Source organism: Actinoplanes aureus (genome assembly GCF_015704865.1).
GTDB lineage: Bacteria > Actinomycetota > Actinomycetes > Mycobacteriales > Micromonosporaceae > Actinoplanes > Actinoplanes aureus.
This window is the reverse complement of the sequence record NZ_JADQTO010000002.1, coordinates 547018-604688: the sequence shown is the minus strand read 5'-3', so window position 1 is coordinate 604688 and position 57671 is coordinate 547018. Positions and strand designations below refer to the sequence as shown.

The following is a 57671-nucleotide window of genomic DNA, read 5'->3' as shown; positions in this document are numbered from 1 at the left end:
GGCCAGGCCGATGCCGATGCCGGTCCACTCCAGGCCGGTGCCCGGGACGATCGGCTCGCCGGTCTGGGCGGCCTGAGCGGCGATCAGCGTGCCGGCGCCGACCGCGAAGAGTGACGAGAGCACCAGAGCGACTACGACCGGTACCGCGGCCATCGGCCCCCGCCGGCGAGCCGGGTCCGCGGACGGGCGCTGCCGGCCGAAGAACCGCCGCACCGGGCCGACCGCACCGAGCGCACCGCCCAGTACGGCCAGCAGCGCGAAACCGCCGAACAGCAGGAACGCCTTGTCGGTCGGGTCCCAGTCGCCCTGCACCAGGACCGGCGCGGCCCGCAGCTGGACGTAGACGATCGTGCCGAATCCGGCGGCCAGGCTGGCCGCCCAGCCGGGCACGTGCAGGCCGGCGACCAGGACGGACACCACCAGGCCACCGGCCGCGGCGATGATCAGAGCGGGCACCACGGCCTGCGGCAGCCCGCGGTCGCTGTTCTCCGCGTACTGGAGCGCGGCGGCCAGGGCGATCGGGCCGATGGCCAGGTTCGGTACGCCGGCCCGCAGGCTCAGCCCGGCGCCGAGAGTGATCAGTCCGATCGCGGCACCCGTGACGAGCAGCGTGTCGAGGGCGGGACGCTGAAGCGCTCCGGAGTCCTCCCGGAACAGAAGGAAGCCGATGACGCCCGCGGCGACCAGCAGCACCACCTCCCAGCCGAGGTGGATCCCGAGCCGGTCCCGCTCCTCCTCCACGGCGGGGAGGGCACCCGTGGTCACCGGCGCGCGTAACGACTGGTCGAGAGTCGTACCGGCGGTGTCGTCGTACTGCACGCGGCGACGGTACGCCGCCGGGTCTGTCGGGGTGTCGTCCCCACCGGGCCGGCGGAAGGTGGTCTCGTCGTAGGCCATGCTCCGCGCCTCCTTACGCCTCCACGAGCGGTTCGAGGCGCACGCTACTCCGGCTGACGGCCGCCCGCCGCAAAGCATACGGATACGGCATGGCCTCAGTTCAGAGGCTAGATACCTTCGACAAACGTCAACGTCGTCCGGTCGGACGATCCGAGTCGTCGTCCTCACGGTCGGGCTGCTCGGGCACCCGGCACGCGCGCTCCAGCCACAGCGCGGCGGCGATCAGCGCCGCCGCGGCGACCAGCGCGCCGACCGTGGCCGGCACGTCCTCCCGGGCGGCCCGGGTCGGCTCCAGCAGCAGCCAGCCGAGCAGGCCGGCGGAGAAACCCGCGAAGATCGCGCCGACCAGCGAGGAGGCCTTGGCCAGCGCGACGTAGCGGGCGACCGCGAGCGGCTCGACCGGCGGCGCACCGGGCTTGCGCTGGATCCGGGCGCTGGTGTTCTGCGCCAGCATGGCCTCGGCGACCGCCAGCACGGCGAGCACGAGGACCGGTGACCAGGGCAGCTCGGGCAGGCTCGAATAGGTGAAGCTGAGCAGCAGCCAGCCCACCGCGGCGGCGGCCAGCGCGGCCACCACCAGCACCGAGATGCTCGTCGGCCGTAGCGACGGGTCGGTCCGGCGGCCTCCGCCTTCGGGGTTGGCGCTCACGCCATCGACTCTAGCGACAGTTCCGGACGCGGGCTCACCCCGGCGAGGTCGGCGGCGACCTCCGGCGAGTCCAGCAGCTCGGTGAGCGGGCCGTGCCCGGGCAACCGGCCCCGTGGTTCCAGGTCCAGCCACGGCCGAAGCACGAAGGCCCGCATGTGGGCACGGGGGTGCGGCAGGGTCAGCTCGGCGTCGTCGCTGACCACCGGGGTCCCGTCGGCCGCCCAGACCGCGATCACGTCGACGTCCAGCGTGCGCGGGCCGAAACGGCGGCCCGGGTCCCGCATCCGGCCTTCGGCCGTCTCGCACGCCTGGGCGCGCTCCAGCCAGTGCCGCGGCGTCGCGCCGGCTTCGTGCACGAGCACAACCGCGTTGAGGTACGACGGCTGCGCGGCATCGCCCCACGGGGGTGTCTCGTACACCCCGGAGACAGCGGTGACGCTCTCGCCCAGGAGATCGACGGCGGCGCGCAGGTGCGCGAGACGGTCACCGAGGTTGCTGCCGAGGGAGAGGACGGCGCGGGTCACGAGCGGCTCCGGCGCAGCGTGACGGCGACGTCGGCGAACTCGTGCGGGATCGGGGCCTGCGGCTTGTGCACGGTGACCTCGGCGGACGTCACCCGCGGGTCGGCGAGGCAGACGTCGAGGAGCCGGTCGGCGAGCCGTTCCAGCAGGTTGACCGGCTCGCCGGTGAGCACCTCGACGAGCTTGCCGGCCAGTTCGCCGTAGTGAACGGTGTCGGTCACGTCGTCGGTCTCGGCGGCCCGGCTCAGGTCCAGGTCCAGGCGGACGTCGACGACGAAGTCCTGGCCCTGCTCGCGCTCGAAGTCGTAGACGCCGTGCCGGCCGTGGGCACGCAGGCCGGTCAGCGTGATCTGTCCGGTCATCTGTTCTCCCCGTGATGTCGAGTCGTCCGGCAGAAGATCACGGTCGGGCGTGACGCCCTGCGCGGGGCGGGACGGTCCGGCTTCGGCGGTGCGGTTCACCGCGTACCCCCGAATCGTGGTGAGCCGGTGGCGTGCCAGACCGCGAGCGCGTCCACGGTCGCGCCCACCTCGTGCACCCGGACCCCCCACGCGCCGGCGGCGACCGCAAGGATCGTGGTGGCCAAGGTGGCCGCCTCGCGGCCGCCGACCGGCCGCGGCGTGCCGTCCGGGCCCGCCAGCAGACGGCCCAGGTAGGTCTTGCGGCTCGCCGCGAAGAGCACCGGGAAGCCCAGATCGATCAGTACGTCGAGGTGGGCGCTGAGTGCCCAGTTGTGCTCGGCCGTCTTGGCGAACCCGAGCCCGGGGTCGAGGATGATCCGGCTCGGATCGACGCCGGCGGCGATCGCCTCGTCGGCGCGGGACCGCAACTCGTCGCGGACCTCGGTGACCACGTCGTCGTAGACGGCGAGTTTCTGCATGTCACGGGAGTGCCCGCGCCAGTGCATGAGGATCCAGGGGCAGCGCGCGGCGGCGGCGACCGCCGCCATGCCCGGATCGGCGAGCCCGCCGGAGACGTCGTTGATCACCACGGCGCCGGCCGTCAGCGCGGCCTCGGCGACCACCGCGCGGGTGGTGTCGATGCTGACCGGTACGCCGCCGGCGGTCAGGCGCTCGATCACCGGAACCACTCGGGCGATCTCCGTCGCGGCGTCCACCCGCTCCGCTCCGGGCCGGGTCGACTCGCCGCCGACGTCGATGACATGCGCGCCCTGGCGGAAAAGTGCGATGCCGTGTTGAACCGCGGCTTCGAGGTCGGTGTATCTCCCACCGTCAGAGAAAGAATCCGGCGTGACGTTGAGGACGCCCATCACGACCGGGTGATCCCGGCGGAGCAGTTCAGCACCTTTGAGCTGCGTGTCTGTCGGCGTGGTCGGCACAAGAAGAGGGTACGGGGCGGTTGTCTTTCGAACACGTGTACGATCCCACGTGACTCATATTCAACCACTCAATCACCTTGGGTAACGAAAAGGGCGCTTGTTGCTCGCAAGTACGGGCCGTACTCTTCGGAACTGGGCATCATGAAGTGACCGAAGAGAGCAGATGAGCATGGCAGTGCCCGAAGGGCTCACTCGACGTGGTGAGCCAGAGGTAGCACGATATGGGCATTGCCGTACGGCTTCACAACTGCAGCGTGTCCGTACCCCCCATACCGGACACGGGGAGGTTTACCGATGATCGCCACCGAGCTCGCCATTCTGGCGGCTGAGCCAGCCGGCAGCATCAACACGGAAGGCATTGTCACCTTCTTCGCGAGCAACATCGCTCCGATCCTGCTCGCGGTCCTCGGCGTGATCTTCATCGGCCGGGCCAGCCGCGGCGAGATCTCGAAGGTGTTGACCAGCTCGGCGATCGCGATCGTGGGCCTGGCGTTCATCGCCGGCGCCGCCACGCTCTTCTTCGTCGGCGAATCGATCATCGAGCTGATCTTCAACTGAGATGCGGCTCCGGACCGATGACGACATCTACCGGGCACGCCTTGTCTATCTGGGCCCGCCCGGCTACACGCTGCCCATCCACCTGCCGTACGCGCAGTACGGGATGTTCGTCGTGCTGGTGCCGCTCTTCATGGTCATTCACTACCTGATCACGCTCGACTTCGACCCCTTCCCGGCGTGGGAGATCGCCCTCGCCATGGTCACCACGTCGTACGTGTTCCGGCACGTCGACCCGGACCGGCCGGCCCGGGTCGTCATCCGCACCGCGCTCACCGACTGGCGCCGCACCCGCGAGCCCGCCGTGGAGCAACGCGATCCGAGACTTGTCGCCACTCGCATCCGGGTTCGGGAGGAGTTGGTATGACCAGTTGGGCCGTCGTGCGTCTCGGTGGGGTCTCCGCATGAGCGGAACCCCTCCTCCGCACGGGCATCCCCGCGCGGATGCCTCGTCCACAGGCAGGCAGAGTAACGGTGTGCGTTCGGACAACTACTCCTCGCCTGACGACCCCGAGGAACTCGTTCCCGCGCCCGGACATGGCGGTGTGGGGGTGTTCCAGGCACCGCAGCCGGTTCGTCCACGAGGATCGGCGGTCGACACCACGATGGACATCGACTCGCCCTTCCTCGACCTGTTCGGCGGTACGGCCACTCCGGCGCGTACCCCCGCTACCCGTCCGAGTGATCTTTACGCGAAACCGGCCGAGCCGGATCCGGATCGTGGGTTCGGGTTCAACGACCGTCCGGTGACCCCGGCTCCGCCGCCGGCACCGAACGGCGCCGCCGCGGAGCCGGCCGTGGAGAACTCGCCTGGATGGAACGGCGCGCCGTTCACCCGGGCGCCGGTCGGACCCAAGGCTGACTTCTTCCCGGAGCCGGGCACCGCGGAGCCGGCCGCCCCCGCGGCCGACCCGGAGGACGACTGGTCCGAGTTCGACGACTGGCCCCCGCAGCCGTCGCACTCCGCACCAGCGTCCGCGCTTCCCGCACCGCCCCCGCCGCCCGCGCCCGCCGCACCGGCTGAGCCGGTCGCGCTGTGGCAGCAGGCCCCCTCGGCTCCGCTGCCGGTCCCGATGCCGGAGCGGGCCCCGGCCGAGCGCCGGGAGAAGGCGCCGGCCCGGCGGGAGAAGAGCAAGGCGGTCAAGCGCAAGGAGCCCAAGCCCGCCAAGCCGGTGGCGCTGCGGCCGCAGAAGCTCAAGTTCAGCGACCGCGACCCGGCCATGGAGCTGGCGATCAGCGAGATCGCCGGGCACCTCACCTTCACGCAGAGCACGGTGACGGCCTGGTACCACCTGCCCGAGGTGCGCTGGGCCTTCCGGCCGGACGCCGAGCGCGAGGCACTGCTCAGCGCCATCTCCGAGCAGTACGCCGGACTCGCCGGGTTCCGCCTGCACCTGCGCCGGACCACCCGGCCCTTCCCGGCCGACGAGTGGGCCCGCACGGTCGACTCGTTCACCGCGAAACCCCTGGCCGACGTGCACGGCGCCACCTCGTGGTCGGACCACCTGGTCGCGGCGCAGCGCCACCTGCTCTCGGTGAACCATGCCGAGGGCCAGACGTACCTCGGCGTGACGTTCGCCCGGCGGTCCCTCGGCGACACCTTCTCCGAGCGGATCCTGCGGGTCTTCGGCCGCGGCACGTCCGACGGCGAGCGGCGCAAACTGGGCCGTACGGTCGAGCAGTTCGACGAGGTGCTGAACGCGTTCGGCATGCGCGGCCGGCGGGTCACCCCGCAGGAGCTGGAGTGGCTGCTCTACCGCTCGGTGGCGCTCTGCATGGCACCGCCCGGGCTGCTCTCCCCGGTCACCAACGGCCACTGGGAGACCGGTGACCTGCTCGCACTCACCGAGCAGGTGGAGCGCTACCGCACTCCGTACGGCTCCACGGTGAAGCTGGTCAACCGGATGTCCGGCGAGGAACGGCACGTCGCCGTGCTCTCGGTCGGCCGGATGGAGCCGCTGGAGATCCCGGAGAAGCACGAGCCGTGGATGCACTTCCACGAGCGGCTGCCGTGGCCGATGGAGCTCTCCTCCCGGATCGACATCCTCGGCTCGAACAGCTCGTTCAAGAACCTCGAGCACCGGCTCCGGATGATCCGCTCGCAGCAGCTGGACTACGCCGAGCACGGCATCGACGCCCCGCCCGAGCTGGAGCGCCTCGCCAAGCGGGCGCTGGTGATCGGCGACGAGATGACCACCGGCCTGCCGGTCGAGTCGGCCCGGGCGCACGGCTGGCACCGGATCGCGGTCGGCGGCGCCACCCGCGAGGAGTGCCTGGAACGCGCCCGCCGGCTGATCCAGCTCTACTCGCGCGAGCTGCGCATCTCGCTGCAGCACCCGAAGGGCCAGGACCAGCTCGCCCGCGAGTTCATCCCGGGCGAGCCGATCGCCAACACCGGATACGTACGCCGGATGCCGGTCAAACTGCTCGCGGCGGCACTCCCGCAGGCCGCCTCCACGGTCGGTGACCGGCGCGGGGACCTGATCGGGCGTACCGCGGGCACGTGCCGGCGGCCGGTCTTCCTCGACCTGCACTTCCCGATGGAGGTCCGGGAGCGCTCCGGGCTCGGGGTGTTCGTGGCCGAGCCCGGCGGTGGCAAGTCCACGCTGATGGGCGCGCTCGGCTACCTGAACGCCCGGCGCGGTGTCCAGGTGACCCTGCTCGACCCGTCCGGGCCGCTCGCCCGGCTGTGCCAGATGCCGGAGTTGCGGCCGTACTCGCGGGTGCTGAACCTGACCGGTTCGGAGCAGGGCACGCTCGCGCCGTACGCGTTGATCCCGACCCCGGTCCGATCCGAGTTCCCGACCGGTCCGTCCGGCGACCGCGAGTTCGAGATCGCCGTCTCCAACGCCCGCGCCGAGCGCCGCATGCTGGTCCAGGACATCTGCTCGATGCTGGTGCCGCCGCAGGTCGCCAAGGAGGCGTCGACCGCGACGCTGCTGCGGCACGCGGTACGGCAGGTGCCGGCCGAGGAGACGTCGACCCTGGACGACGTCGTTCGTACCCTGCAAGGTCTGGACGACGACGAGGGCAAGGAGCTGGCGAACCTGCTGCTCGACACCGCCGAGATGCCGCTCGCGCTGCTCTTCTTCGGCCACCCGCCGGCACACCTGCTCGGCGCGGACGCCGCACTCACCGTCATCACCATGGCCGGCCTGCGACTCCCCGACCTCAAGATCGAGCGGGAGTACTGGTCAGCCGAGGAGTCGCTGGCCCTGCCGATGCTGCACACCGCGCACCGGCTGGCGGTCCGCCGCTGCTACGGCGGCTCGATGTCGTCCCGCAAGATGGTCGGCCTGGACGAGGCCCACTTCATGGAAGGCTGGCGGTCCGGCCGCTCGTTCCTGGTCCGGCTCGCCCGTGACTCCCGGAAGTGGAACCTAGCCGCGCTGGTCGCCTCTCAGAACCCGCGGGACATCCTCGGCCTCGACGTGCAGAACCTGGTCTCCACGGTCTTCGTCGGCCGCATCGCCGAGGATCAGGAGATCGCCTCCGAAGCGCTCCGGCTGCTGCGGGTGCCCGTACACGACGGGTACGAGGCGACGCTGGCGTCCCTCTCCCAGGTCGACACGTCGTCCCACCACCGGCTGGGCTTCCGCGAATTCGTGATGCGCGACGTGGACGGGCGGGTCCAGAAGGTCCGAGTCGACGTGTCGTACGTCGAGGGTCTACTCGAGCACCTGGACACCACACCGGGCACGCCACCCCCGGCGGTCCTTCCGCTTCCGTCCGACCTGGAGGCTTGAGATGGTGCAGCGCGGGTTGGCGCTGATCACGACGATGGCTCTGGTCGTGGTGGCGTCGATCGCCTGGGCGGTGGCGGCTCCCAGCTCCGGCGCGTACGCCGCGCCGGCAAAGGCACCGAACGGCGCGTGCAGCGTCGAGGAGTGGCAGCAGGACATCCAAGGGTGCGTGAAGCGGCTGGCGGAGGTGGGCAGCACGCGGGCGCAGTGTTTGACGCCGCCTACGCCCAATACGCCGGATTCGGGGCTGGCGGGCTGGTTCGCCGAGCGCCCGCAATCGTCGACCAGCGGCAGCTTCCCCGGCCTCTACAGCGACTACGGCTACGCCGGTTACAGCTATTCGACCTACGATCTCGACGGAGGCTGCGCGTCCACCATCGTGGAGGCCGACTCCAAGATCGAGAATACGATCGCCAACGGCGAGTTCATGATCGCGACGGCGGTGATCGGTGCTTCGAACGCGCTGCGCGAGCGGGCGTGGAACCCGGAGACGCTGTGGGGCTGGGCTGATCCGCTTGTGGACCAGACCACGAAGGCTGTCTACCAGAAGGTCTTCACCGTCTTCGGTGTGGTGACGCTGGCGGTTATCGGGCTGTATCTGCTGTGGCGGTCGCGGCAAGCCGAGATGGGCATGGCGACGACTACTGCCGGTTGGGCGATTTTGATCATGGTGGTGGTGACGGCGATCGCGTCGTGGCCGGTGCGGTCGGCCAATATCGCTGATCAGACGCTCATTGGCACGCTCGGAGTCGTTCACGACGCCGTCGGCCCCAGGCCTGCGGAACCGACCACACGATGCGCCCTGGGTCCGGATGCGTGTACCGACAACCGCCCTCCCGCCGTGCGCGCCAGCGATACCGCGACCGAGACCATGCTTTACCGGAACTGGCTTCGTGGGCTTCTCGGGTCGGCCGACAGCGAGACCGCACAGAAATACGGTGAAGCGCTCTACAACGCCCGGTCCCTGAAGTGGGAGGAAGTCGAGAAGATCCGCACCAATCCCGCCACGCGCGACGCCACTCTGGATCGCAAGAAGGCTCAGTGGATGCGGGTCGCGGAACAGATCAAGCAGGAAGACCCCGAGGCATACGAGTACCTCCAAGGCATCAACGGGATGGAGCGGGTCGGCGCCGGCTTCATCGCGATGCTGGCCGCGTTCATGTTCGCGATGTTCGACATCACCGCCTCCCTCCTGGTTCTCCTGGGATTCCTGGTCTTCCGATGGGCTGTGATCGCGGCACCCATCCTCGGGACGATCGGCCTCCTGCGGCCGGCCAGTGCCGGAATCCGACGCCTTGGCAACGCGGTCGTCGCGGCCGTTTTCAACATCGCCATCTTCGGGACCGGCGCAGCGATTTATTTGTTCGCCGTGGACCTGATCATGAACACAGCGAGCCTCGCCGGTTGGTTGCAGGTCGTACTGGTGTGGCTTTGCGGCGTCGTCGGATGGCTCCTCCTTCGTCCCTACCGCCGAATCACGCAGTTGGGCGGCAAGGACGGCGCGGCCGCGATCGCGTCCGCGGGCTCCTGGCACCGCCGGTTCTTCCGGGACATGCGAGAAGCCGCCAAGCTCGAGGTAGCCGAAGGCGGAGGTACCCGCGAGCCGACATTCGGCAAGGATGGTCGCCCCATCTACGTCGAGCAGCGGAACCTACGTCCCGAGGCGCGCCTCGAGGACCCGGCGCACTCCGCAGCGACTCGCACCGAGACTGCCGGCGAGGGTGTCTCCACCGCAGTCGCAGCGCGTCCGGACGGCACCGAAACCGTGCGGCCCGACGATCGGACCGTCAACGCCGAACGTCGAGGCCTGCCCAGCTCTACCCGAACCCGGAACACATCGGATTGGACCGAGCCCGACGTGGCCGAACGGCCTGCTTCATTCGCCATCTACCGGCCGGAGACCGGTTCCACGACACAGGAACCGGCAAGTCCGCGGGTGCGTTCCGAGGCCAGGTGACCGAGGTTGGCGGGATTCATTGAACGCAGCCTCACCGGGATCTTCCGATCCCGGTGGGGTGTCGCTCTCGTCCTTGCCGGCATCGTCCTGGCGGTGGTGGGGATCGGCCGGCTCTTCTCCGACGGCCGCACCACGCCAACGCTGGGCGGAGACAGTCCTGCGGCTGTGATCAGCGTGAACCCCTCCGAGGACGACAGCGTCGTCTCGAGCGAGCCGCCGCCGACGCCGAAGACCAGCCCCGGACGGGCGCAGCCGGAGGCGGTCGCCTACGCGTTCGCCTCCGCATGGGTTGATCACAGCGACATCACCGCGAAGAAGTGGCGTGATCGGCTTCTGCCGAACGCGACCAAGAACCTCGCGGAACAACTTCGCGGAGTTGATCCGGCCCGAGTGCCGGCAGACCGAGTCATCGGCCGTCCCGATCTGGTGGCGGTCAACGAATCCATGGTCAACGCGGTCGTCACCATGGACTCCGGCAAACTCAGCCTCCGGCTGGTAGCACCGGAAGGGCACTGGCTGGTCGACGGCATCGACTGGGAAGCAGCGTGAGAGTCCCCCGGCCGCGCAAGGTCGTCCTCCTGATAGCCCTGGTCGTGACGCTTGTTCTGCTCTGCTGCGGCGGCAGTGTGACGGTGCTCCTCCTCGGCGGCACCGGCGACGACAACCCGAGCACTCTGAACGCGTCGCTGGGCTGCGGCAAGGGAGGTCCGGTAGACCCGGACTCCAAGCTGCCGCGGATCCGTTCGTACGGCGGCGCACAGATCCGCAACGCCGCGGTCATCATCAACGTGGGTGCGGACATGCAGATGCCGCCCCGGGCCTGGGTGATCGCGGTGGCGACCGCGATGCAGGAGTCCCGCCTGGTCAACCTCGGACACCTGGGCGATCGCAACGACCACGACTCGCAGGGTCTCTTCCAGCAGCGGCCGAGCTCGGGCTGGGGCACGCCGGAACAGGTGCGGGATCCGGTCTACGCGAGCACCAAGTTCTACGAGAAGCTCAAGACGATCGACGGATGGCAGACCATGCCGCTGACCCGGGCCGCGCAGGCAGTGCAGATCAGCGCCTACCCCGATGCGTACGCGAAGCATGAACCGATGGCCACGCAGATCGTCAACTCGCTGGCCGACGGTGCGGCCAACGCGGTGGGTGACTCGCTGGCCATGGTTTGCGCGGCGTCCGGGCAGATCGCCGCCTCCGGATGGACGATCCCGTTGCGAGCCGGTGTGGGTTCCGGGTTCCGGACGTCGGAACGCCCCAATCACCATGGCGTCGACCTCAGCATCGGGAAATACACGCCGATCGGCGCAGTGGCCAGTGGTGTGGTCTCAATGGTGAAATGCGACGAGGACTTCAACGGCCGCAAGAGCTGCAATGTGGACGGGTATCCGGGCAAGGGCGGATGCGGCTGGATGGTGGAGATCCTGCACCCCGGCAACGTGATGACACGGTACTGTCACCTGGTGCAACGGCCCTTCGTGCGAGAGAACCAGCAGGTGGCCGCCGGCGAGATCATCGGCCGGGTCGGCTCAAGCGGGAACTCGTCCGGCCCGCATCTGCATTTCGAGGTTCACCTGAACAACGACCGGTCGAGCGCCGGAGCGGTGGATCCGGTGCAATTCATGCGTAACCAGGGCGCTTCCTTGGGCGGCGAGGGATGACCAGCGGCCCTTCGTCCAGTTCGTCATCGCATCCGAACTGGACCTCCGAAGCGCCTCGTCCCGTCGTTCCGACGCCGGCCACCATGGGCGGCAATCTTCGTGGCCGGCGAGTGATCATCGGCTTGCCAGGGCATGGATGGCGCACCGATCTCCGGGCGGATGAGAAGGTCATTCAAGGAAGCCGCACCTATGTGCCGGTGATACCGGAATCGGAGTGGTACCGCGCCGAAGCCGAGCAGGTCGAGGTATTCGCTCCTTTAGTGCCCGTCGAACGGGTGTGGGTTGAGGAATACGGGATGGCAGGGCCCGCCCTGCCGGATGCGAGCGCTTCGCGCCTGGTGTCGTTGGACGAGCCGCCTCGCAGGTCGCCGGTTGCCGCCTTGGACGCCGGCCAGCTGACCGGCCGGCGAGTCGTCGAAATCGCGGTGGACGACGGCACGGAACGCCGTGACCTGCGCGCGGTCACCGAGATCCACACCAGCGAGGACGGCCATGTCTGTGCACGTGTGTGCACCGAACTGGATTGGTACCGATGGCAGTGGACCGGTCGCTCGCCTCGCACCGCCGAGGTTCCCGTCAATCGACTCTGGGCCGAGTGATCAAACCTTCGTGGCACCACACACGCGCCACCCATCCTGATCGACCAGCGCGATTTGCCAAGAACTGCTGTCACGTCCCCCTTGACCGGCAATGGTCCGTATCAGGTCGACGCCCACGTTTCCATTAGCACCCGTGGTCTCCACCGCAAGACTGGACCAGGTAATCGAGATGCCTACGGAGAATTCCTTCTCGCGGCTCACCGTGTCGTCACGGTATTGGACGAGCTGGGTGAAGTCACCGCCCGAATCGCATTGGTAGAGTTTCGCCTCGTTGTCGTCTCGGGTAACGAGGAAGGCGCCGAGAAAACTATCAACCACCGCGTCGGGCTCGGTGCGTTTGATCTCGGTGGCCTCGTCGTAGAGGGCTATGAAGACGCCTACACCACCCAGGCAGAGCAGGGCCATCATGCCCGCACCCAAAGCCAGCGCCAGCCTCGCCCGCCGGCTCTGCAACCGGCCGCGCTTTCGCGGCGGCTTCGGCGTCACCATGGCTTCGACCTCCTTCTCCGCCACTGTCGACGAATCGGGTCCGACCTCGGTGTCAGGCTTCCGCGGCTGCATACCTAAACCCTAGTCACTCCGGTCGCACCTCCCGGAATTCCGAGCCGGAGCCCCAGAACGCGTTGATCTCCTCGATCACCGGGCGCAGCAGGGCCGCGGTCGGATCTTCGACCGGAGAGCCGTCGTCCCATCTCAGCACCACCGGCAGGTAGAACACGTCGCCGCCGACGCCGCGTTCGACGCCGAGGGTCATCACCTTGCCGTCCAGTTCGAACTGCACCGCCTCCTTCCCGTGGCTGCGCAGGATCGCTCCGGAGTCGTGCTGGGCTTCCTGGCTTCGCAGTTCACGCACTGACACCGTGGGCTCCACGTTCTACACCGGATCTATGACGTTGATGCTGGTGACGTTCGGGTTGTTCTGCAAGGCGGGCAGTTCCCGGTTGAGCCAGATGCTGCGGTGGCTGGGTGCGTGACTCCAGGCGGTCACCTCGCCGTTGGCGTTCTCGGCGTACCGCTCGGAGAGGCGGCCCCAGATCTTGTCGGCGTGGTCCTTGGTGACCGGCGAGCCGGCCTCGTACAGGGCCCGGCCGTCGAAGACGCTGCCGCCGGGGGTCTGTTCCAGGGTCACCGTGGTGAGGCCGTCGGTGTTGGCCTCGGCGTACGCCCGCATGCGCGTACCGTCGTAGGCCGCTCCGGAGTAGAAGGTGGCGCCGTCCGTGGGGCTGCGTACGTCGACCTTCTCGACCTCGCGCATCAGCCGGTGGAAGTCGGAGTTCTGGCCGAAGTGTTTCGCCAGCTGTCCGGCGCTCTGCGCCGCGGCTCGGCTGCCGGCGGTCTGGAGCAGGTCGGCCGCCCGGGTGAACATCTGCGCGATCTCGCCCTCCACCACCTGTAGCGAGCGATGGATGATCTCCCGGCAGGCTAGGCGGCTCGCGGCAATGAAGACCGGGACCTCGGCCAGGGTCGCGCCGGCCGTCACGAACGCCGTGGCCACCGCCTGGCCGACCTGGAAGGTCAGGATGGTGAGCTGGGCGATGAAGGCGGTCTTGAGCGCGACGGTCACGCCGGCCATGGCGATCAGCCCGGCGCCGATCAGCTCGACCGCGGTGGCCGCGTCCTCCAGGTGGCGGCCGGGGCCGTCCGGGCCGTTCCACCATTGCTCGAAGGCTTCGACGGAGGCGCCTTCGTTCTCCATCCACACGCGGCGAGCCGCGGCGTCGGCCTCCGAGGCGTGTACGCGCAGCCGCGCGCCGTGCTCGATCCAGGCCCGCCCGTCGGCGTACAGCCGGTCCTCGTCGGCCTGCGGCCAGGTGAGGCCGACCCAGCCGAGCGGCTCGGTGAGTTCGGCGGGCAGCTCGATCGTCATGTCCCCGGCCCACCCGAACAGCCGGAGGCACCGGGCCCGACGAGATCAGCGGGCGGCGCGAGGGGAACAGGCTCGACACGATCGGCGGGCCGCGCCAGACAAACAGGCTCGACACGATCGGCGGGCGGCGCGAGGGAGACCAAGGACGCGGCCGCGGCCGCGTCCGTCCCGGCCATCGCGCGAGCCTGCACGGCCAAGGAGAGCGCGGCATCGCCCACCTGCTGCACATACGAACCGAGCGCGGCAAGCGCGTGCCCGAGGATGGACGAGTAGGCGACGGTGAAGGTGCTACCGCTCTCGTCGTCGCCCCACGGATGGGCGGCCCCGTGCACCGTGTTCTCCAGAACGGCGACGTCGTCGGCCATCCGCTGTGCGATGCCCGCCAGGGTGCCACCGGCCGCGGCGACCGATTCCGGGTCCAGGCGCAGCCGTACGCTCGTCATCGTCGTGCCGCCCGTCGGGAGATGTCGTACAGGGCCAGGGATATCTCCGCGAAGCGGCGGTCCGCGATCTCCACGGCGTCCTGCGGAGGCATCTCGGCGGCGTATGCCGCCGCGGCGGCGGAAACCTGCTCGCGCAGGTGGTCCTGCGCCAGCGTGAACGCGCTGATCAGCGCGGCACGAAACTCCTCGGCGGGCAGCGTCATCGCCCGTGGGTCGATGACCAGGTCCCAGAGCCGGCCGTCACTGTCGAGTTCGACCTGGATCCGGCCGCCGGCCGCCTCGGCCACGACCGCTACCTCGTTACCCGCAGCGTCCATCTCGACCTCCCGTCGATGGCGAATACCACCGATGCACGCTCCGGGTTCAACCGACCACGGTGCGGCGCGAAAGTGGCATCGGGGACGCAACGCGGCTCTCGGGCGGGTCTGGGATAAGTTTTATCCGCGGACAGGAGGTGGTGGGCAGTGGCGGATTCGACTCTGCGGGTCCGGCAGGCCGCTGCCTTGCACCGGCAGGCAGCGGCGACGGTGGACGCGGCCGCGGCCGCGCTTGAGGCGTACGCCCCGACCGTTCCCGATCCCCGGGAGCAGCACCGGCTGGCCGACCGGTTGCGGGCGGCGGCCGGCGAGCTCGCGCCCGGTTGGCTGGGTGCCACGCTGGACGCGCTGTCCTCGACCGCGCCGCTGGGCGGTGGTGAGAGCACGCCGCAGTTCGTCCGGCTGGGTATCGCCCAGCCGTTGGACGACGTACGTTTTCCAGCCGTCGTGCCGCTGCTCGGCACGGGTCACCTGACCGTCGACGCGACCGCTACCGATCCTCGCGTGTTTGGTCTGCTGCGTTCGCTCCTGCTGCGCCTGCTAGCCGCCGCTCCGGCCGGATCACTATTGGTCCGGACGGTCGACGGGGTGGGTGGCGGCACCGTGTTCGCGCCCTTCGAGGAGCTGGCCGACGCCGGCCTGATGGCGCCGCCGGCCACCGACCGGCAGGGGTTGCGCGACGTGCTCTCCGAGGCGGAGAAGTGGCTGCGCCCGGTCCGTGGCGGCGCCGTCCGGCGCAACCGGCGGGACCGGCTGATGCTGGTGGTGATCGCCAGCCTGCCCGAGCTCACCGAGGGTGAGGAGTTGCGCCGGATCGCGGCGCTGGCGCAGCAGGGGCCGGATTCCGGGCTGCATCTGATCGTGGCCGGCTGGCCGCCTCCGCCGCTGACCGCCGAGACCACTCAGGCTCCACTGCCACGGACGACCGCGATCTCGGTGCGGAACCCGTTCGCGATCATCGGCGATCCGCCGGGTGGCACGTTCGGTTCGCGGCCGGAGGCGCTGTGGCTGAACGCTCCGGTCTTTCTCGACGAGGACCCGCCGCCGCATCTGATCGACGCGGTCTGCCATGCGCTGGCCGCGGACACCGCGGAGGCGTCCCGGGTCACCCTCTCCGACCTGCTGCCGGAGCCGGCCGATGAGCTGTGGGGCGGTGACGCGGCAACCGGGGTGGAGATCGTGGTCGGTCACCACGGCGACGTGCCGCTGGTGCTGAGGTTCAACGACCTGACCCCGCACTGGATGGTGGGTGGCCGGTCGGGTGCCGGCAAGACCGCCTTCCTGATCAACGTGCTGTACGGCCTGGGCGCCCGGTACGGCCCCGACCAGCTGGCCCTCTACCTGCTCGACTTCAAGGAGGGCGTGTCCTTCGCGGAGTTCGTGCCGACCCGGCGGGACCGCACCTGGCTGCCGCACGCCCGCGCGGTCGGTGTCGAGTCCGACCGGGAGTACGGCCTGGCGGTGCTCCGCGAGCTGGATGCCGAGATGACCCGCCGCTCGATGGCGTACAAGCGAGCTGGTGTGTCCCGCTTCGCGGACCTGCGGACGGTCGTCGCCGAGGAGGGCCGGGGCACACCGCTGCCGCGGATCCTCTGTGTGATCGACGAGTTCCAGGTGCTGCTGGCCGGCAACGATCCGATAGCCGGCGAGGCCGTGGCGCTGCTGGAGTCGCTGGCTCGCAAGGGCCGCTCGTACGGTATTCACCTGGTCCTGGCCAGTCAGACCGTGCTCGGCGTGGAAGCGCTCTACGCCAAGCGGGATTCGATCTTCGGTCAGTTCCCGGTGCGGATCGCTCTGCCCGGCGGCGGGGACGTGCTGGAGCCGACCAACGACGCCGCGGCGGGACTGCCGATGGGCAGCGCGGTGGTGAACACGGCCGGCGGTCTGGGCGGCCCGCGTGGCGCGACCCGCGGTCACGAGCGGGTGGTGCGCTTCCCCGATCCGCACGCCGACCAGCCACTGCTGAGCGACCTGCGGCACCGCCTGTGGGGTGCCCGCGACCAGGAGGCGCAGCCGCCCCGGGTCTTCGCCGGGTACGCGCAGCAGCACCTCGCCGACGACCCCACCTACCGGGCCGCGCTGGCCGGACGGGTGGGCCGCCCGGCAGCTCTGGTCGGCCGGGTGATCGACGTGAACCTGTCGACGGCCACCTTCCCGCTCGACTCCTCGCCGGGACGGCACCTGGCGATCCTGGGCTCGCTGTCGACCGGTGCGGAGGTGCTGGACGCGGCGGCCCGGAGCGTGGCCGCCTGTCACACACCGCGTACCGCCCGGTTCGTGATCGCGTCCCTGGTGGCCGAGGGCGACGCGCCGGCCGCCGCGCTCGCCGCAGAGCTGGCCCACCGGCAGGAGGTGGTCGTGGTCGACGCCGCCGGCCTCGCCGCGGAACTGGACGCCGAGCGCCCGGGCTACCGGGTGGTGTTCGGGATGGACGCCGCGCCGCCGGGGAGCCTGACCGGGCTGCGGCAGCTGCTGCGGGACGGGCCGAGCCGCGGGTCACACCTGCTGTCCTGGTGGCGCGGAGTGCGGCGGTTTGGCGAGGAGACCGGCGGCAGCATGGGCCGCGAGGATGTGGCCGGCCTGCTCTTTCTCAACGTGCCGCAGCACGATGTGACGCTGATGTTGGGCCGGCCGGTGGACTGGCATCCCCGGCCGAACCGGGCGCTGCTGCACGACCGGCACGCCGACCGCACGGTGACCGTGGTGCCGTTTGTGGACCCGGAAAGTGACGCACAGTGAGAGAGCACCCGGAAAGTGGCGCGCGGTGACTGAGCAGGCGGAACAGCGCGGCGTCGTGCCGGCCCAGGCCGGGCCGCCCGCTGACCCGTGGGCGGAGTACCTGGCGGCCGCACGGGAGCTGGACGCGGTGCGCCGGGCGGAGAGCTCAGCGGTGGGCGAGCACACCGCGACGGTCACGGCCGCACAGCAGGAACTTTCCGCGGTACGGGCGCGGCTGGCCCCGCAACGAGCGAGGTTGGTGCGCGATTTCGGCGTACCGGAAAATGAGCTCTTGCCGCAGGCGACCGACCAGGCCGCGGCGATGGAACGGGTGGCCGGCGGCCCGGCTGCCGTGCTGGCGGCGCTGCGCGATGCCCGGACCACCGCGGACGCCGCGGACAACGCCTTCGTCGGCCCGGCGCCGCTCGGGCCGCACCGTCCCTGGCTGCGCAATCTGCTGATCTACGGACCGTTCGCGGCCGTGGTGCTGCTGGTGCAGATCGTGCTGTTCCTGTTGGCCGGCTCGCCGCCGGACTACGCCCTGCTCTGCGGGCTGAGCATGCCGCTGCTGGCGTTCGGGCTGGGTTGGGCCACGATCGGCTTCGTGTACGGCGACGAGGGCCGCAAGGTCGACCGCACCCCGCTCCTCGGCGTGATCGTCTGCTTGGTCCCGGTGCTGCTCACCTGCATGGGTCAGGGTCTCAAGGTGCTCTTCAACTAGAAGATCGGAGGCACAATGGCGAACGTTGAAGAGGTCAAGGTCAACGTGGCGGCGTCGGTGGACGGCGCCGAGCGGGCGGTCGTCGGGATCCAGGCCGTGTCGGACCAGCTGGACCAGGCGCTGGTGCTGCTGCGGATGACCGCGATCGGCTCGTTCCATCCGGCCGCGGCGGCCGCCATCGCGAGCCTGGAGCAGGCCCGCGAGCGACTGGACGAGGCGACTCAGCTGACCCGGGCCGGCATGGAGTCGGCCAACATGTTCCGCAGCCTCATCTGACATGGTCGGGCGGCTAGCGCCGCCCGGGCTTACCTGGCGTTTATGAGGGCCATCGCCTCGGCGCGGACCTTGCCGTCGGTCTGGAAGCCGCCGCGGACCGCGCTCGTGACGGTACGCGCGCCGACCTTGCGGATGCCGCGCATCTCCATGCAGAGGTGCTCGCACTCCAGCACAACGATCGCACCGCGGGCGCCGAGCTGCTTCATCAGCAGGTCGGCGATCTGCGAGGTGAGCCGCTCCTGCACCTGCGGGCGGCGGGCGTAGACCTCGACCAGCCGGGCCAGTTTGGACAGGCCGGTGATGCGCCCGTCGGTGCCCGGGATGTAGCCGATGTGCGCGACGCCCTTGAACGGCAGCAGGTGGTGTTCGCACATGCTCTGCACCTCGATGTCGCGGACCAGGACGAGTTCCTCGTGGTCCGCCTCGAAGGTGGTGGTGAGCACGGTCGACGGGTCCACCCGCAGGCCGGCGAAGAGTTCCGCGTAGGCCCGGGCCACCCGGGCCGGGGTGCGCTGAAGACCGTCGCGATCCGGGTCCTCACCGATCGCGATGAGGATCTCCCGGATCGCCTTCTCGATCCGCCCGAGGTCGACGGCCTGCTCCACCGGAGTTCCGGTGAGCTTGCCGTCGACCAGCCGGGCGGCTAGATAGTCGAGCTCGTCTTGCGCGCTGATCAGTTGCTGCCTTCCGAACCGTTCGCGGTCGGGTTCGGGCCGACGGCGATCTGCCCGTCCGCCTCCGCCTGCGCCTTCAGCTTCTCCCGCTCGGCGGGGGTGAGCACCGGCGGAGCCTCGGAGGGCAGCCGCTTGCCGAAGCCGTTGAACGGCGACATCGGTGGCCGCTTCTGCACCCGTGCGCAGATCCGGTTCATGTCTTCCTGAGTGATGGTTTCCTTCTCCATCAACTCAAGCACCATGTTGTCGAGGACGTCGCGGTATTCGACCAGGATCTCCCAGGCCTCGTCGTGCGCGAGCTCGATGAGCGCGCGCACCTCGCCGTCGATGTCGGCGGCGACCGCGTCCGAGTACGCCTTCTCGTGGCCCATGCTGCGCCCCATGAACGGCTCGTCGCCGCTGGTGCCGTACTTCACGGCGCCCAGCTTGGAGCTCATGCCGTACTGCGTGACCATGGCCTTGGCCAGGCCGGTCGCCTTCTCGATGTCGTTGCCGGCACCGGTGGTGGGCTCGTGGAAGACGAGCTCCTCGGCGGCCCGGCCACCCAGCGCGTACGCCAAGGTGTCGATCATCTCGGCCCGGGTCTGCGTGTACTTGTCCTCGGTCGGCAGGACCAGCGTGTGACCCAGTGAGCGGCCACGCGGCAGGATCGTCACCTTGTGCACCGGGGCGGAGTGCGGCAACGCGTACGCCACCAGCGCGTGCCCACCCTCGTGGTACGCGGTGATCTTCTTTTCCTTGTCGCTCATCGCCCGGGTCCGGCGTTCCGGCCCGGCGATGACCCGGTCGATCGCCTCTTCGAGGAAGTAGTTCGAGATCGCCCGCTTCTCGTTACGGGCGGTCAGCAGCGCGGCCTCGTTGATCACGTTGGCCAGGTCGGCGCCGGAGAAACCGGGCGTGCGGCGGGCCACCGAGTCGAGGTCGACGTCGGGCGTGAACGGCTTGCCCTTGGCGTGCACCCGGAGGATCGCCTTGCGGCCCTCCATGTCCGGGTTGTCCACCGGGATCTGCCGGTCGAAACGGCCCGGGCGCAGCAGCGCCGGGTCGAGGATGTCGGGCCGGTTGGTGGCCGCGATCAGGATGACCCCGCCCTTGGTGTCGAAGCCGTCCATCTCGACGAGGAGCTGGTTGAGCGTCTGCTCGCGCTCGTCGTGGCCGCCACCCATACCGGCACCACGGTGCCGGCCGACGGCGTCGATCTCGTCGACGAAGACGATCGCCGGAGCGTTCGACTTGGCCTGCTCGAAGAGGTCACGGACCCGGCTCGCGCCGACACCGACGAACATCTCGACGAAGTCCGAACCGGAGATCGAGTAGAACGGCACCCCCGCCTCGCCGGCCACGGCACGGGCCAGCAGCGTCTTACCGGTACCCGGGCTACCGAAGAGCAGCACGCCCTTCGGGATCTTCGCGCCGAGTGCCTGGTATTTCGCCGGGTTCTGCAGGAAGTCCTTGATCTCGTGCAGTTCCTGGACCGCCTCGTCGGCGCCCGCCACGTCGGCGAACGTCGTCTTCGGCGTGTCCTTGGTGATCATCTTCGCTTTGGACTTGCCGAAGTTGAGCACCCGCGAGCCGCCACCCTGCATCTGCGACATGAACAGCAGCAGCAGGACCACGAGGATCGCGATCGGCAGCAGGTTGATCAGCAGACTGACGAGGATGTTGTCGCCGGAGACCGTGGCGTTCACGGTCCCGGTGATACGGCCCGCGTTCTTGGCCTCGAGGACGTCGTCCCAGATCTGGTTCGTGACCTCGTACGGGTACTGGGTCTCGATCTTGTCGGTGGTCTTGCCGTTGAACCGTTCCGACGTTGCCAGGTCGATCTGGAGCGTCTGCTCCTTGTCCTTCTGGACGACCTTTTCGATGCCGGGCTGGTTCAGACGCTCAAGGGCGACCGAAGTATCTACCCGCTGGTAGCTGGGACCACTGGTGAAGAAAGAGCTCAGCGCGACTACGCCGATGATCACCAGAATGATCCAGACCACCGGGCGGCGGAAGAAACGCGTACGTTCCATACTGTTGTCGGGCGCCAAGCGCCCGGACCCTCCTGATCGGCGTCCTGGTCACCTCAACGTCGCCGCTTGTCGGCGGCCCCTCCGGCGCTCTTACTGTTTGTGCCTACCACGCCATTGGTCACTCGACCGTACACCGTAGGTGCCGTTTACGAACCCGCGAGGGAGTAGGGCGAACCCCGCGTACCCGGCGGTAGGTTGGGGCGGTTTCGGGACAAAACCGCCCATACCGACCATTACTGAGAACACGCTGAGAAAGCGGTTCAGCTACGGGCGTACACCTCAGGCTTCAGCACACCGACGTACGGCAACTCCCGGTAGCGCTCGGAGAAGTCCAATCCGTAGCCGACCACGAACTCGTTCGGGATGTCGAAGCCCACGTACCGCACCGGGACCTGCACCTTGACCGCATCCGGCTTGCGGAACAGCGCGACCACCTCGACGCTCGCCGGGGAGCGCGACTCCAGGTACTTCATCAGCCAGGAGAGGGTCAGGCCGGAGTCCACGATGTCCTCGACCACCAGCACGTGCCGGCCGGCGATGTCCCGGTCCAGATCCTTGAGGATGCGGACCACGCCCGAGGAGGTGGTGCCCTGCCCGTACGACGAGACGGCCATGAACTCCATCTCGGTGGACGGGCCGTGCCGCCCGAGTGACCGGGCGAAATCGGCCATGAACATGACCGCGCCCTTCAGCACGCAGACCAGCAGAATCCCGTCGACGGCATCGGTGTGGTCCGTGGAGACCTGCTTCGCAAGCTCGTCGATCTTGTCCCGGATCTGTTGCTCCGAGATGATCACGTGGTCGATGTCGGCGTCGTACCAAGAGCCATCAGCCATGGACTAAGCCTGCCCCATCGAGGTTACGGATGGTCGAACGGGGCCGGATTCCGGTCAGCGAGCTCACTTGGTATGTGCCGGAACCACCCGAACGAGGTCGCCCGAGCGACGCGCCACGCCGATCCCACCGGGCAGGTGCACCGGTCCCTGCCCGCGCCAATCGATCACCAGCGCGTTCAGTGACACCACGTGCGGGTATCCCAGCGCACCGCCGGGCGCGCCCAGCTCCCGGGCCCAGCGGTGCAGCACCCGGCTCCGGATCGCGGGCAGCAGAACGGTCAGCGCGGCGATCGAGAGCCCCGCCTCGGAGCGGGCCGACTCCAGAGCCGTCTCCGCGAGCGAGTCCAGTGCCACGGTGTCCTCCGCCAGCAACGACGCCGTCCGGGCCAGGTTGTCCACCACCGCCGGGCCGAGTGCGCCGACCAGAGCGGGCAGGACCGAGGCTCGGACGCGGGACCGCGCGTACGCCGGATCGGTGTTGTGCGGGTCCTCCCAGGGCGCCAGTCCGAGCGCCGCGCACGCCTTACGGGTCTCCGCCCGGGAGACCTCGAGCATCGGCCGGCGGAACACCCCGCGCCGGGCCGGCATCCCGGCCAGCCCGCGTGGTCCGGCGCCCCGGGCCAGTGCCAGCAGCACCGTCTCCGCCTGGTCGTCCCGCGTGTGCCCGAGCAGCACAGCGGCAGCGCCCAGTTCGGCGGCGGCGGCGCTCAACGCCGCGTAACGAGCCGTGCGGGCGGCCGCCTCCGGGCCACCGGGCAGGCCGGCCACCGAGACGGTCGCGATCCGCACCGGGTCGAAGCCGGCGTCCTGCGCCCAGGCGGCCACCGAACGGGCCCGCCGGTCGGAGCCCTCCTGCAAGCCGTGATCGACGGTGACCAGGCCGACCCGGCGCGGGCTGAGGAACCGCGCCGCCGACGCCAGCGCCAGCGAGTCGGCACCGCCCGAGCAGGCGACCAGCACCAGGCCGTCACCGGGTAGCGCACGGCGCACCGCGGCACGGACCGCCGCGACCGGCGGCGGAATCCGGGCCATCAGCCGTGAACCCGGGCGACCCACGCGTCCGGGTCGCCCAGCTCCTCCAACCGGGGCAGAGTCAGCGGTGACGTGAAGATCTTGTTGAAGCCGGTCATGCCGACCCGCTCCACCACGCCGTGCACGAATTTGCGGCCCTCGGCGTACTGCCGCATCTTGACCTCGACGCCGAGCAGACGGCGGATCGCCTTCTCGAGCGGGTTGCCGCTCTCCCGGCGGCGGTTGAACTTGGACCGGATCGACTCGACCGAGGGGATCACCTCGGGCCCGACCCCGTCCATCACGAACTCGGCGTGCCCCTCGAGCAGGGTCATCAGCGCGGTCAGCCGGTCCAGCACCGCTTTCTGCCCCGGGGTCTGCACGATGTCCAGCACGGAGAGGCGGCTGTCCGGATCGCGTACCGCGTCGGAGAGCGTTGCCACGCCCCGGCGCAGCCGCTCCAGCAGGTGCTCGCCGCCCTGCGAGGCGTCGACGAAGGCCTGCACCTCACCGAGGAAGTAGCCGCGCATCCACGGCACCGCGGTGAACTGGCTCCGGTGCGTCACCTCGTGCAGGCACACCCAGAGCCGGAAGTCCCGGGGATCGGCATTGATCTTGCGTTCCACCTCGACGATGTTCGGCGCGTTCAGCAGCAGCTGACCGGGGTCGCCGGAGAACACCTCGTACTGCCCGAGGACGCGGCCGGACAGGTAGGCCAGAATCGTCCCGGCCTGCACCCCGGTCACCCGGGACCCGATCGCCTCGGCGAGCGGACCGGGCGGCTTGTCCCCGGAGAGCCGGCTGACCAGCGGGCCGATCACCTGTTGCAGGCCGGCGATGTTCACCTTCGCCCAGTCCCGCCGGTCCACCACGCGGACCGGCGGCACCTCGACCTGTGGGGTCAACCCGGTGTACGCCGCCACGTGGCCGGCCGCCTCATCGGTGAGAGTCCGCAGCTCGGACACCACCTGGGTGGCCTCGGAGATGGAGACCGCGGGGCCGGATTTGGAGAGGGCGCCCGCGGTGGCGGCGGCCAGATCCCAGTCTACGAACTGCGCCATGCGACCCACCGTACCCGTGCGAATCCACACCGCACTCAGGTGAAACCCCGGGATCAGCAGCCACACTGCACCAGCCGCGCCGCCACCCGGTCCAGCGCCGAGCGTGCGGTCACCGCGTTCGCCCCGCCCTTCGCCATGATCGCGAAGGCGAGCACCCGCCCGTCCTTGGTGATCAAAACCCCGGCCAGGGTGTTCACCCCGCTCAGCGTCCCGGTCTTGGCCCGCACGATGCCCTGCGCGCTCTGGTTCGGGCTGGGCGTGACGAAACGGGTCCGCATCGTGCCGGACCATCCGGCCACCGGCAGGCCGTTGAACATGTTGCTCAGCGCGGCCTGCTCACCACCGGCCGCCAGGGACAGCGTCCGCACCAGGAGATCCGGGCTGATGACGTTGCGATTGGAGAGCCCGCTGGCGTCGTACAGCCGGGCTCCTCCGGCCGGCAACCCCAGCTCGCCCAGCTTGGCCGACATCGCCTCGGCCGCGCCCGCGAAGCTCGCCGGCTTGCCGGCGGCCAGCGCCACCTGCCGCCCGATCGCCTCGGCCAGCACGTTGTCGCTCATCTGCAACATCCACTCGACGACCTGAACCAGCGGCGGCGACTCCACCTTGCCGAGCTCGGTCCCGGCCGCCAGGGTGGCCTCCGCGGGCGCACTAGCCGCAGCCGATGCTGTTGCTGTTGTTGTTGCCGGCGCCTTGCCGCGGCTCACCGACGTCACACCGAGAAACTTCGCGAAGGCCTTCCCGGCCGCCAGCGCCGGGTCGGTGTACCGCGGATCGCCCCCGAAGTCGTTGTGCACCGGCTGAACCCGGCCACCGTTGGTCATCAGCGCCTGAACCCGCGCCACCTGCCCCGCCGCGATGTCCCCGCCACCCCAGCCCGGCGCGGTCTCCGGCCCGGTGAACAGCGACGTGTCCACCAGCACCTTCGTCGGCTTGGTGTCGCCGAGCGCCTCCGTCACCTGCTCGGCCAGCCGGTCCAGCCGGGCCGCACCCGGGAAGAGCGTCTTCGAACCGACCCCCAACGTGACGTCACCACCGCCGACGATCACCACCTCGCCCGGGTTCTTCCCGGCCACCACCCGCGTCTCGAACCGGTAGGCCGGCCCGCGCGCGGCCAGCGCGGTCGCCGCGGTCAGCACCTTCGTCGTCGAAGCCGGCGTGATCATGCTGGCGGCGTTCCGCTGGTAGAGCACCGTGTCCGAAGCCACGTCCAGCACCGAGACATGTACGGCCGAACCGAGCGCCGCCGCACCCACCAGCGGATCCAGCGCCGCCTTCACCGCCGCCGTGTCCGGCGTGACACCTTCGGCCTCGGCCGCAGCGAGCACCGGTGTCGGACTGGGCTCCGGCGTAGTGGGCGCCGGGGTGGGCGCGGTGGTCGGCGAAGCGCCGAGCCATCCATCGATCGGCCCGGGCCGCACCACCAGACCAACTGCCGCCACCACCGCAAGCAGCACCAAGACCGCGAGAACCGACACCATTTTGGTACGAGTTTTCCGAACCGGTCCCGCCTCGGCCGGGCGATCTTCACCGGTGGTCCCGGCCCCAGCGCCCGCGCCGGGCTGAAGCACGGCGCCGGACCCGGCCTGGTGCAGGTGGTCAGCGCCCGCACCGGACTGATACAGGCGATCACCGCTGGCACCGCCCTGACTAGCGCTCGCACCGCCCTGATACAGGCGATCACCGCTCGCACCGCTCTGGCCAGTGCTCGCACCGCCCTGACCAGCGCTCGCACCGCCCTGATACAAGCGGTCATCGCTCGCGCCGCCCGGACGCGGGTGATCAGCGCCCACACCGGGCTGCGGCGCGCGGCCGGCCGCGGTTGCGGCGGTGTTCAGCGGAATCGACGCTTGCCCGTAGGTGCCGCCTCCGGCATCCGCCGGGTCGGTCCCGGGCCGGGCAGTGTCGCCTGCGGACCCACGCACAGAATTCTGATCGCCCATCGGGCGGATTCCCTGAGCCGCAGGTCCCCCCGGCCCCGCCACTGGCCCGGCAGCACTCCGGTCCAGTGCCACCGTCTGCTCCCCCACAGCGCCGGGTCCCTGCGGGCCGGTCGCCCGAGGCTGACTCGCAGCCCCGTGCGAGCCAGTCATCCCAGGCTGATTCGCCGCCGTCCCCGCAGCGCCCGCCCTGTGCGGGCCGGTCACCCCAGGCTGATTCGCCGCCGTCCCCGCAGCGCCCGCCCCGTGCGGGCCGGTCACCCCAGGACGACTCGCCGCCGGACCGCCGGCGCGGCCCGGTTCCAACATCACCGTGCGTTCCCCTGGGCCGCCCGGCGCGGGCGGCTGGGATTTGTCAGCAGGTGGCCGCCCCGCATCGCCCGGAACCTGAGGGCTGCTGGCCGCCGAACCTCGACTCTGCGGGTTGTTGGCCACCGGACCGAGTGCTTGCGTTTCCTCACCCGGGGCGCCGGTGCCGTACCTGTTCAGCTCGCCGGGCCTGTCTGGCGTCTGCGCACGACCCTGTTGGCCGCCCAAGGCCTGCGTCTGGTCGGCCAAATTCGCAGAGTGTGGAGTCCGGCCCTGCCCAGACCCCTCCGCACGTGCCACATCGCCCGGCATGCCCAGCGCTTGCGTCTGGTCCGCCGAATCGGCGGGCGGCTGCGGCCGGCCGGAGGAGTTGTGCTCGGCGTTTCCCCCGGCAGTCCAGGCTGAGCTCGCCGGCGGTGCGCCCCAGGGCCCGGCCGGGCTGGGGCCGCTCGGTGGATAGTCGCTCGACTGCGCCGCTTCCGGAGTCGGGCCGGCCTTCGGCCCGAAGGCACCGCCCTGCGGCCTGGAGGGGTCAACCGGTCCAGAAGAGCCTGCCGGCCTGAACGGGCCAGCCGGTTCGGATCCGGGCGCTCTCGGGCCCGGGATCGCCGGCCGGCTCGGCGGCACGGAGGCGCGCCCGGGCTGGGACGGCGGTTGATCGTCCTGCTGCCAGGGAAAGGGCTGCCGCTGCGCAGCCGGCGCAACCGGACCGGCCGAGTGCCCGCTGAACTGCTGCTCCATAGACCCCGGAACCGCGGCACGCCCAGGAGCCGGCGGTTGCGGCGAAGGCACACCACTGTGATCCGGCGACCGACTAGCGCCATCCGGCCCGTTTTGCGAACCCGACACGCCGGTATTGTCCGGACCGTTATGTGAATCTTGCCTCGTCACACGCCCCTCCTCGCCCGTGGCGTCAGACTTAGGGGAGACTAGCGACATCCGGCACACCGTTGCGCGCGGATCCTGCGGGCCCTGCTCCATGCCCCGCTACCCGCCCGGCGGACCGGTCTATTCGAGCGGGCAAGCAAAAGGGGAGCGACATAATGGATTTCGACGTTCTGGTTGAGATCCCCAAGGGGCAGCGCAACAAGTACGAGGTCGACCACAAGACGGGTCGAATCCGGCTGGACCGGACTCTCTTCACCGCGACACAGTATCCCGCGGACTACGGCTACATCGAGGGCACCCTCGGCCAGGACGGTGACCCGCTGGACGCGCTGGTCCTGATCCAGGAGCCGACCTTCCCCGGCTGCCTGGTCCGGGCCCGCGCCATCGGCATGTACCGGATGACCGACGAGAAGGGCCGCGACGACAAGGTCCTCTGCGTTCCCTTCGAGGACCCGCGGCAGGAGCACCTGCGCGACATCCACCACCTGGGCGAGTTCGACCGGATGGAGATCCAGCACTTCTTCACGGTCTACAAGGACCTGGAGCCGGGCAAGTCCGTCGAGGGCGCCACCTGGGTCGGCCGGATCGAAGCGGAGAACGAGATCCGCGCCTCGTTCAAGCGCGCCGAGGTCGCCGAGGCCGACGGAGAGCACTGACCGCACGCTCCCGCCATACCGCTGACGACCGCACCTGCGGGGCCCGCGCCCCGCAGGTGCGGTCGTTTGGCATCCAATCCGCCGCCCGCCGACGAAACGGCCTAACCACCAGCTACGACGCCGCATCCGTGCGCCGCCGCCGGCCCCGCCGACATCCACAACCGCCGGCCGAGCCCTCTAGAAGGCTTCCGTAGTCAGGGTCCCCAAGCGGTGATCTTGCTTGGCCCACGCTCACTGCTGTCTCAACGGCCGCAAGACAGCACCCACGTTGGGCCGGACAAGACCCTGACCACGAAGGCTCTCTAGGTGCCCGCCGATCTTGAGCTTCTGACCAGTCCATAGGGCGCACAATCACCCAAGATCGCGGCGGGCAACGCCGAGCAACGCCAACCAGACGCAGCCCGACGCCGGCCCAGGCGACACGGGCAAATGCCGAGCAAGCATGGCCGACGCAAGCCGGGCCGGGTGACCCGCGCACACGCCGGGCAGGCATGGCGGACGCGAGCCGGGCCAGGTGACCCGCGCACACGCCGAGCAGGCATGGCCGACGCGAGCCGGGCCAGGTGTGCGGCGTATGCGGCCGTGGTCGAGGGCGCTGTGGGTCAGGTGAGGCCGGAGACGGCGGTGATGAGGCCGGTGACGGCGCAAGCGACCGGGATCACCGCGATCACGGCGAGTGCGTCGAGCAGGTCCGCGGCGCGGCCGATGTAGGGCGAGGGCGGCCGCTCGGCGTACGTCGCGCCGGTGACCACCGTGAGCAGCGCGATCAGGACCGCGGCGGCGATCACGGCGGGTTGCGAGCCGGGCATGTCGGCGGCGCCGGTGCGCAGCAGGTCCGCGCCGAGCGCGGCGGCGCCGGCGAGGCCGCCGGCGAGCAGCGGGATGCGCTGGCGCCGGGTGACGAACAGCCGGGAGCGCAGCAGCAGCGCGATCGCGCTGACCGCGATGAGGATCCGGGCGGAGAGCGTGCCGGCGGCGGCCAGCACGGCGAAGGCGCCGGCCGCCAGGACGGCATGGCCTAGCAGCATGCCGGCCAGCAATTCTTCGGTACGCGCGACCGCAGCGAAAACCTCCGCCCGGTCGAGCCGCTCCCGGCCCGGATCAGCGGCACCGAGCCCAGCCTGGTCCTCGGCCGGGAGGACTACCGGAGGCCGGGGCGTTCGGCCGAGGCGCACGGCCAGCAGGGGCAGCAGCCCGATCCCGCAGACCAGCACCGAGATGAGCACCGCGGCGGCACCGGCAGCCGCGGTGAACAGGCCGGCCAGGGCGGTCAGCGCACCGAGCAGGCCGGCCGTCACACCGGCCGCGAAGATCCGCCCGCCGGCCGCCACTCCCAGGCCACCGAACGCCGCGAACAGCAGCACCGCGAGAGACCCGGCGAGCAGCTCCGGGCTGCCGATCCAGGGCAGCGGCGCCAGGATGCCGGCATCGTCGTACGACGTGACGAGCGCGGCGCCACCGACGAAGGCATAGGGCAACGCGTACCCACCGAGGGCCACACCGGCACGCGCGTCCCCGTACGCCCGAGATGCGGTCGTCGCGGCAAGCGTGAGCAGCGTGGCCACGCCGAGCCCCAGCGGGCCGGCGCCGCTGTTCCCGGATCCGGCGGCGAGCAGGGCCAGCAGGCCGAGAGCGAGCGGCACCCCTGCGGCCGCCAGCGTCGCCACACGGGTGGCGGCGGGCGTCCAGACCCCACCACGGCGCCGCGCTCCCTCGGCGATCGCCTCGACCACGTCGTCGTACTCCAACTCGGGCCACTCGTCGTGGGCCGGGACCAGGTGGAGCACTTCGCCGTCGCGTACCCCCTGCGGGTGCAAGCCCTGCCCCGTGCTGAGTGCGACCCCGTCGGCGCGCCGCAGCAACCAGCCGCCGTGCTTCTCGCCCTCGTCGGCGAGGCCCTCGCCGGCGTGCCGGAGCACCTCGGGCAGCAGCTCAGCGAGCGGAACGTGCTCGGGAAGGGCGACGTCGACGCGGCGCTGAGGTGCGCTGATCGTGACGCGGGCCAGAGCGACGCTCACCGGGATCCTTCCGTTGTCCACAGGCTCGAGCCGGGGGTTATCCACATCGATGAAGATGAGGCTGCGGGACCGACGGAACTTTACCTAGCATGGGCCGATCGTGATGCCCCGTAATCACTCGGGGTACAGAAAGCAACGATCGGAGGCGAGCCGATGGGCACCGTGACGATCAAGCGGTCCGCCCGCCGGCCGGCTCCCGAGATCCCGGTCGGTGAGCTGACCGTCGATCCGCCGCCGGAGATCCCGGAGCAGGTGGCCGGGCGGTGGCAGCAGTGGCTGATGGCGCTGCCGATGCTGGGCGGCACGCTGGCCATGGCGATGATGATGGGCCAGGGTCGCGGCGGGGCGTATTCGTACGTGATCGGTGGCCTGTTCGGCGTCTCGTCGCTGGCCATGCTCACCACCTCGTTCGGCGCGTCCGGCGCGCCGCGGAAAGCCGAGATGATCGCCGCCCGCCGGGAGTACCTGCGACAGCTCTCGGCGTTGCGCCGCCGGGTCCGGGACACCGCGCAGCGGCAGCGAGTCGGCCTGCTCTACCGGCATCCGGACCCGTGGCGGCTCTGGTCCACGGTGGGCAGTCATCGAGTCTGGGAGCGCCGGCCGGCGGATCCCGACTTCGGGGTGGTCCGGATCGGGTTGGGCCCGCAGACACTATCGACGCCGCTGATCCCGCCGGTCACCCGGCCGCTGGACGAGTTGGAGCCGTTGACCGCCGGGGCGCTGCGGCGCTTCCTGGACGCGTACTCGGTGGTGCCCGACCTGCCGGTGGCGATGTCACTGCGCGGTTTCGCCCAGGTCATCGTCCGCGGCACCGACGCCGAGGGCGCCCGGGCGCTGGTCCGGGCCGTGCTGATCCAGCTCGCGGTCTTCCACCCGCCCGGCGACCTGCTCGTCGCGGTCTGCGCCGGGCCGGAGCGGCGGGCCGGCTGGGAGTGGGTGAAGTGGCTGCCGCACGGCCGGCATCCCAGCCGTTCCGACGGGCTGGGTCCGGTGCGGCTGGTCGCCGGCGCCGCCGCGCTGCTGGAGGCGATGCTCGAGGACGTCCTCACCGGGCGCCCGCGGTTCCATCCGGGCGAGGACGGCGGCGCGGTCCCGCATCTGGTGATCGTGCGGGACTGCGCGGAGCCGGCCGGTGCGACGCGCTGGGAGGAGGGCTTGGCCGGGGTGACCGTGCTGGACCTGGAGGCCGCTCCACCCCGGCTGCTGGACCGATCGATGCTGGTCCTGGAGGTGCAGGACGACGGACGCCTCGATACGTCCACAATGGATCGCGAGGCGGAGGCCGGCCGGGCGGACGGCCTGTCGGCGGCCGAGGCGGAGGCGGTCGCCCGCCGCCTGGCGCCGTTGCGGCTGGCCACGGCGCCGGATCCGACCGGTACGGCGACGGCTGCCGACACCGGACTGGCCGAGCTGCTCGGCATCGCGGATCCGGAGGGCTTCTCCGTGCTGAGCGGCTGGCGGTCCCGGCCACTCCGGGACCGGCTCCGGGTTCCGATCGGGATGAGCGCCGACGGGCTGCCGGTGGAGCTGGATCTGAAGGAGTCCGCACACGACGGGATGGGCCCGCACGGCCTGCTGATCGGCGCCACCGGCTCCGGCAAGTCGGAGTTGCTGCGCACGCTCGTGCTGGCGCTCGCCGCCACCCACTCGTCGGAGACGCTCAACTTCGTCCTGATCGACTTCAAGGGTGGCGCGACGTTCGCCTCGATGGACCGGCTGCCGCACACCGCCGCTCTGATCACCAACCTGGAGGACGCGCTGCCGCTGGTCGACCGGATGGCCGACGCGATCGACGGCGAGCTGATCCGCCGCCAGGAGCTGCTGCGCCGGGCCGGGAACTACGCCGGCCTGCGGGACTACGAGAAGGCCCGGGAGGCCGGAGCCGCGCTGCCCCCGTTGCCGTCACTGCTGGTGGTCTGTGACGAGTTCTCCGAGCTGCTCCAGAAGAAACCCGAGTTCATCGAGCTGTTTCTGCAGATCGGCCGGTTGGGGCGGTCGCTCGGCGTGCATCTGCTGCTGGCCAGTCAGCGGCTCGAGGACGGGCGGCTGCGCGGGCTGGACACGCACCTGTCGTACCGGATCGGGTTGCGGACGTTCTCGGCGCTGGAGTCCCGGGCGGTGCTCGGCGTGCCGGACGCGTACGAGCTGCCCAGGTCACCCGGCCACGGGTACGTCAAGTTCGGGACCGAGCCACTGACCCGGTTCCGGGCCGCCTACGCCTCCGGGCCGGTACGCCGCACCACCGGCCCGGGCCGGGCAGCCGACCGGAGCGACGGCCCCCGCGTGCTGTCCTGGACCACACGGCACGTGCCCGCCCCGGAACCGGTCGCACCCGCCCGGCCGGAGGAGACCCCGCTCGGTGAGACCCTGCTCGGCGTACTGGTCGGCCGCCTCGCCGGGCAGGGCCCACCGGCGCATCAGGTGTGGCTGCCGCCGCTGGACCGCTCCACCGCGCTCGACGACCTGCTCGGTCCGGTCGGCGCCGTCCCGGAACGAGGACTGGCCTTCGCCAACCCCGCGTTGCACGGGCGGCTCCAGGTGCCGGTCGCGCTCGTCGACAAGCCCAGGGAGCAGCTGCGCGACGTGATGTGGCTGCAACTGGCCGGTTCGGCCGGGCACGTCGCGGTGGTCGGCGGGACGCTGAGCGGCAAGTCCACAGTGCTCCGGACACTGATCTGCGGGCTGGCCCTCACCCATACCCCGGCCGAGGTGCAGGTGTACTGCCTGGACTTCGGCGGTGGGGCGCTCAGCACGCTGCGGGATCTGCCGCACGTGGGTGGGGTGTTCGGGCGGCTGGAGGCGGAGGGCGTACGGCGGACGGTCGGAGAGATGGTGACACTGCTCGCCGAGCGGGAGCGGCGGTTCGCCGAACTGGGTGTGGACTCGATGGCGGCGTACCGGCGGCGGCGCGGCTCCGATCCGTTCGGGGACGTCTTCCTCGTGGTGGACGGCTGGGCGACGCTGCGGACGGACTACGAGGAACTGGAGCCGGTCCTCACCGACCTCGCCACCCGCGGCCTGTCGTACGGCATTCACCTGGCCGCGGCCACCTCCCGCTGGATGGACTTCCGGCCGGCCGTCCGGGACCTGTTCGGCTCCCGGCTCGAGCTGCGGCTCGGCGATCCGGCCGACTCGATCGTCAACCGGCGGGCCGCGCAGACCGTCCCGGAGCAGCAGCCGGGCCGGGGCGTGATGGAGCACCCGGCGGATCGCAGCCGGGGACTGCACCTGCTCACGGTGCGGCCCGAGGTGAGCGTGTTGGGTGACACCACCGGCCTGGTCAAGGCGGTGGCGACGGCCTGGGACGGTGCACGGGCACCCCGGGTGCGGTTGTTGCCGGCCTCCGTGCCGTACGCCGAGGTGGTCCCGGATCGCGGCGCCGGCCTGGCCATCCCGATCGGCATCGCCGAGGCGGACCTTCAGCCGGTGACGATCGACTTCGCGACCGACCCGCACTTCCTGCTCTTCGGCGACGCGGAGTGCGGCAAGTCGTCGTTCCTGCGGGCGCTCGCCACCTCGGTGACCCGGCGGTTCGCGCCCGAGCAGGCCCGGACCATCCTGGTCGACTACCGGCGCAGCCTGATGGACATGCCCGCGACCGAGCACCGCATCGGGTACGGGATGCAGGCCCAGCAGACTCAGGACCTGATGCGGTCGGTGGCCGGCTACATGCAGCGCCGGCTGCCCGGTCCGGAGGTGACCGCCCAGCAGTTGCGGGACCGGTCCTGGTGGACCGGACCGGAGCTGTTCGTCCTCGTCGACGACTACGACCTCGTGGTGGCCGGACCGGTCAACCCGCTGACGCCGCTGCTGGAGTTCCTGCCGCAGGCCCGGGACATCGGACTGCACGTGGTGCTCACCCGCCGGGCCGGCGGCGCGGGCCGGGCACTCTACGAGCCGGTGATCCAGCGGCTGCGCGAGCTCTCCGCTCCCGGGTTGGTGATGTCCGGCGCACCGGAGGAGGGTGCGTTGCTCGGCGCCGTGCGTCCCGCCGCACTGCCACCTGGACGTGGCCGTCTGGTCACCCGGCGTGAGGGAATCCGGCTGATTCAGCTGGCCCACCTGCCACCCTTTCGGGATTCGGCTAAATCGGCAGACTCGGAGTGCGATTAGCCATGAAGGACCGCAGCGACACGCCGCCCCATGGGAGTAATCTCCCTCCATCGACTGAACCTTCTGCAAGGTGGCCCGGGCCCGACTCAGGAATGGCGACGCCGACCCGTGAGCGATGTGAGCGAACTCTTCCGGCCACCCGGCGGTGGCCGGTGCTGAGCATGCCCTCGTCCCGGTCACGACTGGGCGCGGCCGTCCTGGCCGGGTTGATCGCGGTCGGCTCTCCCGCCACCGCGGCCTTCGCCGCGCCCGGGCCGACCAGGCTCGGCCCGCTGGCCGAGCCGAGCACCACCGACGGCGACTGGGCACGTGCCGAGCAGTGGCACGTGCAGGCGCTGAATCTGGCCGGCGCGTGGACGTACGCGGACGGCAACGGCGTGACGGTCGCGGTCCTCGACTCCGGGGTCGACGCCCACCACGACGACCTGGAGGGCCAGGTGCTGCCCGGCCTCGACCTGGTGGAGAAGGACGGCGACGGCGACTCCGACCCGGTCGGTCACGGCACCACGGTGTCGGCCATCATCGCCGGCCGCTCCGACGACAGCGCCGGGGTCGTCGGGATCGCCCCGAAGGCCAAGATTCTGCCGGTCCGGGTGCTGGACGCGGAAAATCGCTACGACGACGCCCTGGTCGTTGCGAAAGGCGTGCGCTGGGCGGTGGACCAGGGCGCCAAGGTGCTGAACCTGTCGCTCGGCGGCAGCGGCTCGAGCGCCGCACTGGCCGCGGCGCTGGATTACGCGTTCGCCAAGGACGTGGTGGTGATCGCCTGCACCGGCAACGCGACCGCCTCGACCACGTCGGGCTCCGACGGGGTGTGGTACCCGGCTCGGGAGCCGGGCGTGGTCGCCGTCTCCGGCGTGGAGCGCAACGGCAACGAGCTCTGGTCCGGTTCGATAAGCGGCAAGGAGACAGTGATCACCGCGCCGGCCACGCAGCTGGTCGGTGCCCGGCCGGACGGCTACTGGAAGGTGCAGGGGACGAGCTTCGCCGCCCCGATGGTGGCCGGCACGGCGGCGCTGATCCGGTCCCGCTGGCCGGACATGGCGGCCGGCGAGGTGATCAACCGGCTGATCCGGACCGCGCAGGACCGCGGCGCTCCGGGCCGGGACCCGGAGTTCGGGTTCGGCATGGTGGACCCGGTCGCGGCGCTCACCGCCGACGTGCCGATCGTGCTGAGCAACCCGCTGGACACCACGCCTCCGCAGGGTGTGGCCCGGTTCGGCAACGCGCCCGCCTCGGGCCAGGCCCAGTCGGCGCCGGAGGCGTCCGGGCAGCCGGGCGTCGCCACCCGGGTGCCTGGATCGAACGCGGGTGGCTGGGCGACTCCGGCGGCCGCGCCGGCCCGGAACGACACCAGCCATGCCCGGTGGATCGCGATCGTGCTGTTCCTGATCTCGGCAGCCGCAGCAGCCGTCACGATCCGCCGATTCGCGCGAGCCACCGGCTAGCCAGCCGGAGCCCGGCTCAAGCGCAGCCGTAACGATCCGCCGGTTCGCGCAGGCCGCCGGCCAGCCGGCCGGAGCACGGGTCCGGCACAGCCGTGACGATCTGCCGGTTCGCGCGAGCCACCGGCCAGCCGGCCGGAGTGCGGCTCAGGCGCAGTCGCCGGTGCGGACGCCCTTGTTGTTCTCGCGTCCCGCCTTCGCCACCCCGGCGGCCTCGTCAGCCGTGAGGGCGAAACCGACATTCTTGTCGTCGGCGGCCGCCGCGAAGATCACCCCGATGACAGCGCCGCTCGGGTCGATCAGCGGGCCGCCTGAGTTGCCGCTGCGGACCAGCGACTTGATCGTGTAGATCTCCCGGGTCACGTCGGTGGAGTCGTAGATGTCCGGTCCGGTGATCCGGCTCACGTCGCGGACCCGGGCCGACTGGGCGTCATACGGCCCGTCCTGGGGGTAGCCGAGGACGATCGCGTTCGCCCCGCTCGCGGCCTCCTTGCTGGCGAACGACATGGTCGGCGCCTTCAGGCCGGGCACGTGGAGGACGGCCAGGTCGCGCTTGGGGTCGTACACCACGACTTTGCCCTCCAGCTGGCCGCGGGAGGTCTCCACGACGACCTCCCGAGTGCCGGCCACCACGTGCGCGTTGGTCATCACGCGCTCCTGCGCGTACACGAACCCGGTGCCCTCGATGCGCCGCGAGCAGCTCGGCGCTGAGCCGAGGATCTTCAGCACCGACCGCTTCGAGTTCTGCACGACCTCCGAGTTGCGCAGCCGTGGGTCCGGCGCGGCGACCTCTTTCGCCTGAGTACGCGCGAGCCCGCCGAACACGTCCGGGAACCCGCTGGTGTTCAGGGTGTCGCGCAGCGCCGAGGAGAGCGTCTGCGCCTCCTCCGGCATCAGGCCGTTGATGCCGCCGAGAATCGCGCTGCTGCGGAACTCCCGGTTGACCGCCGGGAACGGGGTGGAGCCGAGCGGCACCGCGACCAGCCAGGCGGCCAGCAGCAGAGCGACCACGGAGACGACCGCGCCGCCCGCGTCGTCGAGGTGTTGCAGCGGCTTGCTGAAGATGCCGCGCCGCAGATTGGTGCCGAGCCAGCCGGCCAGGGTCTGTCCGAGCACGGCGAGCGTGAGGATGACCGCGAGGGCCACCACGAGCCGGATCGTGCCGTCCGCGAACTGTCGCGCGATCAGGGGGCCGAGCTGAAGGCCGATAAGTACGCCACTGAAGAACCCGCCGAGCGAGAGCGCGCCGATGACGAAGCCCTGGCGGTAGCCGCTGACCGCGAAGAGCAGCATCAGCACGATCAGGAAGACATCGACCACAGGCACTCACTTAGCGTAGAAGTCCGGCGCACGTTTACGGCACCACCTCGTCGGGCGCCCCGCCACGCGCCGCGGGTACGGGCGCCGCGGCGTCCGGAAGTTCGACGACGCGACCCGGCTCCCACGGGAGCGACCAGCCGGCCATGTCCAGCAGAACCGAGATCACCCCCGCTGTGAAGCCCCAGACGAGCAGTCCACGAATCTGGAAGGCGGGCCCGATCCAGCCGCTCGGATGTCGCACCCGGATACGGTTGGCGGGGTCGGCCAGTTCACTGATCGGCAGCCGGGCGACGTGCGCCACTTCGGCGGGCTGCCGGGGCCGCACCGGGTGCGGGTTCCGCCACCAGGCCAGCACCGGGGTGACGACGAAGCGGCTGACCGGGATCCACAGGTCGGGAAGCAGGGCCAGCACGTCCGCAGTGGACCGGTCGAGTCCGACCTCCTCGTCGGCCTCGCGCAGCGCGGTTGCGGCGGCGTCGGCGTCCTCCGGGTCGGTCGCGCCGCCGGGAAAGGCGGGCTGCCCGGCATGGTTGCGCATGGTCGCGGCCCGTTGCAGCACGAGCAGGTCGGGGCCGCCCGGGGTGTCGGCGGCCGGCTCGCTCTCGCCGAGCAGCACCAGGACCGCGCTGTGGCGCCCGTCGCCGCCGGCCGGTTGCCGCAGGGTGGTGAAGTCCTCGGTACGGCACTGCCCGACCCGGGTCAGCAGCGGTTCGAACCAGGGCGGCAGGTCGTCCGGCCGGTCGAGGATCTGTCCGCGGCTCATCGTGTCACCGTCACGCCGGTGTGCTCCCGTACCTTTTCGATCAGCTCGTCGACGGTCAGAGCGCTGCGGTGAATGTAGGTCTTTCCGTCCGTGTCGACGAAGACGGTGATCGGCAGGGTGGCCTGACCCAGCTCACCGGCGAACCGGCGGTCCGGATCGAACAGAGTCGGAAAACTGACGTCGTGGTCGGTGGCGAACGAGGCGGCGGCCTCCCGCCGGTCTCCGCTGTCCAGCCCGATCACGCTGAGCCGCCCGGCGGCACGATCGGCGAGGCCCTGCATGACCGGCAGCTCTTCCCGGCAGGGCGCGCACCAGGACGCCCAGACGTTGATCACGGCTGGGCGAGGCAGGGTGCGCAGCTCGACCGGCTGCCCGCCGGTGAAGCACTCCAGCGACAGATCAGGCAGCTCAGTGAGGCCGTCCGGGGCACCGGACGGTGCCGGGCAAGCGGCGAACGGTGACGGCGTCTCCGGCTGGTCCGGTTCGACCGCGGCAGTGCAGGCCGAGAGCACCAAAACGGCGGCCACCGCCGCCAGCGCCCCGCGAACCCGACTCACCGAACCTCCGGTTCCACGGAAGCCGCGAGCCGCTCCTCCGGCTCCACGGAAGCCGGCTCCACAGCAGCCGCCAGCTGCCCCTCCGGCTCTTCCGGAGCGAGCAGCGCCGCGGCCGGCACCAGATCCGGATCGACACCGGCGGCCGCGGCCAGGTCGCGGGCTCGCGGTCCCTTGAGCAGTTTCGCCGCGGCGGCCGCCTCGGTCGGCCCGGTCCCGTACGACGGGCACATGGTCGCCAGCGCGCAGGCTCCGCAGGCCGGCTTGCGGGCGTGGCAGACGCGCCGCCCATGGAAGATCACCCGGTGCGAGAGCATGGTCCAGTCGCGCTTCTCGATCAGGTCCCCGACCAGGAACTCGATCTTCACCTCGTCCTGCTCGTCGACCCAGCCGAAGCGATTGGTCAGCCGCTTGAAGTGGGTGTCCACCGTGATGCCGGGCACACCGAACGCGTTACCCAGGATGACGTTGGCGGTTTTCCGGCCAATGCCGGGCAACTTAACCAATTTGTCCAATTTGTTGGGAATTTGACCGTCGTACTCCTCGACCAGTGCCTGACCGAGCCTGATCAACGAGTTCGTCTTGGCCCGGAAGAAGCCGGTCGGCCGGAGCAGCTGCTCCATCTCGGCCCGGTCGGCCGCGGCGTAGTCGGCGGCCGTCCGGTACTGCTGGAAGAGCTTCGGCGTCACCTGGTTGACCCGGACGTCGGTGGTCTGCGCGGACAGGATGGTCGCGACGGCCAGCTCGAGCGGATTGGTGAAATCCAGCTCGCAGTGCGCGTCCGGATGGGTCTCGGTGAGCACCCGGCTCATCCGGCGGGCCCGCCGCTTGCGGCCCAGATCCGTTTCCCGCGCGAAGCTCTTCCGCGCAGAGTCAGGCGTTGATGCTGCGCGGGGTCGAGTCACCGGTAAAGAGTACGTCGGCTGCTCCAGATCATCGGTCACGCCGACGGCTTGATCGTCCCGTCGTCGCCGATCGTGGCCGCCGTCTCGTCGAAGTCAGCCGCGGACAGCTGATCGACCATCTTCCGGCCGCGCTCGTTCTTCTTGTCGCGGATCGGTACGCCGTTGTCGTTCAGGTACGTGGACAGGAACTTGCCGCCCGCGTACTCGCCGTCCTTGGTCAGCGACACGTGCAGGATCCCGGAGTACTTGAGCACCCCGTCCCGGGACAGCGTCCGGCCGCCGCCCGCGAAGTTGCCCAGGCTGTACGCGATCAGCTTGCCTTTGTAGAACTCCATCCCGCGCAACACGTGCGGCCCGTGGCCGACCACCAGATCGGCACCGGCGTCCACGACCGTGTGACTGAACTTGATCGGGTCGCCCCGGTCCTCCCCGAAGAACAGCTCCTTGCCCGGTTTCACGTGCGTCTTGTCGGAGCCCTCGGCACCCATGTGCACCTGCACCACGACCAGGTCGGCCTGCGACCCGGCCTCCTTCACGACGGCCCGGGCCGCGGGCAGGTCGTTCAGGTCGTTCGCCCCCTCGTACGGCGAGAAACCGACCACCGCGACCTTGACGCCCTGGACCTCGACCACGGTGATCTGGTCCTCGGCCCCGGTGTGCTCCAGCCCGGCCTTCTCCAGCGCCGCCACGGTATTGCGGTACCCCTGGGTGCCGTAATCCTTGGAGTGATTGTTCGCCGTGTTGAGCAGCTGGAAGCCGGCGTCCTTGAGGTGCTCGGCGTAGGCCGGCGGCGAGCGGAAGGCGAAGCAGTTGGGCCGCGGCGGCGAACCGCACTTCGAGGTGCCGGTGTCCCCGGTGAGAGGCTGTTCCAGGTTGCCCATCACCAGGTCGGATTCGAGTCCCTCGCGCACCGAGTCGAAGAAGCCCTCCCCGTCGTTCGCCGGGAGCTTGTTGGGCGCGCTGCCCATGATGATGTCGCCGGTGGCGGAGAGCGTGATCGACTCCACCTCGGCGGACTCCTCGACCGGGGCGGCGCTGCCGGCGACCGGAGGCTCGGACGCCGTTGGCGCGCTCCAGCGGGCACTTTTGTCGTCGTCACGTTGCGCCAGGGCAATTCCGCCCAAACCCGCCCCAACGAGGGCGGCAACGGCAATGGTGATGGTGAGAACCGGTCGGCCGAACAAACTCCGGCGTCGCGACGGGGGGTGCGGATTCATCGACCGGGACGATACCGTCGGTCAGCAAGCGGGATCGACAGACGAAAGGCCTGTCCTGATATGCCCGGACCGCCGAATCATTACTGGCGGTCATGGCGAATCTGGTTACCGTCCAGTATCTGGATCAAGGGGTGGGCGCCCGTTTCCCGCCCGCGTGCGCCTAGACTGATCGAGCGCAGACGTTGCGCGTTTTCGGAGGTGCGGCGATGGATGAGGTACTGGCTCGCAGCGGAATCTTCCAGGGTGTCGACCCGGAAGCCGCCGAGGCGCTCGCCAAGGAGATGGACACTATCGAAGTCCGTAAGGGCGACGTGGTCTTCAACGAGGGCGAGGCCGGCGACAGCCTGTACATCGTGCTCTCCGGCAAGATCAAGCTGGGTCGCCGGGCTGCGGACGGTCGGCAGAATCTCGTCTCCATCATGGGTCCGTCGGACATGCTCGGCGAGCTCTCCCTCTTCGACCCCGGTCCCCGTACGGCTACGGCGACCGCGGTCACGGACAGTCGCCTGGCCCGGCTGAAGAAGTCGTCATTGCGACCGTGGCTGAACAACCGGCCCGAGATCGCCGAGCAGTTGCTCCGGGTGCTGGCTCGCCGCCTGCGCCGGACCAACGACGCGCTCGCCGACCTGATCTTCACCGATGTCCCGGGCCGGGTCGCGAAGAACCTGCTCCAGATGGCGGGTCGCTTCGGCACCCGGGACGGGGGCGTCCTGCGGGTCACCCACGACCTGACCCAGGAGGAGCTGGCCCAGCTCGTCGGCGCCTCGCGCGAGACGGTGAACAAGGCGCTCGCCGACTTCGCCTCCCGGGCGTGGCTGCGGCTCGACGGCAAGAGCGTGATCATCCTGGACCCGGAGCGCCTGGCTCGCCGGGCTCGCGTCTGACCCACGCACGCTTATACGGGGCCGTCCATGCGGACGGCCCCGTAATCGTGCCCGTTCCACCTGTTCGTGGTACCGGGCCGGTATGCCCGGATCCGTGTCGCACCCACACGGATCCTCGTTACGGAGGTGGCCGAGAGGCACCGGCGTAACAGGGAAGGGGCATGGCAAAGGTGGCAAAGGCATGACCGACTGCACCGAGCGGCACCCGGCCGCGCCTGCCCCTCAACGTCGCAGGCGAGGGCCAGGAGGGCATGCCAGGGGAAGCACAGCATGACCGTGCTCGACACCTCGCTGGACCCCCGCGATCCCGCCTACCTGGAGGGGCGCAGCTCCACCCTGCAACTTCTCGCCGAACTCGAGGCCGTGCTCGACCAGGCACGCGCCGGCGGCGGCGAGAAGTGGGTCACCCGGCACCACGCCCGGGGCAAGCTGCTTCCACGCGAGCGCATCGAGATGCTGCTCGACCAGGACAGCCCGTTCCTGGAGCTTTCCCCGGTCGCGGCCTGGGGCTCCGAGTACCCGGTCGGCGCCAGCGTGGTCACCGGGGTCGGCGTCGTCGAAGGCGTCGAGTGCGTCGTCGTCGCGAACGATCCGACGGTGGACGGGGGCGCGGTCAACCCGTACACCGCGGACAAGATCCGCCGGGCCGCGCGGATCGCGTCGGTCAACCGCCTGCCCCTGGTGAACCTGGTGGAGTCGGCGGGCGGCGGCACGCCGGCCGGCGGCATCGCGCGCGAGTTGAGCCGCCTCACCGCCGACCGGGTACCGACCGTTTGTGTGATCTTCGGGCTCACCACCGGCGACGCGGCCTACCTGCCGGCGCTCTCCGACTACACGATCATGGTGCGCGGGCACGCCAAGGTGCTCACGATCCACCCGCAGCCGGTACGCGGCACGGCCAACGGCCACTCCGGCGTGGAAGTGCGTGCCACTCCCGTGGTGCCGGCCGGGCCGGCCGGGCCCGCCGACCAGCTCGCCGAGGACGAGCGGGACGGGCTGCGGCTGGCCCGCCAGTGCGTACGCCGCCTCAACTGGCGCAAGCACGGACCGCCGCCGCGCACCCTCTACCCGGCCGCGCCCCGGTACGACGCCGAGGACCTGCTCACCCTGGCCTCCGCCGACCCGGCCGGCTTCGAGCCACGTGAGGTGCTGGCCCGGATCCTCGACGACAGCGACTTCGACGAGTTCAAGCCCGGGCAGGGCCCGGCTCTGCTGGCCGGCTGGGGTGAGCTGCACGGATACCCGCTCGGGGTGCTCGCCACCCCGAGCGGCGTGTGCTCGGCCGCCGAGGCCCAGAAGGCGGTCCACTTCCTGCACCTGGCGAACGCGACCGCCACTCCGCTGCTCTTCCTGCGGCATCGCGGCGCTCCGGGCGAAACCGAGACCGACGCCCGGCACGACGCTCCCCTGGTGCACGCGGTTGCCAAGTCGGCCGTCCCGCACCTGGTCCTCACCATCGGTTGCGCCGCCGACGACACGGCGGACCGCACCGACGAACCACGATTCCGGTTCAGCTGGCCCGTACCGGGCCGGCCAGGGCAGTGCACCGCCTCGGCCGACGACGGCGTCATCGACCCCCGCGACACCCGTACGGTCCTCGGCCTCTGTCTCTCCGCCGTGCACAGCGCGGCTGTGGAGGGCGCTGGACCCGTCGGTGTGTTCCGACCTTGAAAGGTAGACAGTGATCCGACGACTGCTGGTGGCCGACCGTGGTGAGGTCGCCCGCCGGGTGTTCGCCACCTGCCGACTCGTCGGCATCGAGACGGTAGCCGTCTACTCCGACGTCGACTCCAACGCGCCACACGTCACCGAGGCCGACTACGCCGTCCACCTGCCGGGCACCACGCCCTCGGCCACCTACCTGCGTACCGAGGCGCTCATCGCGGCCGCACAGCGGTCCGGGGCGAACGCGGTGCACCCGGGCAGCGGCGCACTCGCCGAGGATCCGGAGTTCGCCGCCGCGGTGGTCGAGGCCGAGATGATCTGGGTCGGGGCGCCAGCCGCCACGCTGCGTACGCTGAACGTCAAGACCGGCGTGAAGAAGCTGGTCGCCGAGGCACAGGTGCCGGTGCTGCCCAGCTTCACCGACCCGGACAAGGTGCCCGGATTCCCGGTGCTGATCAAGCCGGTGATCGGGACCGGCGGCGCCGGCATGCGGGTCGTCCGGGACGCCGCCACGCTGGCCGAGGCGGTCGCCTCCACCCGCCGCGAGGTCGGTGGCGACGTCTTCTGCGAGCCGTACGTGGGCAACGTCCGCCACATCGAGGTGCCGATCCTGGCCGACGCCCAGGGCTCGGTGGTTCCGTTCGGCGAGCGGGAGTGCTCGGTGCAGCGGCGCTATCAGAAGATCGTCGAGGAGACCCCGTCGCCGGCGGTCGACCCGGCTCTGCGCGAGGAGCTGTGCCGGGCGGCGATCGTCGCGGTCCGGGCGCTCGGCTACGTGGGCGCCGGTGCGGTGGAGTTCCTCCTGGACACCGACGGCGACTTCTGGTTCCTCGAGCTCACCCCCACGCTCCAGGCCGACCACGCGGTCACCGAGTGCGTCTCCGGCTACGACATGGTGCGCCTGCAACTGCTGGTGGCGGAGGGCGGCAGCCTGCCGATGCCGGGACCGCCGCCGATCCGGGGGCACGCCATCGAGGTGCGGGTCTGCGCGGAGGATCCGGCGTACGCGTGGCTGCCGGCCGCCGGCACCCTGCACCGGTTCGCGGTTCCCGACGTGGCCGGCTCGTTCCGGCCGCTGCCGCAGCCCGGCCTGCGCCTGGACGCCGGGGTGGTGGACGGGTCGGTGGTCGGCATGCACCACGACCCGATGCTGGCGAAGCTGATCGCCTGGGCACCGAGCCGGCAGGAGGCCGCCCGGATGCTGGCGTCCGCGCTGGCCCGGGCACAGCTGCACGGCGTGGTCTCGAACCGGGACCTGCTGGTACGCGTGCTGCGCCACCACGCCTTCCGGGCCGGCGACATCGACACCGGCTTCCTGGACCGGCACCCCGAGGTGTTCGCCCCGCTGCTGTCCTCGGTCGACGCGGTGCGCCTGTCCTGCCTGGCCGCCGCCCTGGCCGGCGCCGCCGCCCGGCGAGCCACCGCCCCGGTGCTCGGCTCGCTGCCGTCCGGCTGGCGCAACGTCCCGTCCGGCTCCCAGACCGCGGTGTACGACGGCCCGACCGGCCCGGTCGAGGTCGGCTACCGGATGAACCGCCACGGCGAGCTGGGCGGCTGGTGGGTACGCGCGGTCGACCCCGAGGAACTCGATCTGGCCGGCCTCGGGCAGGCCCCGATGGATGAGCATCCGCCGATCGTCGTGGTCCAGGCGAGCGGCGAGCGGGTCGTGCTCAACGTGCAGGGCATTCGCCTCACCGTCCTGGTACACCGGGTCGGCGACGTCTCGTACGTGGACAGCCCCGAGGGTTCGGTCGCTCTCCGGGAGATCTCCCGCTTCCCGCTGCCCGCCCCCGAGGCCGCCGAGAGCTCGCTGATCGCCCCGCTTCCGGGCGCCGTCCGCCGCGTCCTGGTCGTACCCGGCCAGCGCGTCCGGGCCGGCGAGCTGCTCCTCACCCTGGAGGCGATGAAACTCGAACACCCGGTCCACGCCCCCTCCGCCGGCGTCGTCGCCTCCCTGCCGGTGCATCCCGGCGCCGAGGTCGACACCGGCGAACTCCTGGCCGTCCTCGACCCCGAATAACGGTGGGCTTTCCGGTCACGCGCCTTTTTCGGTACGCGTGACCGGTCGCTCCGCCGACCGGGACCGTCCCCGCCCTACCGCGCGACCACCAGCCCACTTACGGCCCCAGCGCGCCCGCCGGGAACCGCACGGGGTGTGCCTGGGCCCGGCGGCCGCGCTGCGGCCGCAAGGGTGCAGGGGGCCGCGGTCGCGGCGGGAGGTGCGGGTTCGGCGGGACAGTCGTCACGCGTACCTAAAAAGGCTTGTCCGGCGTCCTCAGCTGAACCAGCGGCTGAAGAAGCCCTTGCGGGCGCCGGGGTTGTGCACCGTCGGCGTGTCGTCCTCGTGGGTGGGCGTGCTGGGCACGATGGGGCGCGGCCGCGGCGGCTGGTAGCCCGGCGTCGAGCCCGACCGGTAGACGGTGGGTGGCGGCTGCGGGGTGTTCGGGTCGAGCTGGAGGTTGTTCAGCAGGTCGCGCAGCTGCTCGGCGGTGGGCCGCGACGCCGGGTCGTTGGCCATGCCGTAGCGGAGGATGTCGGTGAGCGCGCGCGGCACGCCGGGCAGCTCCGGGATCGGCTGGTGGAAGAGATCCATCAGCGTGATCAGGCTGGGGCTGCGGTCGGTGTCCCAGCGCGGCGGCCGGCCGTTCATCACCGCGTAAAGAGTGGCACACAGTGCGTAGACGTCGCAGGCGCCGGACGGGCTGTCGTGGCGGAACATCTCGGGCGGCGCGTACGCCGGGGTGAGCACTTCGAGGGTGACCGAGGAATCGCGCATCTCGCCGAGCACGGCTAGCCCGAAGTCGGCGAGCACAGCCGCGTTGAAGTGCGAGTAGAGGATGTTCGCCGGCTTCACGTCGCGGTGCAGCACACCGTTGGCGTGCGAATGCACCAGCGCGTCAGCGATCTTGATGCCGACGTCGCGCGCCTCGACCGGGGTGAGCGGGGAGACGCGCATGCGGTCCAGGTACGACCCGTCGCAGAGCTCCATGATCAGGTAGGGGTGCTGGTCGTGCGTGACGCCGACGTCGAAGAGATCGACCACGTGTGGGTGCGACGACATCCGGCCGGCCGCGCGCGCCTCGCGGAGGAAGCGTGCCTGGTCCCGCTGGTTGTCGAGGGTGCGGTTCTCCATCTTGATGGCGACCTCGCGGCCCACCGAGTCCTGCGTCGCGCGGTACACAGTGGCGTACCCGCCGCGCGCCATTACCGACAATCCGGACATGCCTGGCACGTACGGCGGGGGTAGGGTGCCAGGCCGGGTCTCCGTCACGTTAAAGAAAATACGCCAGCCGGATCAAAGATCATCCGGGCACGTCAGACGCGTAGGCGACAGTTTCCTCGACGACGGTCACCGCGAGGGTGTCCCGCAGCTCCTCGGCGGCCGCGCGCTCACTCGCCTGCTCGGTCGCGTACGCCAGGCGAACCGCGTCCTCCGCGGCCATCCTGGCCTCCTCGCACCGGTCCGCCGCGGCCAGCACCCGGGCCCGGACCATGGCCAGGATCACACCGCTGCGGACGTCCTCGGCGGGCACCTCACGAGCCCGCTCGATCCAGGTCAGGGCCGACTCCACCCGGCCGTCGGCGAGCAGCGCCGACGCGTACGCGGCAAGCGCGTGCCGACGCGAGAAGAGCAGCGAGGGGGTCGACGTGTCACTTGCGATCGGCGCCAGCAGCCCGATCGCGGTACCCGAGTCCCCGGACCGGTTGCGCGCCTCGGCCAGCAGCACCCGGGGGCCCACCTGTGCGGGCGCCAGCGGGTTGTGCGGCTCGACCGCGGTCATCACCCGGCGCGCGTCGGCCTCCGCGGTGGCCAGGTCGCCGCGTTGCAACGCCACGAAGCCGTGCAGGGTGCCGGCCATCCCGAGCAGCAGCGGGTGTCCGGTCCGGTCGGCGTAGACGAGCGCGTCGTTGAGCAGGTCGGCGGCGTGATCCAGCTCGTTCAGGCTGCGCGCGATGGCGCCGCGCACCACCATGGCGAGTCCCCGGCCCCAGTCGTCGGAGAGCTCGTTGAACTCGCGGAACGCCCGCCGGGCCTGGCTGTCCGCCACGCCGAGGTCGCCCAGTTCGGCGGCCGCGTACGCCTCCACGACCCGCAGCGTGCCCACCGCCCAGCCCTCGCCGACCCGGTCACCGAACGGCAGGAAGATCCGGGCCAGCCGGCGCGACTCCTGCAACCGGCCGGCGAGCAGCCGGGCGAAGGCCGTGGTGCCGCGCAGCCAGGACCGCCCGACCGGGTCACCCAGCTCGGCGAAGAGGCGCGCGGCCCGGCCCAGCACCGCGTCGGTGCCGGCGAAGTCACCCCGGGTGGTGGTCACCCAGGCCAGGTTCTGCAACGCCCAGGCCTGCCCGTGCCGGTCACCGGCGGCGAGCGTGACCTGGTAGGCGGCCGCGAACCGGCTGCTCGCCTGGCTGAGCTTGCCGGCCAGGAAGTCGGCCATGCCGAGGCGGCGCATCGCGTTCGCCCGCTCCGGCAGCAGCTGCGCCTCGGTGGCCACTTCGAGGGCCTCCTGCCAGGCCGCCACCGCCCGGGTGGTGTCGCCGAGCGCCTCGTACGCCCGGCCGACCAGGATCGTCCCCTCGGCGCGACACACCGGGTCGTCCTCGGCCGCCACGGTGATCTTCTCGCCGTACGCCAGCGCCTCCTCTGCCCGGCCCAGGCGCAGCAGCGCTCGTGCGTGCACCAGCTGGTCGGCCAGCGACAGGCCGTCCTTGGTCAGGGTGGTGGCCCGCTCGGCGTACTCGATCGCGGCGGCCGGCTCGATGTTGGCCAGCGCCCGCCGGGCCATCCGGCCGAGCGCCGCGACGCCCAGCGGCGCCACCTCGCGGGCCGCGGCGTCCGGGCGCAGCCGTACCGCGTCGGCGAGTTCCACCGCGCACTCGGCGTGGGTGGCGATGAACGCGTCCCGCTCGTTCTCGCTCAGATTGAGCCGGACCGCGCCGTCATGCCCGTCCCGGATCGTCTCCGGCGCCGCCCACGTCGCCAGGTAGGCGTGCCGCTCGGCGAGGTCCGCCTTGCCGATGCCGGCGTAGGCGGCCTCGCGCATCAGCGGGGTGCTGAACTGGTAGCCGCCGGAGCGCGACCGGTGCAGCATGCGGCGCTGCAGCAGCTCGTCCACGGCCCGTTCGAGCTCCACCGTCGGGACCGCACCGGGCAGCATGTCGGTACCCGCCCGGCGCTCCTGCAACGCCTCCAGCACTCCGCTCGGCACGGTCGTCCCGGCCACCGACGCGTCGCGCAGCACTGCCCGCGGCTCCGCGGGCAGTGCGTCGATGCGGGCGGCCAGCACGGCCGCCAGGTCCCGGGAGAGCAGCTGGCTGCCGAGCGATCCGGCGGCCAGCTGCCAGCGGCCGACCGCGTTCGCGCCCACCGCCGGGGCGAGCAGCCCCCGCTCCATCAGCAGGGTGACCATCTCGGCCAGGTAGAACGGATTGCCCTGCGCGGTGGCGAGCAGCCGGTCGCTGTCGTGCGCGGGCAGCTTGCCGCCGTTCAGGTACGAGGTGAGCAGCCGGGACGCGTCGGCACCCCGCAGCGGCGGCAGGGTGTGCACCTCGGCGTCGGCCAGCCGGGTCATCGCACCGGCGGTACGCACCAGCTCGGGACGCCCGAGCAGCAGCACCACGACCGGGCCCTCCAGCCGGGAGAGAGTGCTGCCGAGCGCGTCCATGGTGGTGGCCGTGGCGTCGTGCAGGTCGTCGACGATGACCATCAGGGGCGACTCGGTGGCGAGCGCGTTGAGCACGTCGGCCACCGCGATCGAGATGGCCTCGGCGTCGACCCGCTTGGCGCTCGGCGGCCAGTCCGCCGGGGCGGCCGGGCCCACCTTGTTCGTCTTGGCCTCGCCGTAGCCGAGCAGCACCAGCAGCCGGTCGGTGTCGAACTGGGCGCCGAGCCGGTTGGCCAGCTTGCGCAGGCGTTCCTCGACGACCGTACGGCCGACCGTGGCGACCACGTCCTTGGGCAGGCCGGCCGCCTTACGGATCAGGTCGGCCAGGGGTGCGTACCGGCGTCGCTCACCGAAAGCGCGGCAGCGGACGCGGAGCACCCGGGCACCATGTCCGTTGAAATCGAGGGCGAGCCGCTTCACCTCGCCGGCGAACCGGGACTTACCGATGCCGGCCTCCGCGGTCATCACCATGATCCGCGGGGTGCCGGAGTCGATCGCCTCGGCGACCCGGCCGGAGACGCGGCCCAGCTCGATCTCGCGGCCCACGAACGGCGCCTCGTCACCGAGGCCGGACCGGGTGCCCGGCGCGTCGTGCAGGCCGAGCAGCTCGTACGTCGGCACCGGCTCCCGCTTGCCCTTGAGCCGCAGCGGGCGCAGCTGCCGCCAGGAGGCGACGTGCCGGGTCCCCGCGCTGGTCCGCTCGCCGGCGTAGACCGCGCCGACCGCGGCGGCGTCGGCCAGCCGGGCCGCGGTGTTCACCGTGTCGCCGATGACCGTGTATTCGATCCCCGCCTGCATCCCGGCGACCACCTCGCCGGTGTTCAGACCGACGCGCAGGCCGAGCGGCGCGCCACCGCCACGCTCGTCGTCGAGCACCCGGCGCACCGCGCGTTGCATGCTCAGCGCGGCCCGGACGGCACGCTCGGCGTCGTCCTCGTGCGCCACCGGCGCCCCGAAGACGGCCATGATCCCGTCGCCGGTGAGCTTGTCCACGTGCCCGCCGAACGTCTTCACCGCGCCGGCCAGCGAGGCGAGCACCCGGTCGGTGACCGCGCCGACCCGCTCCGGGTCGAGGTCCTCCGACCAGGAGGTGAAGTCCGAGAGGTCACCGAAGAGCACGGTCACGATGCGGCGCTCGGCCGCGGGCAGCGAGGCGGCCGAGGGCAGGGCGGCACCGCAGTTGTGGCAGAAGCGGGCACCGGGAACGGCGACGGTCCCGCACACGGGGCAGGTCACGGCCGATCCAACCGGTGGGTCCGGCCCAGGTATTCCAACTGCGCGGCGGCGGACCACTCGGCCGCGAACCGCACGCCCGGATCGATGTCCGGATAGACCAGATCGACGACCGCTTCCGGGGTCGTCGCGCCGGCCGCCACGGCGGCGGCCACCTGCGCGAGTCGCTCCCGGCGGTGGTCCAGGTAGAAGTCGGCGCGCTCGGCGGTGTCGGCCCGGGCCGGTCCGTGGCCGGGCAACATCAACACCTCGGGGTACGCGCTGAGCAGTTCCAGGCTGCCCAGGTACGCCCCCAGGTCACCGTCCGGCCGGGCCACCACCGTGGTCCCGCGCCCGAGAATGGTGTCACCGGTGAACATCGCACGGTCGTTCCCACACTCGACGAGAAAGCACACCGAATCGCTGGTGTGCCCCGGAGTGTCCAGAACCTGTATTTCGAGGCCGTTCCCACCGAGTGACTCGTTCGGGTCCAACACGTCACCGTGCCGGCAGTACGCCGGGTCGGCGGCGAGCACGGCGGTCCCGCCGAGCAGCTCGGAGAGCCGGTCGGCGCCCTCGACGTGGTCGTGATGACCGTGCGTCACCAGGATGAACTGGAACGGCCCGTGCTCGGCGATCCGGCGCAGATGGCCCTCGTCCAGCGGGCCGGGGTCGATCACGGTCGCGTAATCGGCACCCGGCGCACGCAAGATCCACGTGTTGGTGCCGTCCAGCGTCATCGGACCCGGGTTGGGCGCTCGCAGCAGCGTCACCCAACCCGGTAGCCGGTCGACCCCCGCCGACTCGGGCTCAGCACCCCCCATGACCCGAATCGTACGTCGCACCCGGCCGATGGCCGAGACACGATGTCCGACGCGGTCACCTTGGGTCACCAAAAGCGCCCGAATCCCCCCAAGATCACGCCACTTCGGCGATGACTTCCACCTCTACCGGTGCTCCGAGCGGCAGTTCGGAGACCCCGACAGCGCTGCGTGCGTGCCGGCCCTGCTCGCCGAGAACGTCGCCGAAGAGGTTGGAGGCACCGTTGACGACGGCCGGCTGACCGGTGAAGCCCGGCGCGGACGCCACGAACCCGGTCACCTTGACGATCTTGACAAGCCGGCCCAGGCCGACCAGCGACTCGATCGCGGCCAGCGCGTTCAGCGCGCAGATCCGGGCCAGCTCGACGGCCTCCTCCACGGTGACGTCGTCGCCGACCTTGCCGGCCTTCGGCAGCTTGCCGTCGACCAGCGGCACCTGACCCGAGACGTAGACGTAATTGCCGGACTGCACGGCCGGCACGTAGGACGCCAGCGGCGGAACCACCTTCGGCAGCGTCAGGCCCAGCTCGGCCAGCTTGGCGTACGCGTCCACCCCACCTTCGCCGGCCACCGGCGCCGGCGTGGTCATGACTTCGGCCGCTTCAGGTACGCGACGAGCTGCTCCGGGTTGGGGCCGGGCACGACCTGGACGAGCTCCCAGCCGTCCTCGCCCCAGTTGTCGAGAATCTGCTTGGTCGCGTGGACCAGCAGGGGCACGGTCACGTACTCCCACTTCTGCATGGCGTGGACTACTCCCTATCCGTCGGCTACCGGCACAGCTTAGGACGCGACGGATCAGGTGGTTGGTTAGGCTGAGCGGGACAAGCTCACGTAAAGCGAACACGCCATCAGCGGAGGGTGACATGACGCGACACGCCGGTGGGGAGCGGTCCGGACATCCGGATCCACCGCCGTCGCCCGACCCGGAACCGCCGATGCCGATCCCGCCGGACGAGCCGATCCCGATCCCGGAGCCGCCGCACGCGACGAGCGCGGCCGGGACCGATCCACCGGTCGAGCTACCGGTCGCCGGCGGGCCACCACCGCCGGTCGCCCGGCACGGCGGTCCGGATGTCGCGGGGGCATCCGAACCGCATCTCGATCTCCACGCGGACACCGCCGAGCATCCGGCGGTGTCCGGCGCGGTGGTCCATCACTCGGCGTACGCTCCGCCCGACCCGACCCAGGTGATCTCACACACCCCGCCGGAGGGCTGGCATCAGCCGCCGCCGGACGGCCCCTGGCACGCCCAGCACGAGAAACCCGGCGAGTGGCGGCACGTGCCACCCGAGCACCTGGCCTACCAGCACTCGCCGCCGGCCGAGGCCGGACCGGAGCCGATCTGGGTGGGCCCGCCGACCGGGCAGTCGCCGCTTCTGCCGGGCGACCCGCGCCGGCGCTCGACGGTCTTCCTCTCCCTGGCGTTCGCGGCCACGCTGGTGCTCTGCGGCGGCGGCGCGGTCTCGGCGTACTTCCTGTTCCGGGACGCCGACAATCCCGGCTCGCCGGACCCGATGACCGCGGTCAACCGCTTCCTGACCGCCGTCTACACGCAACAGGACGCGAACGCCGCCGAGGACCTGGTGTGCCGCAAATCGCGGGACGAGACCAAGCTCGCCGAGCGGGTGGAGCAGATCAGCACGTACGCGGACGGCTATCAGGGTGCTGTCTTCCGCTGGGACGACCCCACCGTGGCCAGCCGGGGTGACGACGAGGCCACCGTCGGCGTCCGGGTCGTCATGTCGACCGACGACGAGAAGGCCGCCGCACAGGATCTGCGGTTCACCGTCATCCGCAAGTCCGGCTGGCTGGTCTGCGACGTGTCCGGCTGAGATTGCCCCGTACCGTTGGACGCATGGGCGAACACCGGAACTGGCCGGAGCGGCTGCACGTGGTGACCGGCAAGGGCGGGACCGGCAAGACCAGCGTGGCCGCCGCCCTGGCCCTGGGCCTGGCCTCCGGCGGGCGGCGCACGCTTCTGGTCGAGGTGGAGGGCCGGCAGGGCATCGCCCAGCTGTTCAACCTCGAACCCTTGCCGTACGCGGAGCAGCGGATCGCCACCACGACCGGTGGTGGTGAGGTCCGCGCCCTGGCCGTGGATCCCGAGGAGGCCCTCCTCGAGTACCTGGACATGTTCTACAAGCTCGGCGCGGCCGGCCGGGCGCTGCGCAAGGTCGGCGCCATCGACTTCGCCACCACGATCGCGCCGGGCCTGCGCGACGTGCTGCTCACCGGCAAGGTCAAGGAGGCGACCACCCGGTCCCGCGACGGCCGCCGGATGTACGACGCGGTGGTCCTCGACGCGCCGCCGACCGGCCGGATCGGCCGTTTCCTGAACGTCACCGAGGAGACCGCCCGGCTGGTCAAGGTCGGCCCGATCAAGACGCAGAGCGAGGGCGTGGCATCGCTGCTGCGCTCGCCGATGACCGCGGTGCACGTCGTCACGCTGCTCGAGGAGATGCCGGTCCAGGAGAGCGTGGACGCCATCGCCGAGCTGAACGCGCTGCGCATCCCGGTGGGCCGGATCATCGTGAACGGCGCCCGCCCGGCCCTGTTGCCGGCCGGCCGGGTGACCAAGGCGGAGATCAAGCGAGGCCTCACCGCGGCCGGTCTGCCGGCTACCCAGGGCACCGTGAGCCAACTCGCAGCACAGGCACAGGCACACCTCACCCGGCGGGAGCTGGAGGAGTCGCTGCGGCTGGAGTTGGCCGAGCTGGGACGGCCGATGGTGGAGCTGCCGCAGCTTCCGGACGGCGTGGACCTGGCGGGTCTGGAGCAGTTCGCCGCCCGTCTGATGCGGGCTTGATCACGGGGAACGTCAGATCAAGACGTCTTACTCTGGAGTAGTGGCTGAATTGACCGCACAGCGCCTCGACGTCGACGCGCTCCTCGCCGACCCGGCCATCCGCATCGTGGTGTGCTGCGGCTCGGGCGGGGTCGGCAAGACCACGACCGCCGCCGCCCTCGGCCTGCGCGCGGCCGAGGTGCACGGCCGCCGGACGGTCGTGCTCACCATCGACCCGGCCCGGCGCCTGGCGCAGTCCATGGGCCTCAACGAACTGGACAACACGCCCCGGCAGGTCAAGGGCATCGAAGCCGCGGCCAGCGGCGGCGAGCTGCACGCCATGATGCTCGACATGAAGCGCACCTTCGACGAGGTGGTCGAGCAGCACACCACACCGAAACGCGCGGCGGAGATCTTCGCCAACCCGTTCTACCAGGCCATGAGCTCGACCTTCGCCGGCACGCAGGAGTACATGGCGATGGAGAAGCTGGGTCAGCTGCGGGCCGGCGACGAGTGGGACCTGATCGTGGTGGACACGCCGCCGTCGCGTTCCGCGCTGGACTTCCTGGACGCGCCGGCCCGGCTCTCCCGGTTCCTCGACGGGCGGATGCTGCGCCTGCTGCTGGCCCCCGCCCGGACCGGCGGCCGGAGCATGTTCAGCCTGGTCACCGCCTCGTTCGGGCTCTTCTCCCGGGCGGTGCAGAAGATTCTGGGCGCGCAGCTGCTCACCGATCTGTCCGGCTTCGTCGCCGCGCTGGACTCGATGTTCGGCGGCTTCCGCCAGCGCGCCGACCAGACGTACCGGATCCTGCAGGACCCGCAGACGGCGTTCCTGCTGGTCGCCGCGCCGGAGCGGGACGCCGTCCGGGAGGCGGCGTACTTCGCGGAGCGGCTGGTGGCCGAGCGGATGCCGCTGAGCGGCCTGGTGCTCAACCGGATGCACCAGACCGAGCCGGCCGGCCTGACGGCCGACCAGAGCGAAGCCGCGGCCGATCAGCTGGACACCGACGCCGACCTGCGTTCAGCCGCGGACGTGCTGCGCATTCACGCGGCCCTGCTGCGGCAGACCGACCGAGAGGTACGCGTCGCCGCGACGTTCACCGACGCCTTCCCCGCGGTTCCCACGACTGCCGTCGCCGCGCAACCCGCCGACGTACACGACGTCGACGGGCTGCGGACGATCGGAGCATTGCTCGCGTGATCAGCGCGTGGTGAGCCTTTCCAACCTGCTCGGGCCGGCAGCATCCGGGCTGCCGCCCCGGCACGTTGGAAAGGTTCAGTGCTTGCTCGCCTGATCAGCGGGTGGAGACGAGCACCTTGTCGGCGCCCTTCTCCCGCAGTGCGGCCTCGAACATCTTCCGCCAGCTCGCCACATGCGGGTGACGGCGCAGTAGTGCCCGCCGTTCCCGTTCCGTCATGCCTCCCCAGACGCCGAACTCGATACGGTTGTCCAGGGCGTCGGCGAGGCATTCGTAGCGGACCGGGCAGCTGCGGCAGATCCTTTTAGCCACGTTCTGCTCGGCGCCCTGCACGAACAGCGCGTCAGGGTCGCCACTCTGACATGCCGCCATGCTGGGCCAGTCGCTGATCATCCCCACGGTTAACGTCCCCCCTTGCTTTTCACCCCCTGCGTCGACGCGGCCCCAAATGTCCCCCTGGGGTACAGACCCCTTTGCCGCGCAGACGCCGTGCGATGTCTCGCGGGACCATCATGCTCTGTAGTTGGGCGATTACGCAACGTTGTCCCTCAAATACGTATAGCCCGGTAGTTCCGGGCATAGCGGCCAGGGAGATGTGGCGGAACGGGGGTATCTTCGGAGCAGAAGCGGGAAGACACTCCGCCGAGCCGGGTGACACGTCACACTCTTATCGGGCGAGGTGGACCTTCTCGGCGGGCAGTCGCGTGCGTTGTTCGCGTACCCTGCTCGGGTGACCTCCTGGCTTCGCAGACGCGATCACAACATCTTCACGAACGCCACCTCGCTTTTGATATGCGGCCTGCTGGCCGGCGTGGTCGTGGCTGCCGCCGCGTTCCCGGCCGCGGCGATGACCGGACTCGCCGCCAAGGCCGGTGGTCAGACGTTCGCGAACCTGCCCAGTGAGCTCAAGGACTTCAGCTCCCCGCAGATCAGCCGGATCTACGCGTCCGACGGGCGGACCCAGCTCTCGCAGTTCTACGACGAGTTCCGCAGCGACGTGCCGCTGAAGGACATCTCCAAGAACATGCAGGCCGCGATCCTGGCCGCCGAGGACCGCAAGTTCTACGAGCACAACGGCGTCGACCTCAAGGGCGTCGCCCGCGCGTTCGTGGGCAACAGCCAGGGCGGCACCCAGCAGGGCGCCTCGACGCTCACCATGCAGTACGTGCGGATGTCGCTGGCCTACTCGGCCACCAACCCGCAGGAGGTCGTCGACGCGACCGAGGACAGCGCGAAGCGCAAGATCACCGAAATGAAGTACGCGCTCCAGGTCGAGAAGCAGCTCACCAAGGACCAGATCCTGGAGCGCTACCTGAACACCGCGCCCTTCGGCGGCGGGGCGTACGGGATCTTCGCGGCCAGCCAGGTCTACTTCAACAAGAAGCCGAAGGACCTGACCGTCGCCGAGGCCGCCATGCTGGCCGGCATGGTCAAGGCGCCGAGCAGCTTCAACCCGACCAAGCCGTCGGGACACGAGCAGATCACCGCCCGCCGCGACAACTACATCATCCCCGGCATGGTCGCGATGGGCGCGGTCACGCAGGCACAGGCCGACGAGGCCAAGAAGGTCAAGGTCCCCACCAAGATCAAGCAGATCGGCAACGGCTGCGCCTGGGTGTCGAAGAACTACTGGGGCTTCTTCTGCGACTACTTCTACCGCTGGTGGATGGAGCAGGACGCGTTCGGCGCGACCGAGTACGACCGTGAGCGCCGGCTGAAGAGCGGTGGCTACCGGGTGATCACCACGATCGACCTGGAGGGCCAGAAGGCCGCCCGTACCGAGGTCGCCAAGCGGCAGAAGGACGACAGCCAGAACGCGGTGCTGCTGGCCGGCATCGAGCCCGGCACCGGCAAGGTGCGGCTGCTCGCGGCGAACCGCAAGTACAAGCTCGACGACTCCGACAACCCGGAGAACAAGCTCTCCTCGGACCCGAAGAAGAAGGCCAAGGGCATCCGGGGCACCCACCCGAACACCACGAACCCGCTGCTCAGCGGTGGTGGCGACATCAACGGCTACCAGGCCGGCTCGGTGTTCAAGATGTTCACCATCGTGGCGGCCCTGGAAGCGGGCTATCCGCTCGGGTACACCATCAAGACCGACGCGCAGTACAAATCCAAGTACAAGGCCGGGTACGGCAGCTCCTCGGCATGTCCGGGCAGCGACCAGTGGTGCCCGAAGAACTCGGGCAAGGGCGTGGGCGTCTTCACCATGTGGAGCGCCTTCGCGAAGTCGATCAACACGTACTTCGTACCGCTGGAGGAACGAGCCGGCGCCGACAAGGTGGTCGCGGTGGCCAAGCGCTTCGGCGTCGAGTTCCGGGCCGGCTCGGACCGGCAGAAGGCCGACGACCCGGACGAGGCCCGGGGCTGGGGTGCGTTCACGCTCGGCGTCACCTCGTCGACCCCGCTGGACATGGCGAACGCGTACGCGACGCTCGCCGGTGACGGCATGAACTGCAAGCCGACCCCGATCGAGAGCATCACCACCAAGGACGGCGAGAAACTCGACGTCGGCAAGCCGCGCTGCATCCGGGCCACCCCCAAGGACGTCGCCCGGGCGGCCCTGGACGCGGCCCGCTGCCCGGTCGGCGACTCGGCCCAGATGGGCGCGTGCGGCGGTTCCACCGCCGGCGACACGAAGGGCATCGTCGGTCACCCGGTCTTCGGCAAGTCCGGCACCACCGACAACGACAAGACCGCCTCGCTGATCGTCGGCACCACGAAGCTGGTCGTCGCGGGTTACATGGTCAACCCGGACTACCCGGAGCACCGGGACCGGATGGACCACGACATCGTCAACCCGGCGGTGCAGCACACGCTCAAGGCGTACATGAAGGGCAAGACGAAGGAGCAGTTCAAGAAGCCGGGCAGCACCAAGATCGCGTACGGCGATCAGCGGTCCATCCCGAACGTCGAGTGTGACCCGATCGGCTCGGCCCGGGGCAAGCTGGAAAGCGCCGGCTTCGAGGTGTCGATCGGCAGCGAGGTGGACTCGAAGTGCCCCAAGGGCACCGCGGCCGGCACCAACCCGTCCGGCCGGACCATCAAGAACGGCGCCGTGATCATCGAGGTCAGCAACGGCAAGAACAACAAACCTGAGACGCCGGGTGGCACACCACCGGGCGGACCGGGCGGCGGGGGTCCCGGCAACTGACCCCAGGGACACCGGAAACGGGCGGGAGAGCTGATCTCCCGCCCGTTTTCGCGTACCCCCAAGGGGTTGTGGTCCTCAGCCCAGCTGGCGCCGCACCTCGGCGGCCACCCGGCCGCCCTCCGCGCGCCCCGCCACGGCGGCCTGGGCCGCCTTCATCGCCGGACCCATCTGGGCCTTGCCGCTGAAGCCGCCCGCGGCCAGCGCCTGCGCCACCACCTCGCTGATCTCCGCGTCGCTGAGCTGCTTCGGCAGGTAGCGGTCGAGGACGTCGCCCTCGGCCGTCTCCTTGGCCGCCTG

General features: G+C 70.8%; 48 protein-coding genes and 1 pseudogene (2 of these 49 only partly in view). 20 read left to right on the top strand and 29 right to left on the bottom strand.

The window, feature by feature from the left end:
• From I4J89_RS05805 to folP, 5 genes are all read right to left on the bottom strand, one after another.
• Positions 1 to 897: the 5' portion of an ABC transporter permease gene (locus I4J89_RS05805; protein ID WP_196412743.1), read on the bottom strand. 342 nt of this gene lie to the left of the window's left edge; the window shows 897 of its 1239 coding nt (coding positions 1-897); it begins with the start codon at positions 895 to 897; the stop codon falls past the left edge of the window.
• Positions 898 to 1024: 127 nt separating this feature from the next.
• Positions 1025 to 1546 (bottom strand): DUF3180 domain-containing protein, encoded by a 522-nt coding sequence (locus tag I4J89_RS05800; protein WP_196412742.1) that lies wholly within the window; start codon positions 1544 to 1546, stop codon positions 1025 to 1027.
• Complete coding sequence (gene folK, locus I4J89_RS05795; protein ID WP_196412741.1) at positions 1543 to 2070, bottom strand: 2-amino-4-hydroxy-6-hydroxymethyldihydropteridine diphosphokinase; 528 nt, start codon at positions 2068 to 2070, stop codon at positions 1543 to 1545. The genes I4J89_RS05800 and folK overlap by 4 nt, the downstream gene beginning before the upstream one ends.
• Positions 2067 to 2429 carry a dihydroneopterin aldolase gene (gene folB / locus I4J89_RS05790; RefSeq protein WP_196412740.1) on the bottom strand — a complete coding sequence of 121 codons (363 nt, stop codon included), beginning with the start codon at positions 2427 to 2429 and terminating at the stop codon, positions 2067 to 2069. Before folB ends, folK begins: the two co-directional genes overlap by 4 nt.
• A 95-nt stretch (positions 2430 to 2524) precedes the next feature.
• Complete coding sequence (gene folP / locus I4J89_RS05785) at positions 2525 to 3337, bottom strand: dihydropteroate synthase (protein ID WP_196412814.1); 813 nt, start codon at positions 3335 to 3337, stop codon at positions 2525 to 2527.
• A 363-nt stretch (positions 3338 to 3700) separates the two neighbouring features.
• On the opposite strand from folP, the gene I4J89_RS05780 reads away from it, so the two are divergent.
• From I4J89_RS05780 to I4J89_RS05750, 7 genes are read left to right on the top strand one after another with little or no spacing between them, the layout of a single operon-like run.
• A complete protein-coding gene (locus tag I4J89_RS05780; protein ID WP_196412739.1) occupies positions 3701 to 3964 on the top strand; it encodes a hypothetical protein in 264 nt (87 codons plus the stop codon).
• Position 3965: 1 nt separating this feature from the next.
• Positions 3966 to 4328, top strand: a complete 363-nt coding sequence (locus I4J89_RS05775) for a hypothetical protein (protein ID WP_196412738.1) — start codon at positions 3966 to 3968, stop codon at positions 4326 to 4328.
• 37 nt (positions 4329 to 4365) lie between these two features.
• A complete protein-coding gene (locus I4J89_RS05770; RefSeq protein ID WP_196412737.1) occupies positions 4366 to 7707 on the top strand; it encodes an ATP-binding protein in 3342 nt (1113 codons plus the stop codon).
• 1 nt (position 7708) lies between these two features.
• Positions 7709 to 9661, top strand: coding sequence for an MFS transporter (locus I4J89_RS05765; protein WP_196412736.1), 1953 nt, complete (start codon positions 7709 to 7711; stop codon positions 9659 to 9661).
• Positions 9662 to 9667: 6 nt separating this feature from the next.
• Positions 9668 to 10210, top strand: a complete 543-nt coding sequence (locus I4J89_RS05760; protein ID WP_196412735.1) for a hypothetical protein — start codon at positions 9668 to 9670, stop codon at positions 10208 to 10210.
• Entirely contained in the window at positions 10207 to 11322 is a 1116-nt protein-coding gene (locus I4J89_RS05755) for a M23 family metallopeptidase (protein ID WP_196412734.1), read from the top strand. The genes I4J89_RS05760 and I4J89_RS05755 overlap by 4 nt, the downstream gene beginning before the upstream one ends.
• On the top strand, positions 11319 to 11921 hold the full coding sequence (locus I4J89_RS05750) for a hypothetical protein (RefSeq protein ID WP_196412733.1): 603 nt from the start codon (positions 11319 to 11321) through the stop codon (positions 11919 to 11921). The genes I4J89_RS05755 and I4J89_RS05750 overlap by 4 nt, the downstream gene beginning before the upstream one ends.
• Here the strand turns inward: I4J89_RS05750 and I4J89_RS05745 are convergent, their stop codons facing one another.
• Genes I4J89_RS05745 through I4J89_RS05725 form a run of 5 tightly spaced genes read right to left on the bottom strand, consistent with a single transcriptional unit; the run spans position 11922 to position 14548 of the window.
• Positions 11922 to 12482 carry a hypothetical protein gene (locus tag I4J89_RS05745; RefSeq protein ID WP_230858335.1) on the bottom strand — a complete coding sequence of 187 codons (561 nt, stop codon included), beginning with the start codon at positions 12480 to 12482 and terminating at the stop codon, positions 11922 to 11924.
• Positions 12483 to 12495: 13 nt separating this feature from the next.
• On the bottom strand, positions 12496 to 12780 hold the full coding sequence (locus I4J89_RS05740; protein WP_196412732.1) for a hypothetical protein: 285 nt from the start codon (positions 12778 to 12780) through the stop codon (positions 12496 to 12498).
• Between the two features lie 15 nt (positions 12781 to 12795).
• Positions 12796 to 13788, bottom strand: a complete 993-nt coding sequence (locus tag I4J89_RS05735) for a WXG100-like domain-containing protein (RefSeq protein ID WP_196412731.1) — start codon at positions 13786 to 13788, stop codon at positions 12796 to 12798.
• Positions 13785 to 14231 carry a hypothetical protein gene (locus I4J89_RS05730; RefSeq protein ID WP_196412730.1) on the bottom strand — a complete coding sequence of 149 codons (447 nt, stop codon included), beginning with the start codon at positions 14229 to 14231 and terminating at the stop codon, positions 13785 to 13787. Before I4J89_RS05730 ends, I4J89_RS05735 begins: the two co-directional genes overlap by 4 nt.
• On the bottom strand, positions 14228 to 14548 hold the full coding sequence (locus tag I4J89_RS05725) for a YbaB/EbfC family nucleoid-associated protein (protein ID WP_196412729.1): 321 nt from the start codon (positions 14546 to 14548) through the stop codon (positions 14228 to 14230). Before I4J89_RS05725 ends, I4J89_RS05730 begins: the two co-directional genes overlap by 4 nt.
• 147 nt (positions 14549 to 14695) lie before the next feature.
• Between I4J89_RS05725 and I4J89_RS05720 the strand changes: the two genes are divergently transcribed.
• Genes I4J89_RS05720 through I4J89_RS05710 form a run of 3 tightly spaced genes read left to right on the top strand, consistent with a single transcriptional unit; the run spans position 14696 to position 18263 of the window.
• Positions 14696 to 17287: an FtsK/SpoIIIE domain-containing protein gene (locus tag I4J89_RS05720; protein WP_309238200.1), complete on the top strand. Its 2592-nt coding sequence runs from the start codon at positions 14696 to 14698 to the stop codon at positions 17285 to 17287.
• A gap of 25 nt (positions 17288 to 17312) precedes the next feature.
• Positions 17313 to 17987: a hypothetical protein gene (locus I4J89_RS05715; protein ID WP_196412728.1), complete on the top strand. Its 675-nt coding sequence runs from the start codon at positions 17313 to 17315 to the stop codon at positions 17985 to 17987.
• Positions 17988 to 18002: 15 nt separating this feature from the next.
• Positions 18003 to 18263, top strand: a complete 261-nt coding sequence (locus I4J89_RS05710; RefSeq protein ID WP_196412727.1) for a hypothetical protein — start codon at positions 18003 to 18005, stop codon at positions 18261 to 18263.
• 29 nt (positions 18264 to 18292) lie between these two features.
• Here the strand turns inward: I4J89_RS05710 and folE are convergent, their stop codons facing one another.
• The 6 genes from folE to dacB form a co-directional block, all read right to left on the bottom strand.
• A complete protein-coding gene (gene folE / locus I4J89_RS05705) occupies positions 18293 to 18940 on the bottom strand; it encodes a GTP cyclohydrolase I FolE (protein ID WP_196412811.1) in 648 nt (215 codons plus the stop codon).
• The gene (gene ftsH / locus I4J89_RS05700; protein ID WP_196412726.1) at positions 18937 to 20952 is read right to left on the bottom strand and encodes an ATP-dependent zinc metalloprotease FtsH; all 2016 of its coding nucleotides are present in this window, start codon (positions 20950 to 20952) and stop codon (positions 18937 to 18939) included. The genes folE and ftsH overlap by 4 nt, the downstream gene beginning before the upstream one ends.
• 260 nt (positions 20953 to 21212) lie before the next feature.
• Positions 21213 to 21788 carry a hypoxanthine phosphoribosyltransferase gene (gene hpt, locus I4J89_RS05695; RefSeq protein WP_196412725.1) on the bottom strand — a complete coding sequence of 192 codons (576 nt, stop codon included), beginning with the start codon at positions 21786 to 21788 and terminating at the stop codon, positions 21213 to 21215.
• A 63-nt stretch (positions 21789 to 21851) separates the two neighbouring features.
• Complete coding sequence (tilS, locus tag I4J89_RS05690) at positions 21852 to 22820, bottom strand: tRNA lysidine(34) synthetase TilS (RefSeq protein ID WP_196412724.1); 969 nt, start codon at positions 22818 to 22820, stop codon at positions 21852 to 21854.
• Positions 22820 to 23860, bottom strand: a complete 1041-nt coding sequence (locus tag I4J89_RS05685) for an Rv3626c family coenzyme F420 biosynthesis-associated protein (RefSeq protein WP_196412723.1) — start codon at positions 23858 to 23860, stop codon at positions 22820 to 22822. Before I4J89_RS05685 ends, tilS begins: the two co-directional genes overlap by 1 nt.
• Positions 23861 to 23913: 53 nt before the next feature.
• Positions 23914 to 25341 carry a D-alanyl-D-alanine carboxypeptidase/D-alanyl-D-alanine endopeptidase gene (gene dacB, locus I4J89_RS05680; RefSeq protein ID WP_196412722.1) on the bottom strand — a complete coding sequence of 476 codons (1428 nt, stop codon included), beginning with the start codon at positions 25339 to 25341 and terminating at the stop codon, positions 23914 to 23916.
• Positions 25342 to 27152: 1811 nt separating this feature from the next.
• Between dacB and I4J89_RS05675 the strand changes: the two genes are divergently transcribed.
• Positions 27153 to 27653 carry an inorganic diphosphatase gene (locus I4J89_RS05675; RefSeq protein ID WP_196412721.1) on the top strand — a complete coding sequence of 167 codons (501 nt, stop codon included), beginning with the start codon at positions 27153 to 27155 and terminating at the stop codon, positions 27651 to 27653.
• A 602-nt stretch (positions 27654 to 28255) separates the two neighbouring features.
• Here I4J89_RS05675 and eccD read toward each other — a convergent pair.
• On the bottom strand, positions 28256 to 29671 hold the full coding sequence (eccD, locus tag I4J89_RS05670; protein WP_196412720.1) for a type VII secretion integral membrane protein EccD: 1416 nt from the start codon (positions 29669 to 29671) through the stop codon (positions 28256 to 28258).
• A 153-nt stretch (positions 29672 to 29824) separates the two neighbouring features.
• On the opposite strand from eccD, the gene eccCa reads away from it, so the two are divergent.
• On the top strand, positions 29825 to 33784 hold the full coding sequence (eccCa, locus tag I4J89_RS05665; RefSeq protein ID WP_196412719.1) for a type VII secretion protein EccCa: 3960 nt from the start codon (positions 29825 to 29827) through the stop codon (positions 33782 to 33784).
• Between the two features lie 161 nt (positions 33785 to 33945).
• Entirely contained in the window at positions 33946 to 35232 is a 1287-nt protein-coding gene (mycP, locus tag I4J89_RS05660) for a type VII secretion-associated serine protease mycosin (RefSeq protein ID WP_196412718.1), read from the top strand.
• A gap of 144 nt (positions 35233 to 35376) precedes the next feature.
• On the opposite strand, the gene I4J89_RS05655 is transcribed toward mycP, so the two are convergent.
• The 5 genes and pseudogenes from I4J89_RS05655 to I4J89_RS05635 form a co-directional block, all read right to left on the bottom strand.
• Positions 35377 to 36555: a MarP family serine protease gene (locus tag I4J89_RS05655; RefSeq protein WP_196412717.1), complete on the bottom strand. Its 1179-nt coding sequence runs from the start codon at positions 36553 to 36555 to the stop codon at positions 35377 to 35379.
• Positions 36556 to 36583: 28 nt separating this feature from the next.
• Positions 36584 to 37312 carry an NUDIX hydrolase gene (locus I4J89_RS05650; RefSeq protein ID WP_196412716.1) on the bottom strand — a complete coding sequence of 243 codons (729 nt, stop codon included), beginning with the start codon at positions 37310 to 37312 and terminating at the stop codon, positions 36584 to 36586.
• Positions 37309 to 37869 (bottom strand): TlpA family protein disulfide reductase, encoded by a 561-nt coding sequence (locus I4J89_RS05645; RefSeq protein ID WP_309238199.1) that lies wholly within the window; start codon positions 37867 to 37869, stop codon positions 37309 to 37311. Before I4J89_RS05645 ends, I4J89_RS05650 begins: the two co-directional genes overlap by 4 nt.
• A gap of 95 nt (positions 37870 to 37964) precedes the next feature.
• Positions 37965 to 38771: pseudogene (gene nth / locus I4J89_RS05640) on the bottom strand (endonuclease III); the annotation flags it as partial.
• 35 nt (positions 38772 to 38806) lie between these two features.
• A complete protein-coding gene (locus tag I4J89_RS05635) occupies positions 38807 to 39988 on the bottom strand; it encodes a CapA family protein (RefSeq protein WP_196412715.1) in 1182 nt (393 codons plus the stop codon).
• 206 nt (positions 39989 to 40194) lie between these two features.
• Here I4J89_RS05635 and I4J89_RS05630 point away from each other — a divergent pair, with 206 nt between their 5' ends.
• From I4J89_RS05630 to I4J89_RS05620, 3 genes are all read left to right on the top strand, one after another.
• A complete protein-coding gene (locus I4J89_RS05630; protein WP_014447921.1) occupies positions 40195 to 40872 on the top strand; it encodes a Crp/Fnr family transcriptional regulator in 678 nt (225 codons plus the stop codon).
• A gap of 270 nt (positions 40873 to 41142) precedes the next feature.
• Positions 41143 to 42543 carry a carboxyl transferase domain-containing protein gene (locus tag I4J89_RS05625; RefSeq protein WP_196412714.1) on the top strand — a complete coding sequence of 467 codons (1401 nt, stop codon included), beginning with the start codon at positions 41143 to 41145 and terminating at the stop codon, positions 42541 to 42543.
• Between the two features lie 10 nt (positions 42544 to 42553).
• The gene (locus I4J89_RS05620) at positions 42554 to 44557 is read left to right on the top strand and encodes an ATP-binding protein (RefSeq protein ID WP_196412713.1); all 2004 of its coding nucleotides are present in this window, start codon (positions 42554 to 42556) and stop codon (positions 44555 to 44557) included.
• Positions 44558 to 44812: 255 nt separating this feature from the next.
• On the opposite strand, the gene I4J89_RS05615 is transcribed toward I4J89_RS05620, so the two are convergent.
• The 5 genes from I4J89_RS05615 to sp36 form a co-directional block, all read right to left on the bottom strand.
• Positions 44813 to 45808, bottom strand: coding sequence for a serine/threonine-protein kinase (locus I4J89_RS05615; protein WP_196412712.1), 996 nt, complete (start codon positions 45806 to 45808; stop codon positions 44813 to 44815).
• Between the two features lie 31 nt (positions 45809 to 45839).
• Positions 45840 to 49439 carry an adenylate/guanylate cyclase domain-containing protein gene (locus tag I4J89_RS05610; protein WP_196412711.1) on the bottom strand — a complete coding sequence of 1200 codons (3600 nt, stop codon included), beginning with the start codon at positions 49437 to 49439 and terminating at the stop codon, positions 45840 to 45842.
• Positions 49436 to 50239: an MBL fold metallo-hydrolase gene (locus I4J89_RS05605; RefSeq protein WP_196412710.1), complete on the bottom strand. Its 804-nt coding sequence runs from the start codon at positions 50237 to 50239 to the stop codon at positions 49436 to 49438. Before I4J89_RS05605 ends, I4J89_RS05610 begins: the two co-directional genes overlap by 4 nt.
• A gap of 94 nt (positions 50240 to 50333) precedes the next feature.
• Positions 50334 to 50825 carry a RidA family protein gene (locus I4J89_RS05600; protein WP_196412709.1) on the bottom strand — a complete coding sequence of 164 codons (492 nt, stop codon included), beginning with the start codon at positions 50823 to 50825 and terminating at the stop codon, positions 50334 to 50336.
• Positions 50822 to 50977 carry a Sp36 family protein gene (gene sp36, locus I4J89_RS05595; protein ID WP_093619400.1) on the bottom strand — a complete coding sequence of 52 codons (156 nt, stop codon included), beginning with the start codon at positions 50975 to 50977 and terminating at the stop codon, positions 50822 to 50824. Before sp36 ends, I4J89_RS05600 begins: the two co-directional genes overlap by 4 nt.
• A gap of 122 nt (positions 50978 to 51099) precedes the next feature.
• Between sp36 and I4J89_RS05590 the strand changes: the two genes are divergently transcribed.
• Genes I4J89_RS05590 through bagB form a run of 3 tightly spaced genes read left to right on the top strand, consistent with a single transcriptional unit; the run spans position 51100 to position 54222 of the window.
• A complete protein-coding gene (locus tag I4J89_RS05590; RefSeq protein WP_196412708.1) occupies positions 51100 to 52068 on the top strand; it encodes an Rv0361 family membrane protein in 969 nt (322 codons plus the stop codon).
• Between the two features lie 23 nt (positions 52069 to 52091).
• The gene (bagA, locus tag I4J89_RS05585) at positions 52092 to 53042 is read left to right on the top strand and encodes an ATPase BagA (RefSeq protein WP_196412707.1); all 951 of its coding nucleotides are present in this window, start codon (positions 52092 to 52094) and stop codon (positions 53040 to 53042) included.
• Positions 53043 to 53091: 49 nt separating this feature from the next.
• Entirely contained in the window at positions 53092 to 54222 is a 1131-nt protein-coding gene (gene bagB, locus I4J89_RS05580) for an ArsA family ATPase (protein WP_196412808.1), read from the top strand.
• A gap of 94 nt (positions 54223 to 54316) precedes the next feature.
• On the opposite strand, the gene I4J89_RS05575 is transcribed toward bagB, so the two are convergent.
• Positions 54317 to 54619, bottom strand: a complete 303-nt coding sequence (locus tag I4J89_RS05575) for a WhiB family transcriptional regulator (protein ID WP_041832981.1) — start codon at positions 54617 to 54619, stop codon at positions 54317 to 54319.
• Positions 54620 to 54950: 331 nt separating this feature from the next.
• Between I4J89_RS05575 and I4J89_RS05570 the strand changes: the two genes are divergently transcribed.
• Positions 54951 to 57374, top strand: a complete 2424-nt coding sequence (locus tag I4J89_RS05570; RefSeq protein ID WP_196412706.1) for a transglycosylase domain-containing protein — start codon at positions 54951 to 54953, stop codon at positions 57372 to 57374.
• A gap of 75 nt (positions 57375 to 57449) precedes the next feature.
• Here I4J89_RS05570 and I4J89_RS05565 read toward each other — a convergent pair whose 3' ends face one another.
• On the bottom strand, positions 57450 to 57671 hold the 3' end of the coding sequence (locus I4J89_RS05565) for a GatB/YqeY domain-containing protein (RefSeq protein ID WP_196412705.1). Its footprint extends 231 nt past the window's final position; only the last 222 of its 453 coding nucleotides appear in the window; the start codon falls outside the window, past its right edge — the gene reads right to left on this strand; the stop codon is at positions 57450 to 57452.

Excerpts from the sequence above, each read along its gene's own strand:
- folP (WP_196412814.1), bottom strand. The coding sequence starts at position 3,337 with ATGGGCGTCCTCAACGTCACGCCGGATTCTTTCTCTGACGGTGGGAGA.
- folB (WP_196412740.1), bottom strand. The coding sequence starts at position 2,429 with ATGACCGGACAGATCACGCTGACCGGCCTGCGTGCCCACGGCCGGCAC.
- I4J89_RS05770 (WP_196412737.1), top strand. The coding sequence starts at position 4,366 with ATGAGCGGAACCCCTCCTCCGCACGGGCATCCCCGCGCGGATGCCTCG.
- eccCa (WP_196412719.1), top strand. The coding sequence starts at position 29,825 with ATGGGCACCGTGACGATCAAGCGGTCCGCCCGCCGGCCGGCTCCCGAG.
- bagA (WP_196412707.1), top strand. The coding sequence starts at position 52,092 with ATGGGCGAACACCGGAACTGGCCGGAGCGGCTGCACGTGGTGACCGGC.
- hpt (WP_196412725.1), bottom strand. The coding sequence starts at position 21,788 with ATGGCTGATGGCTCTTGGTACGACGCCGACATCGACCACGTGATCATC.
- I4J89_RS05600 (WP_196412709.1), bottom strand. The coding sequence starts at position 50,825 with ATGACCACGCCGGCGCCGGTGGCCGGCGAAGGTGGGGTGGACGCGTAC.
- I4J89_RS05775 (WP_196412738.1), top strand. The coding sequence starts at position 3,966 with ATGCGGCTCCGGACCGATGACGACATCTACCGGGCACGCCTTGTCTAT.
- I4J89_RS05630 (WP_014447921.1), top strand. The coding sequence starts at position 40,195 with ATGGATGAGGTACTGGCTCGCAGCGGAATCTTCCAGGGTGTCGACCCG.
- I4J89_RS05685 (WP_196412723.1), bottom strand. The coding sequence starts at position 23,860 with ATGGCGCAGTTCGTAGACTGGGATCTGGCCGCCGCCACCGCGGGCGCC.
- I4J89_RS05675 (WP_196412721.1), top strand. The coding sequence starts at position 27,153 with ATGGATTTCGACGTTCTGGTTGAGATCCCCAAGGGGCAGCGCAACAAG.
- I4J89_RS05710 (WP_196412727.1), top strand. The coding sequence starts at position 18,003 with ATGGCGAACGTTGAAGAGGTCAAGGTCAACGTGGCGGCGTCGGTGGAC.
- ftsH (WP_196412726.1), bottom strand. The coding sequence starts at position 20,952 with ATGGAACGTACGCGTTTCTTCCGCCGCCCGGTGGTCTGGATCATTCTG.
- dacB (WP_196412722.1), bottom strand. The coding sequence starts at position 25,341 with ATGGTGTCGGTTCTCGCGGTCTTGGTGCTGCTTGCGGTGGTGGCGGCA.
- tilS (WP_196412724.1), bottom strand. The coding sequence starts at position 22,820 with ATGGCCCGGATTCCGCCGCCGGTCGCGGCGGTCCGTGCCGCGGTGCGC.
- I4J89_RS05745 (WP_230858335.1), bottom strand. The coding sequence starts at position 12,482 with ATGCAGCCGCGGAAGCCTGACACCGAGGTCGGACCCGATTCGTCGACA.
- I4J89_RS05625 (WP_196412714.1), top strand. The coding sequence starts at position 41,143 with ATGACCGTGCTCGACACCTCGCTGGACCCCCGCGATCCCGCCTACCTG.
- I4J89_RS05650 (WP_196412716.1), bottom strand. The coding sequence starts at position 37,312 with ATGAGCCGCGGACAGATCCTCGACCGGCCGGACGACCTGCCGCCCTGG.
- mycP (WP_196412718.1), top strand. The coding sequence starts at position 33,946 with ATGCCCTCGTCCCGGTCACGACTGGGCGCGGCCGTCCTGGCCGGGTTG.
- I4J89_RS05605 (WP_196412710.1), bottom strand. The coding sequence starts at position 50,239 with ATGGGGGGTGCTGAGCCCGAGTCGGCGGGGGTCGACCGGCTACCGGGT.
- I4J89_RS05725 (WP_196412729.1), bottom strand. The coding sequence starts at position 14,548 with ATGGACGCTGCGGGTAACGAGGTAGCGGTCGTGGCCGAGGCGGCCGGC.
- I4J89_RS05750 (WP_196412733.1), top strand. The coding sequence starts at position 11,319 with ATGACCAGCGGCCCTTCGTCCAGTTCGTCATCGCATCCGAACTGGACC.
- I4J89_RS05780 (WP_196412739.1), top strand. The coding sequence starts at position 3,701 with ATGATCGCCACCGAGCTCGCCATTCTGGCGGCTGAGCCAGCCGGCAGC.
- I4J89_RS05765 (WP_196412736.1), top strand. The coding sequence starts at position 7,709 with ATGGTGCAGCGCGGGTTGGCGCTGATCACGACGATGGCTCTGGTCGTG.
- I4J89_RS05590 (WP_196412708.1), top strand. The coding sequence starts at position 51,100 with ATGACGCGACACGCCGGTGGGGAGCGGTCCGGACATCCGGATCCACCG.
- I4J89_RS05730 (WP_196412730.1), bottom strand. The coding sequence starts at position 14,231 with ATGACGAGCGTACGGCTGCGCCTGGACCCGGAATCGGTCGCCGCGGCC.
- I4J89_RS05735 (WP_196412731.1), bottom strand. The coding sequence starts at position 13,788 with ATGACGATCGAGCTGCCCGCCGAACTCACCGAGCCGCTCGGCTGGGTC.
- sp36 (WP_093619400.1), bottom strand. The coding sequence starts at position 50,977 with ATGCAGAAGTGGGAGTACGTGACCGTGCCCCTGCTGGTCCACGCGACC.
- I4J89_RS05635 (WP_196412715.1), bottom strand. The coding sequence starts at position 39,988 with ATGAATCCGCACCCCCCGTCGCGACGCCGGAGTTTGTTCGGCCGACCG.